Source organism: Pseudoduganella danionis, assembly GCF_009720775.1.
Taxonomy (GTDB): Bacteria; Pseudomonadota; Gammaproteobacteria; order Burkholderiales; family Burkholderiaceae_D; genus Rugamonas; species Rugamonas danionis.
This window is the reverse complement of sequence record NZ_WNKW01000001.1, coordinates 228,625-285,706: the sequence shown is the minus strand read 5'-3', so window position 1 is coordinate 285,706 and position 57,082 is coordinate 228,625. Positions and strand designations below refer to the sequence as shown.

The following is a 57,082-nucleotide window of genomic DNA, read 5'->3' as shown; positions in this document are numbered from 1 at the left end:
TGCGGTTGTCTTCACCGGCCTGATTGGCGCAGCCATAGTAAACATCGTCCACCTGGCCCCAGTCCACGCTGGGGTTGCGGCGCATGAGCGCAGCGATAGGCAGCGCGCCCAGATCGTCGGGGCGTACGCTGGCCAGTGCACCGCCATAGCGGCCAAACGGGGTGCGGATTGCGTCACAGATAAATGCGTCGTTCACAGTGTCTCCTGAAATTCTCTTTATGTTCTCGTGCGCCTCGTGCAGACAGGCAGGTTTTAGACTTTTCTAGACTGTTCTAGATCGTTCTAGACCGTTTTAGACCGTTCTAGACTAAATTTCCGGAAGAGGACAGGACCTCCCCGCCTACGCGATGCGATTTGCCACGGAACAGGGCGATGATGCGGTCTTCCTGATTACGGATCGTCACGTCATACACGCCGCTGCGGCCAGCCTGCACCTGCTCCACGGCTTCCGCCGTCAGCACATCGCCCAACCGGCCCGGTGCCAGATAGTCGATGGTGCAGGCGGCGCCCACGGTATTGAGGTTGTGGCTATTGCAAGCAAAGGCGAAGGCGCTATCGGCCAGCGTGAAAATGAAACCGCCGTGGCAGCTCTGGTGACCGTTCAGCATATCGGGCCGTATCGTCATCGTCATGCGCGCATAGCCGGGGCGCATTTCAGCGATATGCATACCCAGTGCTTTAGAAGCGGGATCGCGTGCGAACAGTGCCTCGCCCACGGCTTCGGCCAGCGCCTGTGCGGCCTGCGGATCTATCGCCACTTTATGCATGGAAGCGTGCTCCTGCGGCCAGTTTGCGGCATAGCAGTGCCGAGACGCGGTAGCGGTCTTCGCCATAGCCAGCGGCCAGATGGGCCAGTACGCGCACTACCAGGTCAAGGCCGATGGCATCGGCCCAGGCCAGCGGACCGCGCGGATAGTTGACACCTTTCTGCATGGCCGTATCCACTGCCTGCGCGTTGCAGACGCCCTGATTGACCGTGTCGGCCGCTTCGTTTGCCAGCATGGCGACGGTACGCATGACGGCCATGCCTGCCACATCATCGAGCCGCGTGACGATGAAGCCTGCCGCTTGCAGCAGCCCCACGACGGCCTGATAGGCCGCAGGCGAGCACTGGTCGGCGCAGCTCAGCGCAATGCGCGGGGCTTTGCCATAGTCCAGCGCCAGATCGTAGAGCACCGTATCGGGGTGATGATTATCGCTGGCGCGTTGAGTAGCGGTGCGGCCATCCGTCAGGTACAGAGCGGCGCCATTGCAGTGGAAGGCCGGGGCCTCGTCCTGCATGCCATGGGCACGTGCTTCCGGTGCCTTGCGATGGTTGACGTGTATGCCTGCCGCACGCAGGCGCGCTGCCAGTGCATCGCTGATGGCTGCACCCAGCAGGTGCGACGCTTCGGCACCTTGCGCCACCGTGTAGCTCACGTATTCCGGCTTGGGCTGCGGGGCTTCTGCCTGTGCGCTAGTAGCTGCCGCCGTGCCAGCGCTGTAGTCATAAAGGCCACGGCCGGATTTGCGACCTAGGAAACCGGCGTTGACCAGTTCCTGCTGCAAGATCGAAGGCGTGAAACGGGGATCGTTAAAGTAGGCCTGAAAGACCGACTGGGTGACGGAGAAATTCACGTCGTGGCCTATCAGATCCATCAGCTCGAAAGGCCCCATGCGGAAGCCACCCGCATCGCGCATGACGGCATCGATGGTAACGGCATCGGCCGCCTGTTCGCCCAGCAAACGCCAGCCCTCCGCATAGAACGGACGGGCCACGCGGTTGACGATGAAACCCGGCGTGGAGCGCGCATGCACGGGATTCTTGCCCCATGCAGCGGCCGTGTCGAATACCGTCTGCGCTACGGCCGCATCCGTCGCCAGGCCGCTAATTACTTCCACCAGCGCCATCAGCGGCACGGGATTAAAGAAGTGCATGCCTACCAGCCGTTGCGGCAGTTTCAGTCCCGCAGCAATGGCCGTGACGGAAATCGACGAAGTATTGGTAGCGAGAATGCAGGCGTCGCCAACCACGGATTCCAGTTCGGCGAACAGTGCGCGCTTGACGTCCAGATTTTCCATGATGGCTTCTACCACCAGCCCGGCATCCGCCACATCGTTCAGGCTCAGGGCCGCGCGAATGCGGGCGATGGCGGCGGCACATTCGACCGCACCCAGACGCTCTTTCTGCACCAGCTTATTCAGCGCGGCAGCAATGTCGGACATGGCTTTGGCAACGGCCTCGGGGCGGTTGTCGTACAGGCGCACGGTGTGGCCGGCAAGGGCCGCCACCTGCGCTATGCCTGCGCCCATGGCGCCTGTGCCGATGACGGCGACGGTGCGGCCCGTATCCAGTGCGGCCATGCTTATTCTCCCTTGAATTGCGGCGCGCGCTTTTCCATGAACGCTGCCACGCCTTCGCGATAATCGGCGCTGCGGCCCAGTTCACGGATCATGCCCGCTTCCAGCGCCAGCTGGTCGGCCAGCGTGTTGTGCGCACTGGCGTAGAGTGCCTGCTTGGTGTAAGCCAGTCCCTTGGTCGGCGCCGTCGTAAAGTGCTGAGCCATGGCCTGCACGGTGCTGGCCAGTTCGGCATCCGGCACGCATTTCCAGATCAGGCCCCATTCTTCGGCCAGCGCAGCGGGAATTTTCTCGCCCAGCAGCGCCATGCCCATAGCACGTGCATTGCCCACCAGCCGTGGCAGGAAATAGGTGCCGCCCGTATCCGGTACCAGCCCCAGTTTGCAGAACACTTCCACGAACGAGGCTGAAGCGGCTGCGATGACGATGTCGCAGGCCAGCGCCAGGTTGGCACCGGCACCGGCGGCCACGCCGTTGACGGCACAGATCACGGGCATGGGCAGCGCGCGCAGAGCCAGCACCAGCGGGGCGTAATTCTTTTCTACCGAGTCGCCCAGATCGACGGCCGGGGCACCGGGAGCCACCGAGCGGTCGGACAGGTCCTGACCGGCGCAGAAGCCGCGTCCCGAAGCTGCCAGTACGAATACGCGTACGCTGCGGTCTGCCCGGGCGCGGGCCAGCGCGTCACGCACTTCTTCATGCATGGCTTGCGTGAAGCTATTGAGTTTGTCGGGACGGTTCAGCGTCAGCGTGGCGATGCCGGCTTCGATACTGAACAGGATATTCTGGTATTGCATGCTGTCTCCCTGAATGTTTCAGCGTGATTTATTCGGCCTGATCGAAATCGATCACTACTTTGTCGCTCACGGGGAAGCTCTGGCAGCTCAGCACAAAGCCACGGGCGATTTCATAGTCTTCCAGCGCGTAGTTCACATCCATATCCACCTTGCCTTCGACTAGCTTGCAGCGGCAGGTAGAGCATACGCCACCTTTGCAGGAGTAGCGCATATCGAGCCCTGCGCGCAGGCCGGCATCGAGCAAGGACTCCTGATCCTGATTCATGGAGAAGGTGCTGGCATTGCCATCCATGATAACGGTGACCTGCGTGGCGTGGCGCTCGGCCGCGTGCTCGCTGCGATGGCTATGGCTATGGCGGGCGGTACTGGTGGCGAACAGTTCGAACTTGATCTGCGCCTTGCTCATGCCGGCGTCCTGCAATGCTGCCGAAACTCCCAGCATCATGTCTTCCGGCCCGCAGATGAAGGCGGCGTCCAGATCTTCTACTTTGACCCAGTGCTGCAGCAGCTGCTTGCACTTCTCGCCAGTGATCCGGCCATTGAACAGTTCTATGTCCTGCTGCTCGCGGCTCATGACGTAGGCCAGTGTCAGGCGCTCCAGATAGCTGTCTTTCAGTTCCGCCAGTTCTTCCTTGAAGATCACGGACGAGGAAGCGCGGTTGCCGTAAAACAGCGTGAAACTGCTATGCGGCTCCGTCTCCAGCGTGGTCTTGATGATGGAGAGGATGGGCGTAATGCCGCTACCTGCGGCCACGGCCAGATAGTGCTTGCGGCTGACCGGATCGAGCGGCAGGTTGAAGTGCCCCATGGGCGGCATGACGTCCAGTGCCACACCCGGCTGCAGGGCATCATGTGCCCAGCCGGAAAACAGCCCGCCTTGTATGCGCTTGATGGCCACGCGCAGCGTATCTTCCTGCACGCTGGCGCAGATGGAATAGGAACGGCGTACTTCCTCGCCGTTGATATGGGTGCGCAGCGTCAGGTGCTGACCCTGCTGGTACTGAAATTCCTGCTTCAAGGCCGGTGGCACGGCAAAGGTGACGGCGATGGTATCGCGCGTTTCGTGGCTAACCTTGGCAACGTTCAGGGTATGGAATTGGCTCATGATGTTGTTATCGTTAATGGCACTTGAAGTAGTCAAACGGCTCGTGGCAGTCCAGACATTTGTAGAGCGCTTTGCAGGGTGTGGAGCCGAACTGGCTGGTCAGCGTGGTGTGCAATGACCCGCAGTGCGGACACTCGACCTGCGGCGCCGGCACGCTGCGCGAGATGGCCGCGTGCGCAGAACCGTGCGCATTGCGCTGCAGGCCGCTGATATCGATCACCTGCTGGGCCGGCGGTGCGATGCCGTAGCCGCGCAGCGCCGCCTTGCCGCTGGCGCTCATCCAGTCCGTGGTCCATGCGGGAGAGAGCTGGTTGCGCAGTTCGATCTGCTGCACGCCATGCGCGCGCAGGGCTTCGGTGACGGCATCGGCGATCACCTGCATGGCCGGGCAGCCCGAATAGGTGGGCGTAATCACCACCGTGCAGACGGCATCGGCGCTGACCTGCACATCGCGCACGATGCCCAGATCGACAATGGAAATCACGGGGATTTCCGGATCGGCCACCTCGCCCAGCCATTGCCACACCTGCGCTGGCGTGAAGCTGGCCAAGCTGTCTATGCTGTCCATATTGCCTGGGCCGGCGTTCATGGTGCCACCCTTACCACGTTGCGCCCGGATAGGCGCGCTGCAAGAACTGCATCTCTGCCAGCACATAACCCAGATGCTCGCTATGGCGGCCTTGTTTGCCGCCGCTCTGCATCCATGCATCGGCCGGTGGCATGGTCAGCGTCGCCTCTTTGAAAATCGACTCGACATGTGCCAGCCAGTGGCTGCGCAATTCTGCACCATCAGGTGCGATGCCGGCGGCCACCATGGCCTGATCCAGCGCGTCGTAGGCAAACATCTCGCCGCTATACATCCACAGCGCTTCGACGGCAGCCTGGGTGCGCGCATGGCTGAACTGCGTGCCATCGCCAAGGCGCACGATCAGATCGCCGCTGCGGCGCAGGTGGTAGCTGACTTCCTTCAGCGACTTTTCTGCAATCGCCGCAATGCGCGCATCGCTGCTGCGGGTCAGGCCTTCGATCAGGAAGTAGTGCCAGGTATCGAAGTAGAACTGGCGCACCAGGGTGTCGGCGTAATTGCCGTTAGGCTGTTCCAGCAGCAGGCAGTTGCGGAATTCGTGAGCATCTCGGCGGAAGGCCAGCGCATCTTCATCGCGCCCTGCGCCTTCCAGTTCACCCGCATAGCTGTACCACAAACGGGTCTGGCCCAGCAGGTCCAGCGCCACGTTGGTGAGCGCCATATCCTCTTCCATGGCCGGGCCTTTGCCGCACAGTTGCGACAGGCGCTGGCTCAGGATCAACGCGTTGTCACCGAGGCGCAGCAGGTATTCGAAGGTGTTGTGCTTATCCACGCTGGGCTCCGCTTACAGGTTCTTCACTTCTTCCGGCATAGGGAAGAAGGTCGGGTGGCGATACACCTTGCTGTTGGCAGGGTCGAACAGGGCGCCTTTATCGGCCGGGCTGCTGGCCACGATATCGGCCGCACGCACTACCCAGATACTCACGCCTTCATTACGCCGCGTGTACACATCGCGTGCATTGTTGACGGCCATTTCCGCATCCGGTGCGTGCAGGCTGCCCACATGCTTGTGTGCCAGCCCATGCTGGCTGCGGATGAATACTTCCCACAGTGGCCATTGTTTGCTCATCTTGGTCTCCAATTATCTTCGTGTGTGCCGCGCTCGCGCTGCGGTCTGCGGCATGCCGCACTATGGCTGGCTTATTTTGCGTGCTTGTCGGCGTAGGCTTGCAGCGCATCGCGGAACCACTCGCCCTCTTCCCATGCCGTGACACGGGTGCGCAGGCGCTCGCGGTTGCATGGGCCGTTGCCCTTCAGGACGCTGTGGAATTCGGCCCAGTCGATCTCGCCGAATTCGTAGTGGCCCGTTTCGGCATTGAATTTCAGCTTGGGGTCAGGGATGGTCAGGCCCAGGTATTCGGCCTGCGGCACGGTCTGGTCGACCATGCGCTGGCGCAGTTCATCATTGGAGAACAACTTGATGCGCCATTTGCTCGACTGCGCGCTGTTGACGGAATCCGCGTCCGACGGGCCAAACATCATCAGCGACGGCCACCACCAGCGGTTCAGCGCATCCTGTGCCATGGCTTTCTGCTCGGGCGTGCCGCGTGCCAGCGCCAGCATGATGTCGTAGCCTTGACGGGCGTGGAAGGATTCTTCCTTGCAGACGCGGATCATGGCGCGCGAATACGGGCCATACGAGCAGCGGCACAGGGGAATCTGGTTGATGATGGCCGAGCCATCGACCAGCCAGCCGATGGCGCCCATGTCGGCCCACGACAGCGTGGGGTAGTTGAAGATGCTCGAATACTTGGCTTTGCCGCTGTGTAGCGCTTCGAGCAGCTCGTCGCGCGAGACGCCCAGCGTTTCGGCCGCGCTGTACAGGTACAGGCCGTGACCTGCTTCGTCCTGTATCTTGGCCAGCAGGATGGACTTGCGCTTGAGCGTAGGCGCACGCGTGACCCAGTTCCCTTCCGGTAGCTGGCCCACAATCTCCGAGTGGGCATGCTGCGAAATCTGCCGAATCAAGGTTTTCCGGTAAGCCTCGGGCATCCAGTCCTTGGCCTCGATCTTGATGCCGGCATCGATACGCGCCTGAAACGCACGTTCGTCGTCGGCCATGTCCTCGGCCGAGCGGACGGCGTTCAAGCCAGTCTCCACCATTTGTGCGTACATGGCTGTCTCCAGATAATTCTAATAATTTATGGCGCCATAATACGATACAAATATTTGCATGACTACGATTTTTTTGACTCAAATCATATTCGTGTATCCTATCGGCAAGCTTATGAAATAATTTCAGCCGCCCGCCGCAGGACCAGTAAACTGCTGCTTTTTTCCGCACCCACCCGCTAGAACCGAACTGCCATGGATTGCCAAGACTGGATAGACGACTTCCTCGCCACCGAACCGCCGCGCTCGAAATCGCTGGTGGTGACCATCTTCGGCGACAGCATCGTGCCCCATGGCGGCATGGTCTGGCTGGGCAGCCTGATCGAGTTGCTGGCGCCATTCGGCGTCAACGACCGTCTGCTGCGCACCTCCGTATTCCGGCTGGCGCAGGAAGGCTGGCTGGGCGCCCAGCGCGATGGCCGCCGCAGTTCCTATGCCATCACGGCGCCGGCCATGCAGCGCTTCGTCCACGCCTACCGCCGCATCTACGCCCCGCTGACGCATCGCTGGGACGGCAGCTGGACACTCGTAATCAATGGCGACGGCGCCCTCAATGCGGCCGAGCGCAGCGCGCTGCGCAAGGAACTGCTGTGGGAAGGTTATGGCGCGATTGCGCCCGGCATCATGGGCCATCCGGCGGCGGAAGCCGTGGTGCTGGACGAGCTGCTGCAGCGGCTGGGCATCGCCGGCAAGGTGTTTGTGGTGCAGGGCAAGGCGCTACGGCAGGTGTGTGCGCGCCCGCTGACGGATTTGCTGGCCAGCGGCTGGGATCTGAGCGAAGTGGCGGGCGCCTATCGCCATTTCATCAGCCGCTTTGCGCCGCTGGCCGCCATGCTGCAGCACCCGGCCATCAAGTTCACCCCGGAGCAGGCTTTCGTCATGCGCACGCTGGTGATCCACGCCTATCGGCGTGTGCAACTGCATGATCCGCAACTGCCGCTGGAACTGCTGCCGGCACCATGGCCGGGCAGCCAGGCTTACGAACTGGCGCGGGAAATCTATCTGGCCGTGCAGGACGCGGCCGAGCAGCATATCGATGCTGCCCTGCAGAAGGAAGATGCGGCAGCCCCCGCGGCCGGCGCAGCCTATTTCGAGCGCTTCGGTGGCCTGAACTAGCTAGCGCAACGACTGACAGCCTGCCGTGCCGCGCACGGCGGGCAGGTGGTCACGGACTGCGGGCAGAGGTAGCTACGCCGCCTACTTGCGGCCTGCGCTGATCAGGAAGTTCTGCATCGGCGCTTCCGCCACCGACGCCCACTGGTTCTGGTCACTGCGGAACCTCTTCCACGGCTCGTAGATCTTGCGGAAGGCCGCATTGCGGCCCGCTTCTTCTTCCATGATATCGGTGGCGTGCTTGAACGACGCATCCATGATCTCTTTGGAGAAGGTGTGCAGCTTGGCGCCGTTCTTGATCAGCCGCGCCAGCGCAGCCGGATTGCGCGCATCGTATTCGGCCTGCATCGCCACATGGCATTCGAAGCTGGCCGCTTCGATGGCCGCCTTGTACTCCTTGGGCAGCTTTTCCCACTCCTTGATGTTCACGTACAGCGACAACTGCGGCCCGGCCTCCCACCAGCCCGGCGCGTAGTAGTGCGGCGCCACTTTCACCAGCCCCAGTTTTTCATCGTCGTACGGTCCCACCCACTCGGCGGCATCGATGGTGCCTTTTTCCAGCGCCGCATACACATCGCCACCGGGGATCTGCTGCGGCACCACCCCCATGCGCTCCATGGTGCGGCCGGCAAAACCGGCGATGCGGAACTTCAGCCCTTTCAGATCGGCCACCGTTTTGATCTCCTTGCGGAACCAGCCGCCCATCTGGGTGCCCGTGTTACCGGCCATCAGATTGATCAGGCCATGGCCTTTGAAGAAATCACGCAGCAGTTCGCGCCCGCCGCCCTGATCGATCCACGCCGTCTGCTGGCGCGAGGTCAGGCCGAACGGTACGGCGCAATCGAAAGCAAACGTAGGGTCTTTGCCGAAATAGTAGTAGGAGGCCGTATGGCCGATTTCCACCGTTCCTGCCTGTACCGCATCCATCACCTGCAGCCCGGGCACGATCTCGCCGGCAGCGAACTGGCGAATCATAAACTTGCCGCCCGTCAATTCCGCCACGCGCTTGGTGAAGCGCTCGGCCGAGCCGTAGATGGTGTCCAGGGTTTTCGGGAAGCTGGAAGCGAGGCGCCAGCTAATGGCAGGGCCACCCTGCGCCAATGCCGGTGCGGCCACCGTTGCGGCGCCGGCCGCCAGCGTGCCATGCTTGAGGAAGGAACGACGTTGCATGCAGTTCTCCTGTGGGGGTAGTTTGGCTGCCCAGTGTAGAACCAGTTGTCTGGGCTGGCAATCGCAGAAACGGCACCAGTGCGGCACAACCCTGTATCATGTCGGCACTGCGCCACAAGTGCACACGACAAACACAGAATTTACGGGATTCCGCCATGCCTATCAAAATCAGCCACCAGTTCGACGCTGGTGCCATCGAAGTGATCCGCGCCGACGATCCGGCCCATATCGACCTGAACATCCGCAAGGACTCGCACGCCGACATCACCCAGTGGTTCTACTTCCGCGTGCAGGGTGGCAAAGCCACGCCGCTGACCATGAACTTCCTCAACGCCGGTAGCGCCGCCTATCCGGACGGCTGGAAGGACTATCAGGCCGTGGCCAGCTACGACCGCGAGAACTGGTTCCGTGTGCCGACCCGCTACGACGGCAAGGTGATGACGGTCGAGCATACGCCGGAATACGACAGCGTCTACTACGCCTACTTCGAGCCGTATTCGTGGGAACGCCATCTGGCCCTGCTGGACAATGCCCAGCTGTCGCCGCTGGTGCAACTGGTCGATCTGGGCAGCACCATCGATGGCCACGACCTGAACATGCTGGTGATCGGCGATCCGGAAGCGCAGCAGAAGGTATGGGTTATCGCCCGTCAGCACCCCGGTGAAACCATGGCCGAGTGGTTCGTGGAAGGCATGGTCGAAGCGCTGCTCGATCCGGCCAACCCGTTCGGCCGCCAGTGTCTGAAGGAAGCCGTGTTCTACGTGGTGCCGAATATGAATCCGGACGGCTCGGTGCGCGGCAATCTGCGGACCAATGCAGCCGGCGCCAATCTGAACCGCGAATGGCTGAACCCGACCATGGAGCGCAGCCCGGAAGTCTTCCTGGTCAAGAACAAGATGCTGGAAATCGGCTGCGACCTGTGCCTCGACGTGCACGGCGACGAAGGCCTGCCTTACGTGTTCGTGGCCGGTAGCGAATCGCTGCCTGACTTCACGCCGGATCAGGCCGAGGCGCAGCAGTACTTCATCGATAACTTCCTGATCGCCAGCCCGGACTTCCAGGACGAATACGGCTACGGTGAAACGCCTTACACGCCGGAGACGCTGACCATGGGTTCGCCGCACATCACCCACGCCTTCGGCTGCCTGTCGCTGACGCTGGAAATGCCGTTCAAGGACAACGCCAACGATCCGGATCCGGAAACGGGCTGGAATGGCGCGCGCAGCGCCGAACTGGGTAAAGCCGTGCTGCAGCCAGTGCTGCAATCGCTGCTGGCGCAGCAGTAATGCAGTGATGCGAAAGTAGCACCGGCCTTGCCCTCGCGGCGGGGCTGTGCGGCGGCGGCACAGCTATGGCTGTCCCGCCGCCGTTTTAATTTGGGGCCTTAGCTACCGGCCACCACCATGTTTTCGATCAGGATGGAGCCGGTCTGCTTGGTGCCGCGTACCAGTATGTCGTTACCGACGGCGACGATCTGCGCCAGCATGTCTTTCATATTGCCGGCAATAGTAATTTCTTCGACGGGATACTGGATCACGCCATTCTCGACCCAGAAGCCGGAGGCGCCGCGCGAATAGTCGCCCGTCACGTAGTTGGTGCCCTGCCCCATCAGTTCCGTCACCAGCAGGCCGGTGCCCATCTTGCGCAGCATGCCGGCGAAGTCGTCGCCATCCTGCGTCAGCGAGGAGGTCAGCGCCAGATTGTGCGAGCCGCCCGCATTGCCCGTGGTCTGCATGCCCAGCTTGCGGGCCGAGTAGGTGGACAGGAAGTAGCCCTGCACCACACCATCCTTGACCACATCACGCTTGTGGGTGCGCACGCCTTCTTCGTCGAACGGCGCCGAGCCGACGCCGCCGATGATGTGCGGGTCTTCCGTGATCTGAATATGCTTGGGCAGCACCTGCTTGCCCAGCGAATCGAGCAGGAAGCTGGATTTGCGGTACAGCGCACCACCCGACGTGGCTTGCACGAAGGCGCCCAGCAGACCAGCAGCCAGCGGTGCTTCGAACAGTACAGGGCAGGTACGGGTATCGATGCTGCGCGCATTCAGGCGTGCCAGCGCGCGCTCGGCAGCATAGCGGCCTATGGCTTCCGGCGACGACATCAGGCGCGCATCGCGCACCGACGAGTACCAGTCGTCACGCTGCATATTCGCGCCCTTGCCGGCAATCGGCGCCACCGACAGCGTGTGGCGCGAATACGGATAGCCGCCGATGAAACCACGCGAATTGGCCGAAACGAAGTGCGACTGCTGCACATGTACGCCGGCGCCTTCGCTATTGGTCACGCGCGCATCAACGGCAAACGCGGCCGCTTCGGCACGCTGGGCCAGCGCTACCGCGTCGGCCGTGCTGATGTCCCACGGGTAGTATAGCTGCAGGTCACGCGGGGACATTTCCAGCTGATCCGCGTCGGCCAGACCGGCGCAATCGTCATCGGCCGTGAAGCGGGCGATGTTGTAGGCCGCTTCCACCGTGGCCTTCAGCGAGGCGGCGGAAAAATCGGAAGTGCTGGCATTGCCGCGGCGCTTGCCCACGAAGACAGTGACGCCCATGCCCTTGTCCCGGTTCTGCTCGATGGTCTCGATTTTGCTCTTGCGCACCGACACCGACAGGCCGCTGCCTTCGCTGATTTCGACGGCACAATCGGTGCCGCCCTGCTCGCGGGCATAGGCCAGCACGTCCTGTGCAAGCTGTTTCAACTGGTCCTGAGTATGGCTAAAATGGGTATCGCTCATGGGCTGTAATCTTCGGGTGACTGCTAAAACAGGTATCATAGCAGTCGTTTACAGTTTACAGGTGCGGCCACGCACCGAAGAGAAAGTTAATAATATGGTAAATCCTAATCGCGGAGCCGTCGGCTTTAGCTCGAAAGAATTTGAGCAGGAGTACGAACGCCCTTCCAAGTCCGAGCTCAAACGTCAGGTCAACGCCCTGCAGGAACTGGGTGAAGCCCTTGTCAACGAACCGCGCGACCGCGTAAAACGGGTGCCTATGCCCGAGGACGTGCGCGACGCCATCCTCGAATGCCAGACCATCACCAACCACGAAGGCCGCCGCCGCCAGATGCAGTTCGTGGGCAAGAAGATGCGCACGCTGGACGAAGAGGAAGTGGCGGCCATCCAGCGCGCCATCGATAGCTGGAAAGGCGCCTCCAAGGCCGATACGGCCGCTATGCACGCGCTGGAACGCCGCCGCGACAAGCTGCTGGCTGACGACAACGCCCTGACCACTCTGCTGGCCGAAAATCCGGAACTCGATGTGCAGCACCTGCGCACCCTGATCCGTAACGCCCGCAAGGAACAGGCCGAGAACAAACCGCCCAAGGCCTACCGCGAAATCTTCCAGATTCTGAAGCAGATCGAAGCGGACAAGAAAAAAGCTGCCAGCAGCGATGCAGACGACACCGATACTGATACCGAAGAAGATGACGAGTAATCTGAACAACGACGCCACCCTGCTGATCGGACTGGTGTCGGTTTCCGACCGTGCCAGTGGTGGCGTGTATCAGGATCAGGGCATCCCTGCCCTGCAAGACTGGCTGGCACGCACGCTGACCACGCCGTTCCGCGTCGAGACCCGTTTGATCGCCGACGAAGGGCCGCAGATCGAAGCGACCCTGAAAGAGCTGGTGGACCAGCAGCGCTGCCATCTGGTGCTGACCACGGGCGGCACCGGCCCCGCGCGGCGCGATGTGACACCGGAAGCCACGCTGGCCGTGGGCACCAAGGAAATGCCGGGCTTCGGCGAACAGATGCGCCAGATCAGTTTGCACTTCGTACCGACCGCCATCCTGTCGCGCCAGACCGCCGTGATCCGCGAAACGGCCGACCACGCAGCCCTGATACTGAACCTGCCGGGCCAGCCCAAGGCCATCGCCGAAACGCTGGGCGGCCTGAAGGATGCCGAGGGCGCCACGCTGGTGGGCGGCATCTTTGCCGCCATCCCGTATTGCATCGATCTGATCGGCGGCCCGTATATGGAAACCGATCCGGCCCAGTGCAAAGCCTTCCGTCCCAAGTCGGCCCTGCGTGCGCCCGCAAAATAAGGAACTCCATGAGCCAACTGCTGCAAACCATCGAAAAAGAAACCGGCGCCAACCCGACTGTGTCCATCATCTGGATGCACGGCCTGGGTGCGGACGCCAACGACTTCGTGCCCATGCTGCACGAGCTCGATCTGAGCGGCCTGCCCGCCATCCGCTTCATTTTCCCCAATGCCGACACCATGCCGGTCACCATCAACGGTGGCTACGTCATGCGCGCATGGTATGACATCGTCAACACGGATCTGGGCCGGCAGGAAGACGAAGCCGGTCTGCGCGCTTCGCAAGCCAAGGTGGAAGCACTGATCGCGCGTGAAAAAGCGCGCGGCATTCCGGCTGACCGCATCATTCTGGCCGGCTTCTCGCAAGGCTGCGCCATGACGCTGCAGACGGGCATGCGCCAGCCGGAGAAACTGGCCGGCATGATGTGCCTGTCCGGCTATGTGCCGATAGCCGCCAAGGCAGCGGCCGAACATACGCCGCAAAGCCTGGCCACACCTATCTTCATGGTGCACGGCCAGATGGACCCGGTGATCCCGATCGCTCGCGCCACCCAGTCGCGCGATCTGCTCAAGCAGCTCGGCTACAACGTCGAATGGCACGACTACTATATGCAGCACTCGCTGTGTCAGGAAGAAGTAGTGCACATCAGCGCGTGGCTCAAGCGCGTGCTGCTCGGCTAAGCCAGTCAGCTCCGGCTACCCCTGCTCACGGCAGGGGTGTCGCCGACGATGGCGGTACGGTGGTCTGCGCCGCATTCATCACCATCGCCAGAAACGTGTAGTAACCGTTAATCCCCATCAGATCCACCACCCCGTGTTCGCCGAACGCCGCCAGCGCTGCCGCGTAGGTCGCGTCGTCGACGCGCTGCTGCTGGTGTAGCTGGATGCAAAACTCATACACCAGCGCTTCATCCGGCGCCATGGCGGGCGGCCGCTCACGCGCTGCTATCGCCGTTATCATGGCGTCGCTGATGCCGTACTCGCGCGCGATCGGTTCATGGATGGCCCATTCCACCGGCTGGCTCCAGTGGCGCGCCGTCACCAGTATGGCCAGTTCCGTCAGGCGGGTGCCGATGGCGCTGCGGTAGCGCAGGTATTCGCCCATGCGCTGGGCTGCCGTCATCAGTTCGGGACTACGGATCAGCGGCACGAAGGGCCCATACAGCGCACCGCGCGGCCCATCGATTACCGCCTGCGCAGCCACCTGCTGCGCCGCGCTCATCGCCGCAAACGGCAGCACTCCCAAGCGATCTTCCATCCCACCTCCTATTTAAGAATGGGGTCAGGTCGGGCAAAGTGCAAGTGTCAGGTCGGGCAAAGGGGCAAACGATGCAGGAGTTCAACTGTGCCCCGATGCCCGACCTGACCCCGACACTTTGCCCGACCTGACCCCGCTTTTTGAGCATGGTGCGGCATAGATCAACAGAACACAAGTGCAGCTGGTTTATTGTCGGACTTCCGTCATCACGAGAGCACGCCATGAGCCATCTGCTACACCGGAATCTGCGCCGTACGCCGCCTGTGGCGGTCAGTGCCAGCGGCATTACGCTGCGCGACCAGCAGGGCCGCAGCTATCTCGATGCCAGCGGTGGTGCGGCCGTCTCCTCGCTGGGGCACGGCCACCCTGAAGTGCTGGCCGCCATGCACGCGCAGATGGACCAGCTGGCTTACGCCCATACCTCCTTCTTCACCTGCAAGGCGGCGGAAGAACTGGCGCAGCGGCTGACCGGCGATGCGCCGGGCGACCTCGATCATGTCTATCTGGTTTCGGGCGGTTCGGAAGCGATGGAAGCGGCGCTCAAGCTGGGGCGCCAGTATTATGTGGAAGCGGGCCAGCCGGCACGCAGCCTGCTGATTGCGCGGCGCCAGAGCTACCACGGCAATACGCTCGGTGCACTGGCGATAGGCGGCAATGCATGGCGCCGTCGTCCGTTCGAGCCGCTGCTGATGGACGTGCCCAGAGTGGCGCCCTGCTTCGAATACCGCGAGCGGCGTGAAGGCCAGACCAGTTCCGATTACACGGCCGCGCTGCTGGCCGAACTGGAACAGTGCATACTCGCCCATGGCCCGCACAGCATCATCGGCTTTGTGGCCGAAACCATGGTAGGCGCGACGGCAGGCGCCGTGCCGCCTACCTTCGGCTACTTCCGTGGCGTGCGCAAGCTGTGCGACCAGTACGGCATTTTGCTGATACTTGATGAAGTGATGTGCGGCATGGGCCGTACGGGCACGCTGTACGCGTTCGAGCAGGAAGGCGTGCTGCCCGATCTGGTGGTGCTGGGCAAAGGACTGGGCGCCGGCTACCAGCCCATAGGCGCTGTGCTGGCACGGGCTCACATCGCCCAGCGCCTGCGCGATGGCAGCGGCGCCTTCCAGCATGGCCATACCTATATGGGCCACCCTGTCGCGGCGGCCGCTGCGCTGGCCGTGCAGAAGGTGATACAGCGCGACAATCTGCTGGGCGCCGTGGCCACCCGTGGCGCCACCTTGCGCCGATTGCTGCGCCAGGCGTTTGGCGACCATCCTCATGTGGGCGATATCCGTGGCCGTGGTTTGCTGATGGCGCTGGAGCTGGTGCAGGAACGCAGCAGCAAAACGCCATTCGATCCGGCGCTGGCGCTGCATGCGCTGGTGAAGGACGCCGCCATGGCTTGCGGCCTGCTGGTCTACCCTATGGGTGGCACCATCGATGGCCAGCGCGGCGACCACATCCTGCTGGCGCCGCCCTTCATTGTCACTGATAGCGAACTGGCCGATATCACCGAAAGGCTGGGCGACGCCCTCAAAGCCGCGCTAACGCGGGCGGAAAAGCTGCGCGCCTAGCGTGGCTGCCAGGCGATGACTTCCTGCTGCTGTTCGCCCAGACCGGCGATACCGAGGCGCAGCTTATCGCCCTTCTTGAGGAAGCGCTGCGGCTTGCGGCCCTGGCCCACGCCGGGCGGGGTGTCGGTAGCGATGATGTCGCCCGGTTCCAGCGTCATGAACTTGGACAGGTAGCTGACGATCTGCGCCACCGTGAAGATCATGGTTTCCGTGCTGCCCGTCTGCATGCGCTTGCCGTTCAGTTCCAGATACAGGTCCAACTGCTGCGGGTCGTAAATATCTTCCGGCGTCACCAGCCATGGGCCGACCGGGCCGAAGGTATCGCAACCCTTGCCCTTGTCCCACTGCGGGCCGCGTTCGAGCTGGAACGAGCGCTCCGACAGATCGTTGACCACGGTGTAGCCGGCCACGTATTTGAGTGCATCCTGTTCGCTCACATACTGGGCACGGCTGCCGATTACCACGCCAAGTTCCACTTCCCAGTCGGTTTTCTTCGAGCCTTGCGGCAGCATGACAGGATCATCGGGACCATTCAGGCAGCTGATGGCCTTCATGAACACGATGGGTTCTTTTGGTATCGGCATGCCCGCTTCTGCTGCATGGTCGGAGTAGTTCAGGCCTATGCCGATAAACTTGCCCACGCGCGCCAGCGGCACGCCGAAACGGGGATTGCCGCGTACCAGCGGCAGCGAGGCTTGCGGGATTTTTTCCAGTTTGCGCAGGGCTTTCGGTGCCAGCTGTGCCGCGTCGATATCGCTGATCACGCCGGACAGGTCACGCAGCTTGCCTTCATCATCAATCAGGCCGGGTTTTTCTTTGCCGGGACGGCCATAGCGCACGAGTCTCATATCTATCCTAGGTTAGCAGGGTGGTGTAGACCGCCATTCTAACCGTAGCGCCCCTGCCTCAGCCATTTGTTGGCGATGATCTTGGTGCCGCGCACCACGGGCGCGCCCGCATGCAGGGTCTGGCGGTCCGGCTGGTGGTTGGCATCGGTGTTGAGGAACCACACGGCATTACCCTTGCGCGGATAGATTTCCAGCCCCAGCCCGGGGAAAGCCGTGCCGCCGCCCTGCTCCACATCGCTCAGATACAGCACGAAAGTGGCCAGCCGCTGGCCGCCCATGGCCAGATGGCTGCGATGGCCACCGCTGTCCGGATCCAGCCAGTCGTAATGGGGGCGGTACTCCTGCGTCACGCCATATTTCTGCAACTGGAAAGGCTCGCCGTTTTCCACCGGCCAGTGGGCCAGCGCGGCCAGCCGCCGCTCGATGCGCTCGGCCACTTCCGCTTCGCCGCGCCGGATGAACGCCATTTCACTGGTGCGGCCTTCATGCACCACGCTGGCGCCATCATTTTCTGCGGTGACGGTGGAACGGGTATAGCGATTGCCGCAATGGGCCACGATGGCGTCGCACTCTTCGCTGCTGAGCACATTCCCCAGCAAGATCACCTGCGGCTGCTGCAGCACGAACAGCACATCGACCTCGCGGTCCGGCGTGCTGATACGGTTGCTGCTCAAATCGATATACGGCATCTGCTGCGGTGCCGTGAAGGCGCTCTGCACTGGCGCATCCTCGTGGCCGCCCGCGCGCAAGGCGATGGCGGCGTCAATGGCGGCCATGGCGACGGCCATGCTGTGCTGTCCCGACCCCGCCATGCTGTTGGCCATTTCCAGCGGCCGGCAGCCGCGTGCCAGATTTTCCATGATCCAGTTGCGCCATTCGGCGGGTAAGGCATTGAACACGCTGGTAGATGTCGTCATCGTGGTGTGCTGAGGCTAGTGGCCGGACGTGGCCCCATTCTACCGGATAGCTGAGGCCACAGGTAACGCAATAGGCCCGGCAGTTGCAGCATGATCAGCAGCCCGTAGGCGGCCTGATAGGCTTGCACTGGCGACTGCTGGCCAGCGGACGGCCACAGCGCCACCACCAGCCCGAAGCCCGCCTGCACGGCAAACGCCCCCATGAAAATCAGCAGATTCAGTAACGTCACAGCGCGGGCGCTCAGGCTGGCCGGCATATTCTGCGCGAGGATGGTGTAGTCCATGCCGGTGGCTGTTCCTGTCAGCGTGAACAGCACTGCCAGCACGGGAAAGGCGGGCGGCCAGCGGCACAGCATGGCTAGCTGCACCAGCAGGAACAACGCCACTCCGCAGGCGGCGATGTGCAGCATGGCTATGCCGCGCCGCGCTGCCCACTGCGTCAGCCGGCCCATGACGATTGCACCGAAGATGATGGCCGCCATACTCAGGTACAGCAGATAGCCGACCTGCACTTCCGGATAATGTCCGGCATCGCTGAGCCAGCGCCCCAGCCACAGCCCCTGCACACCGAAATACACCATGTGCGGCACCAGCAGCAAACGCAGCACCTGCCGGAAGCTGGCATCTTGCAGCACCAGCCGCAGCGCCGCACTGCTGGCCGGTGCGCCTTCATCGATAGCCGCGCGCGGCGCGCGCCAGCGCAACAGCAGCGCCCCCGCCAGTACCAGCAGGGCCAGCCCGATGAACACGCCGCGCCAGCCTGCGTAGTGCAGCAGCCAGCGCACGGGCAGCGTGGCCGAGGCAGCACCGAGGCCACCCACCGCCACCAGATAGCCCTGCAGGCTAGGCAGCCGCGCCGGCTCCCCCCACAGCGAAAAGGCTTTCAGCGCCGCCATGAAACAGCCACCCAGCCCGAAGCCCAGCAGCGCGCGCGCTGCCAGTAGCTGGCTGAATTGCTGGCCACCGGCAAAGCCCAGTGCCGCCAGCACTGCCAGCAGCAGCATGGGCCATTGCACCCGCGCCGGTCCCCAGCGGTCGAGCGCCATGCCGACCGGTAGCTGCACCAGTGCGAAGCTGAAAAAGTAGACGCTGGTGAGCAGGCCGAGCTGGCCCGGTGTCAGTGCCAGTGCCGCCATCAGCTGCGGCGCCAGCGTGGCATTCACATTGCGCAGCAGGCATTGCAGGAAGTGGCCGAAAGCAAAAGGCAGAAACACCATGCCGTACAGGTGGCGGTCGGACATGATGACACCTAGGCCGAATGCGGCAGGTCAGCGCCGGAGCCGGAGGCACAGCCAGAGCCGGAGCCGGCGCCGCTGCAACTGGCGCCAGCAGCGCGGCGCAGCGGTATCACTTTGCGCGGCGTGTAGTCGGGCGCGGGCTCGCTGCGGCTGCCGCCCTGCTCTTCGAAGAAAAACTTCTCTTTGCCGAAGGCCGGTTGCAGCTCATCCATCCAGGTCGCTTTGGCATCGTAGCGGGCATAAAACGGCTTGCGCACCCAGTCGGGATTACGCGCCTGCAGGAACTGCAGGGCGAACACTTTTTCACCGCCGATATGGGCCACGCCGTCTATCACCACCTTGCCGGGGAAGGCACTCATGGATGGCCCCCGCACCGTGCGCGACAGGCCGGACACCATCTGGTAGGCCGCCTGAAAAATCTCGTGCGCTCTGGCCAGCGGCAGCTGGAAGTATTCGCGCGGCCCCGTGTCGCGTTCGACGAACATATATTAGGGAATCGCGCCCAGCCGCACGCCGGTCTGCCACAATTCGGCCCAGCTACGCGGGTCTTCGTTGATGTGGCGGATCAGCGGCCCCTGCATGCGCAAGGTGGCGCCCGTGCCGACAATGCGCTTGACAGCCTGCTGGGCGATCTCGGGGCGCAGCTCGACTGCATGGCTGTAGTGGCCCATCACGGCCAGATTGCGTCCGCTGGCCACCACTTTTTCGAACAGGCGCAGCAGATCATCGGCATCGCGGTCGGTGACGAAGCGCTGCGGCCAGTAGGCCACCGACTTGGTACCGATGCGGATGTTCTGGATGTGCGCCAGCTCCGGCACCAGCAGCGGCTCGATCACGGCAGCCAGTGCGCGGGTATTCATGATCAGCGGATCGCCGCCGGTGATCAGCACATCCGTCACTTCCGGATGCAGGCGCAGATAGTGCACCAGTTGCTGCGATTCGGCTGCATCGAATTTCATGTCGTCCATGCCGACGAACTGGGGCCAGCGGAAGCAGAAGGTGCAATACGCATGGCAGGTCTGGCCAGCGCTGGGGAAGAACAGCACGGTTTCCTTGTACTTGTGCTGCATGCCCTTGAGCGGCGCATCGTTCACGCGCGGCACATTGTGCGTCATCTGCCCGGCCGGATGGGGATTCATGCGCAGGCGGATGCGCTGCACCAGCGCGGCCAGCGCCGCCGACGGGGCCTGTCCTTGACCTTGCCCCAGCACCAGTTCGCGCAACTGCGCATAATCGTCCGGCGCCAGCATGTCGCGATGGGGGAAGGTCATGCGGAAGATGGGATCGTTGGGCACGTTGTTCCAGTCGATCAGCTGGTCCATCACATAGGCATTGGTGCGGAACGGCAGCACATGCGATACCACGCGCACGGCTTCCTGCAGATCGGGCGCCAGCCATTCCCACTGGCGCGCACGGCTGATGGTCTGGCGGATATACGGCTGGAACTTGGGCGCGGCAGCGTCGCGCATGGGCACGATATTCATGGCACTTCCTCTCACAGATGGGGCTGGGTGGGACCGGAACAGTGGTCGGGCTGAAGCTGCATGCTAGGCCGCGCGGCCAGCTTGCAATTGCCGTGCGTCAATCATTTAAAAAATGATGCCCGGAAATTTTCTTTGCCTTGATGCAGATAGCGCACAAACTTGCCAGCAAGCTAGAACTTGCGGCAACGCAATTCCTCGCGTCAGCAGCGGCGTACAGTTCAGCAGCTAGCTGTTCCGTCACCGCCCAACCACTCTCCCACCGCGAGGACCTGCCATGAAACTGCTCTCCCTGTTGGCCGCCAGTACGGCCCTGCTGCTGCCCCTGTCTGGCCATGCGGCCGAACCGACCCAGAAAGACGCCATCGCCATGGTGGAAAAAGGTGCGGCCTACCTCAAGGCCCATGGCAAGGAAGACCTGCTGCGCAAGGTCAGTGCCAAAGATCCCGACTACCTGCAAGGCACGCTCTACATCGATGTGCGCGATCTGGCCAGCGGCATCGTGCTGGCCCATCCCGTCAACCCCAGCATCGTCGGCAAGGACCTGACCGATATGCCTGACGCCAGCGGCAAGAAATACCGCCGCGAGATCATCGAGCTGGCCGCCAAAAAAGGCCATGGCTGGGTCGACTACCAGTACAAGAATCCTGCCACCGGCAAGATAGAACCCAAGACCACCTACATCCTGCGCGTCGGCGACGTCGTGCTGGAAGCGGGCATCTATAAAAAATAAAGCAGGAGCTGGCCATGCTGAAGAAACTGCGGATAGGACCGAAACTGCTGCTGGCCCCGGGGCTGGTACTGTGCCTGCTGATGCTGACGGCCGGCGCGGCCTACTACGGCATGCTGCGCCAGAACGCCACGCTGGAAAATATGCTGCAGGTCCGTACGGCGCGGCTCAAGAGCGCGGCCGATGTCAGCGCCGAGCTGCGCTATGCCCATGCCCGCATCTACCAGTTGCTGGCATGGGTGAATGGCAGCTTTGCCCAGAACCGGCTGGATGAGCTGAACCGCCAGATCCATCAGGGTCATGACAGCATAGAGCAGCAGCTGCGCCAGCTCGGCAGCGACATGACGGCCAGCGACGATGCGCCCGAGCGCCAGATAGTCGAGCAGTCGCGCCGCGCCTTGCAGGCTTACCGCAAGGCGGTGCAGGACACCATGGACATGGCGGCCATGGACCAGAGCATCGCCACCAATGCCATGGCCAAGGCCGAGCAGCAGTTCCAGCAACTCAATACCCTGCTGGCCCGCATGTCCACGCTGGAGCAGCAGCTCAGCGCACAGGCGCACCAGCAGGCACGCGCCGAATTCCAGCAGCTTAGCAGCGGCATGGCCGTGCTGGTGCTGCTGTCCGTGCTGCTGTCGCTGGCCGTGACCATGGCCGTGCGCAGCGCCATGCTGCGCGATATCCGCGCGATCGCCGATGTGGTGCTGGCACTGGCGGCCGGCCGCCTGATCACGGGCGCCAGCAACGACGGGCGCGATGAAATCGCCGATACGGCGCGCATGCTGGACCGCACCATGGACAATCTGACCCAGACGCTGGGCACCATCCGCACGGCCGTGCAGACCATCGACGTGGCCGCGCACGAAATCGCCAGCGGCAATCTGGACCTGTCCAGCCGCACCGAGCTGCAAGCCAGTTCGCTCGAGCAGACTGCCAGCGCCATGGCCAGCCTTACCGAAGCCGTGCAGCACAACGCAGCCAGCGCCCGCCAGGCCTGCCAGCTAGCCGCCAGCGCAGCCCAGTTGGCGCAGACGGGTGGCAGCGCCGTGCAGCAGGCGGTACAGACCATGGGCGATATCCGCAGCAGCTCGCGCCAGATTGTCGACATCATCAGCGTGATCGACGGCATCGCCTTCCAGACCAATATTCTGGCCCTGAATGCGGCGGTGGAAGCAGCACGGGCCGGCGAGCAGGGGCGCGGCTTTGCCGTGGTAGCCAGCGAAGTGCGCACGCTGGCGCAGCGCTCGGCCGCTGCTGCGCGCGAGATCAAGACGCTGATTGCGGCCTCGGTGGCCACCATCGATAGCGGTAGCGCATCGGTACAACAGGCCGGCGCCCACATGAACGACGTGGTGGCCTCGGTACAGCAGGTCAACGACATCATCACCCACATCTCGCAGGCCAGTGCCGATCAGGCGCGCGGCATCGCCGAAGTCAATCAGGCCGTGGGCCAGATGGATGACGTCACCCAGCAGAATGCGGCACTGGTGGAACAGGCCGCCGCCGCCGCGGCCAGCCTGCAGGAACAGGCCGTCCAGCTATCGGCCGCCGTGGCCGTGTTCCAGATGCCTGACAGTGCGCCCGCGCCGTCCAGCGCGCTGGCGCTGGCATCGGCGGCACCGCCAGCGTGGTCGAAATCGCAATCTGGATCAGGTGTACACAGAGCCAGAGCAAAATGATATAAAAATGTTCTTTTTCCCTAGAGGGCCGCACCCAAAAGTTGGCATTCGGCACATAAATCGGGGAAATTTAGATATCCATCGCCGCAGCTTGCGGCGATAATCAGGGAGCACAACAGAGCGCACTGGTTTATAGTGTCGCTTTGGCATCATTAGTACCCGACCCTGAAGAATACGATGACACCAGTAGCACCTCACGCCCAGCCCGACGACCACGCCGTAGAAGATGCGCTGATCCGCTCGATCCGGATTCCGCCTCGCCCCAGCCTACTGGTCGACCTGCAGCACGAGCTGGCCCAGCCCGACCCGTCGCCGCGCCGCATTGCGCGCATCATCGGCAATGATGTTGGCATGTCGGGCGCGCTGCTCAAGCTGGCCAATTCGCCGTTCTTCGGTGCCAGCCGCAAAGCCAAATCCGTCGAGCAGGCCATCAACTTCCTCGGCATCAGCCAGTGCGCCGCCCTGCTCACGGGCCTGCTGGCGCGCCAGGCCATCGATGGCAAGCAATCGGATCTGGACGCATTCTGGGAAATCTCCGCGCGCCGTGCGCAGGCGGTGGTGTTCTGCTCGCGCAAACTGCGCATCGCCCCGCCCGACATCGCCCACACCTTCGGGCTGTTCTGCGATATCGGCGTGCCACTGCTGATGAACCGCTTTGCCGACTATGCGCAAACCTATAGCGAAGCCTGCGACGACCACATCAACCCGTTTACCCAACTCGAAGACCAGCGCTACCAGACCAACCATGCGGCCATAGGCTGCCTGCTGGCGCGTAACTGGGGCTTGTCGCCCGACGTCAGCTGGGCGATTCTGCACCACCACGACTACCGCGTGCTGGAAGATCCGGCCACCGATGACGCGATCCGCTCGCTGGTTTCGCTGGCACTGCTGGCCGAACAGGGCATACAGCGCTTCCACGGCCGCCGCATGTCGTATGAATGGGAAAAAGGCCGCGACTACGCCTGCCGCCATCTGGGCCTGACGGAAGACGAAACCGCCGACCTGCTGGAAGAACTGAACGAAGCCCTGCATACCGAACGATAGACTATGGCAAACAACAAGCGCCCCGTCGCGCGCAAATCGGCCGCCGCGCCCGAACTCAAAGACGAACAGCAAACCACCGAACTGTGCGCGCTCGCGCTCGACCTGTCGGATGGCGAATTCAATAACGACATCGTGGCCGAGGCCACCCGCGCCGATCTGGCGCAGAAAGGGCTGGAGTTCCAGCGCCTGCTGCGCAAGCTGCTCAACCAGAGCAAGGATGAAGTGCTGTACGGCGCGATCGAACTGGCGCGCGACGAATCCGTGGACGGCTACCGCTACCTGCGCAATGCCATCGAAGAAGGTGCGGCCAGCGTGCGCCTGCGCCATGCCGATGCGCCGGAAATGGAAATCGACGCCTTTGCCATCCCCGTGTTTGTGCACAGCCAGGGCGGGCTCGATGCCGCCGCTGATTTCCAGGACAGCGACGCCTACGACGCCGTGCTCGATAGCTTCACCGATGCCGGGCTGGAAAGCCCGCGTGCGCGCGTGGTACTGGTCAGCCATGCCTATGATCTGGCCGAAATCGAAAAGATCACTTACGGCCAGCTGCACAGCATGGTGCGCGAAGCCGAGCAATCGCTGAACAACAAAAAAATCATGGCAGCGCCGGCGCTCGAGCGCAGCATGGCGGCCGGCTGGGCGCCGAGCAGCTTCGGCCCCGACGATAGCGCGGTGGAACTGCGCTTCCTGCTGGGCTTTGCCCTCAAGCGTGCCGACGATCCGTTCTACGCCGTACCGGCCAAGGAAAAAGCCGCCGACGCCTATTTCGCCCAGCGCGCCGAACGCTACCAGAAGTGGACCGAACAATATGCACCCATGGTGGCGCGCTGCCTGGGCCGCGGCCGCGGCAGCGATCCCGCGCTGCGCCTGAACTTCCTGTATCAGGATCTGTTCTTCGGCGCGCGCGCGACTGCGCAGGCCGAGTACGCCATGCTGCAAATGCTGGCCACACTCAATCAGGCCATGGACGGCCACGCGCCCGAGCAGCTACAGGCCATCATTGCGCCCACCGACATCGACGACGACATGGTTTTACGCGTGCAGCTACGCATCGGCGACAGCGTACTGGCCGAATGCGACCGGCCGCTCGACCTCACGGCCGATCTGGAAATCGAAGTCGACGATGTGAGCGACGCGCTGGCCAGTCTGGGCCTGGGTCTGGGCCAGTTGTCGGTAGCCCGGCGTTTCGACGCCGACGGCCAGCCGCAGGAGCTGCGCCCGCTCGCCTGAAGCAGCGTTTGACAGTACCCGCACAGGCGAGGATACTTTCCTTCAGCGGAACCCGGTAGCCTCTTCTTAGTCTTAGTCTTACTGCGCTAACCCATGGCGTCCCGCCGATACGGGAGACTGTCATGAAAGCCTGCGCCATCCTACTTTGCGCCGCATTGCTGGGCGGCTGCGCCAGCACGACACCGCTGGACCAGTTACCAGCGGCGCCGCAACTATTCCACGACCAGCTATTTGACGCGCCAGCCCGGCCGGTCGAGATCGACCACATCTTTGCCGTCAATGCCGACATGCGCGCCTATCTGCAGCGCGAAGTCAGCCACAACCTGCTGCACAAGGATGTACGCCGCGTACTGTTTGAAGCACTGTACCGCAAGGACAAGCTGCAGCTCGAGTACGACGCTGCCATGACGCGCGACGCGGCCGAAACCTTTGCCGCCCGCTCCGGCAACTGCCTGTCGCTGGCCATCATGACGGCGGCACTCGCGCGCGAACTCAATCTCAACGTACAGTTCCAGCAGGTGCAGGTGGATGAAAGCTGGAGCCGTGCTGGCGACCTGTACTTCGCCAGCAACCACGTCAACCTCGTACTCGGCCAGCAGCGTACGGATATCCGCAACGGCTTCGGGGTGGACCTGTCCAGCCCGCTGACGGTGGACTTCATCCCCATCACGGCCAAGGCGCGCGAGAATGCCAGGCCACTCGATGAAACCACCATCATCGCCATGTACCTCAACAACCGCGGCGCCGAACTGCTGGCGCAAGGCCAGTACGATCAGGCCTACTGGCTGGTGCGCAAAGCCATCGAGCAAGCCCCCGCCTTCCTGCACGCCTACAATACGCTGGCCGTGATCTACCAGCACCACGGCAATTTGCCCGAAGCCGAGCGCACCCTGCGCTATGCGCTGCAGCAGCGGCCGGACAACGTGATCGTGCTATCGAATCTGGCGCAGACGCTGGAAAGCCAGGCGCTGCCGGACAAGCGCGCCGAAGCTGCACAATTGCGCTTGAAGCTGGCGCAACTAGAACCGGAACCGCCGTTCTACTACTTCAATCTGGGCCAGGCCGCGATGCGCATCGGCGACTTCGAGCGCGCACGTGAACTGTTCCGGCGCGAGCTTGCGCGCGTGCCCGACTACCACGAATTCCACTTCTGGCTAGCGCTGGCCGATTACCGTCTAGGCTACCTGCGCGAGGCGGATATGCACATGGTCAAGGCACTGGCCAACAGCACCACACGCAGCGATCACGCTCTGTACGCGGCCAAGCTGGACAAGCTGCGCGCCTACGAAGCGGCCGCCCTGCAGAAATAGGCCGGGCCTGAAGTTAAGCGCGAAAATACGGCACAACTTGCCCTCTATGCCAGCTTGACACCCTGTTGTGGGTGAACAACAATTGTAGGCTCAGGCACGACCCGTGCTGCCTACCAGGAATACTCATGCTGCATCGCCGGTCCATCGCGTCGACTTTCGTCTACTCCTGCTGTGCCCTGCTGCTGGCCACGCTCGCCGGCTGTGGCGGCGGAGGCAGCAGCACTGGCAGTGGCAGCACGCCCGTAGTCAGCCCCGCCCTCAGCTTCACTCCCGACACCGTGCGGGCCAGCGTGAACGCGGGCAGTGCGCTGACGCTGAACGTGATCGCCGCCGTGACCCGTCCGGCCGAAGTCACGGGCCAGGTGTTCGCCTCTGTGGTCGATAGCAATGGCGTGCTGCAGCCCAATCCCCAGCTAGTGCGCGACAGCGACAGTCAGTACCACGCGGTGCTGCAGACGGCGCCCGGTCTGGCCGTAGGCACGTATACCGGCAACTTCAGCGTGCGCCTGTGCCGCGATAGCGCGTGCGTCAGCCAGTTCCCCGGCTCGCCCGTCAGTCTGCCCTACAGCCTGCAAATCGTTGCAGCCGGCCAGCCTACCTTTACGGCGACGCCAGCCACCGCGCTGGCCGGCACTTTCCACGTTGGTGGCACGGCCGCCAGTCCTATCAATGTTGCCATCAATGCGGCCGGTCGTAGCTGGAGCGTCAGCAGCAGTGCAAGCTGGCTCAAACCGGCCCTCACTAGCGGCAGCGGCAACGCCACGCTAGCTGTGAGCTTCGATGCTACTGGACTGACCGTGGGCGAGTACAACGCCAACCTGACCCTCAGCGCCAGCGATGGCCAGAGTGTGACGCTGGCGGCCACCCTGTCGGTCCAGCCTAGCGGTCTGGTCAGCAACTCCAGCAGCCTGACTTTCAACGCCATCAATGGCGCACCGATACCGGCCCAGAACATCACTATCGATACCGATGACCAAGCCAGCGCCAAATGGACGGCCAGCGCCAGCGTGGGCTGGCTCAGCGTCACGCCCAGCAGTGGCAGCACGCCGGCCAGCATGGCGCTGTCGGTCGATCCGCGCGTGGGTACGCTGGCCAGCGGCAGCTATAGCAATACGCTCAGTTTGGCAGCGCCCGGCCTGAGCACGCGTACCTTGCCCGTCACGCTCAATCTGAGCCCCGCCACACTGAGCACCTCCGTAAATGCCGTCACGCTGGGCGGCACTTACGGCCGTGATTTCAGCAGCACAGCTTCCGTCACGCTCAGCCTGAACACGCTGAGCAATAGCTGGCCATGGATACTTGATACGCTGCCCGCATGGGCCAGCGCCAGCAGCACCAGCGGCAGCGTGAGCCAAACCGGCAGCAAGCTCAGCTTCACTGCCGTGCCCAATAGCGCCACGGTGGGCAGCAGCTCGCGCCTGATTAATGCAAGCGCCAGCGTAAATGGCGATCAGGTCAAGGCCGCCATTCTGCTGACCATCAACAAGGACCGGCACACGCTGATCCCGTCCGAGACCGCAGCCGCACTGAGCAGTGCGCCCGGCTGGTCGCGTCTGACCCGCACCATCACCGTCACGGACAACTTCGGCAACTTTGGCGGCATGCGCGCCAGCTCGAGCGCCAGCTGGCTGGCCGCCAACGTCAGCAGCAACCAGATCGCGCTGGTGGCGGACCCCAGTACGCTGACGGCCGACTCGCTGAATCTGGCCACGGTGACCATCACCCCCACCGATACCGATGCAGTGGCGCCGGAAGTGATACGCATCGCCTTGTGGAAGGGCACGCGCACGCCGAGCAGCAATACCACCACCGTGCTGCCGTATAGCAATGTCATCACCGATCCGATCCGGCCTTATGCCTATGTGCACAATGGCGGCACCTATATCGACGTCTACCACCTCTACACGGGCCAGAAAGTGGCCAGCATCACGGGACTCGCCAGCAGTCTGGGCGATATGACCACCAGCGCCAATGGCGACCTGCTGTATCTGCTCGACCTGAGCAACCGCGCCCTCGTCAGCATCAACCTGAACACCCAGAAGGTGACGGGCAACCTCGCGCTCAGCGCGGCCGACCGCACTACCCGGCTGAAAATACTGCGTCCGAACGGTGTGGAAATCCTCGCCCTGAGTACGGGCGCGGCCTACCTGACCAGCGATAACACCAAGCTCAGCCTGCCATTGAGCAGCGGCACGCTGGCCGCCAGCGGCGATGGCAAACGCCTGCTGCAACAGAGCGAAGACAGCGGCGCCGTGCAGATCGCCACCTACAGCGTCGACTATGCCGCGCTCAACGGCGGCACGCTGTATCCGGCCAAGATCAGTGCCGCCAGCCATGCCGGTGCCGGTACGCAGGGGCAGGATATCGCCGTCAGTCTGGATGGCACGCGCCTTTACAGCGCGAGCAGCGCGACCAAATCGTGCAGCATCCTGAACCCGGCCGATCTCGGTGTGCTGGCCTATCTGGCCGCCGGCGATGGCGCACCCAACAACGTGGAAGTGGGCAGCGATGGCCGGCTGTATTGCGGCACGGCGGCCAACGGCGCGGTTAGCGATATCTGGCTGTACAGCAGCAGCGGCACCCTGCTCAACCAGTTCAAGCTGACCAGCACGGGCAAGCAGCTCGCGCCGCGCCAGATGGCCGTGTCGGGCGATGGCCTGACCCTGATCGCCATCACCACCGACGGCACCACCACCATCGTGCCGGTCGGGCCATAAGAGCATGGCTTACGATCCGGCTGTCCTCGACCATATCTTCTGGCAAGCGCTGACAGGGCCGCATGCGTGCTACGCCAGCGGCAGTGGCGCCGCGCGCCGCTATGTGGAAGGCTTTTCGCCCATCATCGCGTTTGCCGATCCGGCCCAGCCCGACTTCGACGGCCTGCGCGAGGTCTGCAAGGCGGGCGAGCATTTCTACTGTGATAGCTGGCAGGGGCCAGCACCGGACGGCTGGCAGATCGAAGTGGAGTCGTCCATGTTCCGCATGGTGTGGGAAGGTGTGTGTCCGGCCACCGATACGGCTCCGCAAGCAATACGGCTGACGGCCGAGCACGCGGCGCAGGCGGTGGCGCTGGCACAACTGTGCAAGCCGGGCCCGTTCGGCCTGCGCACCATCGAACTGGGCGAATACTGGGGTATTTTTGAGGACGGCCAGCTCATCGCCATGGCCGGCGAGCGCCTGCGCGCACCGGGCCTGTGCGAAATCAGCGGCGTGTGTACCCATCCTTCGGCACAGGGACGCGGGCTGGCGCCGGCCCTGATCCGCAAAGTGCTGCGCCAGCAGATCCTGCGCGGCGACACGCCGTTCCTGCACGTGATGCACGACAATCCAGCCCACCAACTGTATCTGCGCATGGGCTTTCGCGACTACCGCCAGACCGTGGTACGCGTGCTGGCGCGCACCGCCGCAGCTTGAAGCGGCTGCGCGCGGCCAGGCCAGCCCGGGCTGGCGCGCAGCGCGAGGCGCCCCGCTATCGGGCTCAGGTGCACTCCATGCAGCCCGTTTTGCAGTTCATCGGATTTCGCCTGATGCCGCGCCATGCGGGCGCTATAGTGCCGTCTCTGATCTTCGAGACGACATCGTGAAACGACTGATACTTGCCTGCCTATGCCTGCTGCCACTCACACGCGCGAGCGCCGAAGCGCCAGCGCTCAGCATACGCTTCCTGACGATTCAAGAAGGAAAAGCAGCCCTGACCGAGGGGCCTGAAAAAAGTTATTTTGACGCACTACAGCTAGGCGAACTGCGCGCCAAGTCCAAACTGGCGTTGCACGGTAGCGCACCGGAACAGGCGCGCGCCCTGGCACGTGCAAAATTTGCCGATGATGTGCAAGCCTATAGTGCGGAGGAACAGGCCATGCTGCGCGACGTGCTGGCGCGGCTCGCGCCGCGTATCCGACGCGAAGCGCCGCTGCTGGCGCGCACGCCGTTCTGCTTCATCAAGACAGGCGCCAATGTCGAAGCGGGCATTCCCCACACACGCGGCGCCTGCATCGTGCTGGCACCGACCGAGCTCGATGGCATGCTGCGCATGTATCGCTGGGGCTGGACCACCATCCTTGACCAGATGGCCGCCCCGCTGCTGATCCACGAACAGGTGCACGTACTGCAGCGTGCCTATCCGGAACGCTTTGTCAGCCTGTACACGGAGATACTGGGCTTCCGCCACCTCGATAGCCTGCCCGACCACCCGTGGCTGATCGAACACCGCATGACCAACCCCGATGCGCTGGACCTGCGCTGGATATACCAGCTCAAGACCGCTGGCCAGCAGCAATGGATACGTACCGACCTGATGCTGCGCGAACTCGTACGGCCGAATATGGCCGACGACACCCGCCCGGTAGCCATAGAACTGATCGAACGTAACGGCACGTTTATGGTTGCGCAGGATGGCAAGGGACAGCCGCGCATGCGCGATCTGAATAGCGTGAGCGAATACAAGGATCTGTTTCCCAATCGGACAGAGAACTACCATCCGAATGAAATCAGTGCCGACCTTATCGCCGGCTGGATCAGCACGCATCCGGAAGGTAATGCCAACCATGTACTGCGTCGCAAGATCGCCGAATGGGGCGCCAGGAATCTGCAATGACCAGCGCTGTCCCAGCGTTAGAATGGCGTGCCGCGCATGCCCCGATTACCGATTTATCCTATAGCCTATGCCAATTTTTCTTCCAACGCTGATGCGTGCCAGCCTCGTGCTGGCAATCGGTCTGACGGGCTGCGCCAGCTTGCCGCATAGCGCCACGGTCAAACTCCCCGCCGGACAACCGCTCAGCTACTATGCACAGTCCGGCGCGGGGCCAACCGTGATTTTCCAGTCCGGCCTCGGCGATGGCAAAAACGTCTGGGCTCAGGTGATTCAGCAGCTACCGGCCAGCACCGCGCTACTCGCCTACGACCGGCCCGGCTATGGCGACAGCCCTTCCAGCACGGATGCGCGCGATCCCTGCACGATCGCGCAGGAACTGCACCAGCTCACGCGCGCGCTCGCACTCAAACCACCATTCATACTGGTCGGCCATTCGCTGGGCGGCCTATACCAGCACTGCTACGCCCAGCGCTATCCTGAAGAAGTCGCGGGTCTAGTGCTGATCGATCCGACCCATAGCGACCATCTGGCCGAACTGAAAAAACAGGCGCCGGCGCAGGCGGCGCTGCTGGGTGCACTCCGATACAGTGTGTTCTCCGGTACGATGCGCGACGAGTTCGACGCACAGGCCGCATCCAACGATTACCTGTACGGGCACAAGACCATATCCCAGCCCGTACTGTTCCTATTCAGCGGAAAATTCCGCCCCGAGGAACGCGGCGATTTCGAGAAAATGACACGCCAGCTACGCCGCCTATGGCAAGCTGCCGCACCGGCTTCCAGCGCAAGCGAAGTCAGTCATTCCGGCCACTACATCCAAAAAGAAGCGCCCGAACAGGTGGTGCGCGCCATCCTGCAACTGCGCGGCAACGCCCCGGCTAGGTAGGCCGCGCCGCGCTACCACAACACTTCGCGCCTGACCTGCTCCAGCGCCGCACGCAAGGATGCGAGCGGCACCGAGCCGAGCGCCAGCCGTAGCGCCTGCGGCCGTTGCGGCCCGACTGCAAATGCTGCCGCCGTGGTGACCGTTACGCCCTGCCGCGCCAGCCTCGCCGCCGTCTCCTCTGCGCGCAGGCTATCAGCCAGTTCGAGCCAGATGAAATAGGCTGCTGGGTGCGCGCGTATGGCACAGCCTTCCAGCACTGCACGTGCCAGCGTCTGGCGCTGGCGTGCATCGTGCCGCTTGGCCTGTTCCAGCGCCAGAATTTCGCCGCTTTCCATCCACTGGCAGGCCAGCGCCATGGCCACGGACGACGGATTCCAGATCGAGACGCGAATCTGGCGCGCCAGCGCATCGCTCATGCCGGCTGGTGCCACCACAAAGCCTATGCGCATGCCCGCTGCCACGCTCTTGGACAGGCTGGAAACATAGATGGTGCAATCCGGTGCCAGCGCATACAGCGGCGGCGGCGCGGGATCTGCCAGAAACGCATATGCAGCGTCCTCGATCAGCGTCAGGCCGCAGCGCCGCGCAATCTGTACCAGTGCCTGACGCTGCGCCAGCGGCATGACCCAGCCGAGCGGATTATGGATGGTCGGCATGCAGTAATAGGCCCGCACACGCGCCCGTGCACACAGCCGTTCTAACGCCGCCAGATCGGGGCCACCGGCAGCATCGAGCGGCACAGTCAGCAGATCGATGCGCTGTGCCTGTGCCGCCGCACGCAGACCCGGATAGGTCAGTGCGTCGACCGCAATCGCATCGCCGGGCTGGCAGCAGGCCGCCAATGCCACCGTAATGCCATGCTGGGCTCCATTGACCAGCAGCACCTGCGCGGCATCCAGCGTCAGACCGCGCTGCTGCAAAAAACGGGCGGCCAGCGCGCGCTGGTGCAGCGTACCGCCCTGCGGCACCGATCCCAGCAAGGAAGCGATATCGCCCGCGCTGGCAAGATTGCGCAGTCCCTGCCGCAGCATTTCTTCCTGTCCGGCCACGGTGGGCGAATTGAAGCTCAGGTCGATAGCGGGCGTCGCGCCGGCCGTCTGTACCAGCGCATCGTTACGGCAGGCGCCCTGATCGCGCACGAAAGTACCGCGGCCACGCTCGGCCACGACCAGTCCCTGCTGTTCCAGCCAGGCATAGGCGCGCACAGCCGTTGCCAGCGCGACACCGGCAGCCTGCGCCTGCGCGCGTACCGGCAGCAATTGCGCGCCCGGACGCAATTCGCCGCTGTGTATGCGCGCCAGAATTGCATTGGCAATGTCCTGATAACCGTTCATGCAAAGTACCTATAACAATTCTTTGATTGTATTAGATCAGAAATTATATGCTGCCCGCTTTACTTTCCATACACCACGCAGCTTATGTTGATATCCATCATGACCGGCCACCAGCCACATCCGGTGCACCATGCCTAGTTCCGCCACACTGGCCCTCTTCAGCACGGCCGTATTGTTGCTGCTGCTCGCACCGGGCCCCAATATGGCCTTCGTACTGATCCACGGTGCCCGCTACGGCTGGCGCGGTGCCATTCATATCGCATTGGGCATCGGTGCGGCCGACATCGTACTGACGCTGCTGATTGCCGCCGGACTCGGCCTGTTCTTCCTGCACAGTCCGCTAGCCCAGAGCTGCGTGCGCCTGATGGGTGCCGCTTATCTGTTCTATCTGGCATGGCGGGCATGGACGCCCACCCGGCTGGCCACAGCGGAAACCGTGCCACTGCTGGCGGCGCGCGCACTGTGGGGCCGCGCATTTCTGAATAGCCTGCTCAATCCCAAGGCCGTGCTGTTCTTCGCACTGTTTCTGCCGCAGTTCGTTGAAGCGGGGCGCGCACCGGCCCCCGCGCAGTTGGTGGTGCTCGGCATATGGCTGACCATGCTCAGCGTGCTATTTCATGCCTTGCTGGGTATGGCCGGCAGTCTGATGTGCAGATGGATCGCTCCGGGCGGCCACGGCCGGCCCGCAATCGCGCGCCTGACAGCCGCCATACTGGCCATGCTGGGCTGCATCTGCCTGCTCCGATAACGCTGCTAGCAGGCGCACAGACTAGGCCGGCGGCAAGGCGTCGGCGAGCGCGAGCCAGGCCTGCAATTTCTGCGCATAGGCCAGCGTATGGGCAGGGCTCGAGGACGGCAGTTGCACAATCCGGTATTTTGCGGCGGTATCGCCGAGCTGTTTCAGGCCATGGCGGGCCGCCGTGGCGCCATTGAACGCTATCGTCGACAACTGTGGCAAAGATGCGAGCAAGCCGGCAATATCATTGCTGGTATGGTCACGGATCTGGCTGTCGAGACTACCGCTGCGGCTGGCACTGGCGACTACATCCCACAAGCCTATCCGGTGCGCGCGCAAGGTGGCGAGGCGGTTGGTGTAATCCTGCGCCACCAGATCCACTCCGATCACTTCGCCCACCAGGCGCCAGAACGCGTTCTGCGGATGAGCGTAATACTGGGCTTGTGCCAGCGACTGTTCGCCTGGAAGGCTGCCCAGTATGAGCAAGCGGGCATCGGCGGCGGCGACCGCAGGAAAACTGTACTTGGTCTGCATGTTCGGTAAGTTGCCGCGCTCGGTGCGCTAGGCATGTGCGAAAGTGTGGTATCCGGTGGCGGCATTGTACGCAATGCCGCGCCATGGCCGCCGAGTGCGTGTAGAATTCATCGCACGATCGTACTAAAAAGTATGACACTTACAACGGAGACTGACATGCCCAATATTCGCACCATCGACGTGCTGCTGGAGCAATACAGCGCCAGCCATTTGCATCCCACCAATGAATGGATACACATCGTGTGTGTCCCCACCATCGTGTTCACGCTGCTGGGGCTGTTGTGGTCGCTGCACCCGGTAGTGGCGATTGCCGTCGTGGTGGCCTCGCTGGCGTATTACTTCAAACTGTCGCGCCCGTTTGCACTGGGTATGCTGCTGATGTCGGGCAGCATGCTGGTCATCCTTGCGATCTTGCCGCAAAGCCAGATTCTGACCGTCAGCCTGACTGTGTTCGTGCTGGCCTGGATAGGTCAGTTCATCGGCCATAAGATCGAAGGCAAAAAACCGTCCTTCTTCGATGACCTGCGTTTTTTGCTGATCGGCCCGCTATTCGTGCTGGGTTTCCTGTACCGTCGCTTGCGGCTCGCGTATTAACGCAGACTGGCCAGCGCAAACAGGGTTTGCGCGGCATTGTGCACATCGTCGTCAGGCAGCATCAGCACCAGTGCGGTGCTGACTGCAACATAGCCGAGTAGGCCGACAACTTTGATCTGTAGCGCGGTATTCATGGCGCCCTCCGTCGATGATGTGTCATTCCATCATACTTGCATTTTCTGCAAAATGCTCAATTTTTACGCAATGATACAAATTTAGGCGGCGTGCCGATATTTTCTGTTGCGTCGCAACAAAATTTATCCGCTAGGCAAGCAATGGCGCTGCCCGCTATACTCGTCCGATGTCCTCTCCTATCCTGTTTTTGATTGCCTGCCTGATCTGGGGCTCCACCTTCTTTGCCATCACTCTGCAACTGGGCGACGTACCGCCTGCCGTTTCCGTGGTGTACCGTTTCGCGCTGTCGGCCGCCGTACTGTTCGCCTGGTGTCTGGCACGCGGCGACCGCTTGCGCATGCCGTGGCGCGTGCAGCGCTGGATGCTGCTGCAAGGCTGCGCGACATTTGGCATCAGCTATATCTGCACTTACACCTCGGAACAGTATCTGGTGTCCGGTCTGGTGGCCGTGCTGTTCGCCCTGATGGTGTTCTGGAATCCCATCCTCAATCGCATGTTTTTCGGCACGCCGCTAGGCTGGCGTACGTGGAGTGCCGGCGCCGTGGCGATCGCCGGCGTCAGCCTGCTGTTCTACCAGTCCATCGGCGACGCATGGGCGGAAATCCGCTCGGGCGGCAATGGCCATTTCCTGCTGGGGCTGGTATTGGCGCTGACGGCCACCATCGCAAGCTCGGTCGGCAATGTGGTGGTGATCAAGGTACGCGAACAGTCGCCCAATGTGCTGCTGACCATGGCGTGGTCGATGTTGTGGGGCAGCTTGCTGGTGGCGCTGTGGGTGCTGGCCAGCGGCCAGTCGTTCCGCCTGCCCCATGGCCTGCCTTACTGGGGCGGCCTGCTGTATTTGTCGCTGTTCGGTTCGGTGATCGCGTTTGCCGCTTATTTCACGCTGATCCACCGCATAGGCTCGCACAAGGCCGTGTACATCGGCGTGGTGACGCCCGTGATTTCGGTGCTGCTGTCTATCCAGCTCGAACACTACCGCCCCGGCCTGCTCGAATGGCTGGGCATGATATTGTGCATTTCCAGCGTCGCCTGGGCCCTCAAATCCGATAGCCCCTCTCCTTCCACCAGTACGGACTGAACTATGACCTCTAGCAATCTGACCATCCGCCCGGCCACGCCGGCCGACGTTGAAGCCATCTTCGGCATGATTTACGAACTGGCCGTATTCGAGAAGCTCGAACACATGGTAGTGGCCACGCCCGCCATGCTGCACGACAGCCTGTTCTGCGCCAAGCCCGTGTGCGAAGCCATCGTCGGCGAAACGGAAGGTGAAGTAGTGACCTTTGCCCTGTTCTTCCATAACTTCTCCACCTTCCTGTGCAAGAAAGGTCTGTATCTGGAAGACCTGTACGTCAAGCAAGCACGCCGTGGCCACGGCTACGGCAAGCAGATGCTGGTGGCGCTGGCCAAACTGGCGGTGGAGCGCGACTGTGGCCGCTTCGAATGGTCAGTGCTGGACTGGAATGCCAATGCCATCAAATTCTATGAAGGCATGGGCGCCGACCTGCTGCCGGACTGGCGCATCTGCCGCGTGACCGGCAATGCGCTGACCCATATGTCATCCGGTACGTGATACGCGGCAAAGCGCAGCGGCAGCGCTGCTAGTGCACTCTGGCCGTTAGCGGCTGCGCTCAGGTGCCTACGCGCAGCAACGGCGCTTTCAGCGTCTGGCTCAGGGTTTCATAAGCTTCGGCCAGATGGGCCTGTACTTCGCGGCTGGTCTTGCTGCGGTGATTGCGGTTCTGCGCTGCGCGCAGATCGCGCTGTAGCTGCAGCGCATACTGGCGCTGCAGGCTGCGCGCATCGGCCAGCGTCGGCGTGGGGCTACGCAGCAAGCCCGCGCACAAGCGCTTCAGATGCTCGCGCTGCAGATTGCGCCGTGCCGCCGTGATCTCCTTGCCGCTTTTCAGCTCGCTCCAGATGGCGTTCTGCAGGCTGCCATACAGCTCGTCCAGACTCAGTACCTGCCGCTTGTCGTCGAGTTTTTCCAGCGAATCCGTTAACCGGGTCGCTACCGCATCCGCCATCAACTGGTCCAGCGCAGCCGTCTGCAAAGCCAGCACCCGCGCCGCCACCGACACATCCGGCCGCGCCGTCATTTCAAATGGCTCCGGCGTCAAGCGGCTCACCAGCGCTGGCGAGAAATGCAGGCTATCGGCCTTGAACAGGCTGCCCGTAATCATCTGCAGCGCGGCGCGCTGGCGTGCCAGCGGCACCGGCGTAAAGGCCGCACGGCCAGTCCCGGCATGGTCATGCACATAGCTGACACCACCGATGTATTTCACTGCCAGCGGCAAGGTGCGCGCGTATTGCTGATAACCGTTCTCGAAACTGCGGCGCAGGCTGTCGAAGCTCTCGCCCGGTTTCAGCGTGCGGCGTTCCAGCCGGTCCCACAGCTCGCGCGACATGGCCAGCCGGCGCTGCACATAGGCCAGCGGGTCGCTACCCAGATCATAGGAATTCACTTCGGGATCGGCATTGAAGCCGCCCGCTTCCAGATCGGAGCCGAAGCTCAATTCCGGCTCGCCAGAACGGGCAGCAATGCGCGCTAGCTCCTCCTTTTCCTGTGCCGCCTCGATAGGCTTGTAAGCATATTCGATGGCCCAGTAATCATACGGGCCCAGTGCGGAGGGCACATACTCGCCCTGGGTTTCGCCCTTGAGTGCCAGATTGAACGGCGTGTAATCCATCACGGAGCCGGCCATGCCATGCTGGCGCGTGAACTCGGGGTCCTGCAACTGCTTCAGGCTGTACACGGTGGAAGCACGGAAGTTGTGGCGCAAGCCCAACGTGTGGCCAATTTCGTGCATCACCACGGCCCGCACATAAGCCTGCGCCAGCGCTTCCGCTTCGGGGCCGGCCATATCCGTTTCGCTGCGCGCGGACAGCAGGCCCATGGCGAATTCCAGTTCCGTCGTCACGCCATCCTGATACTGGCAGCGGTCCTCCGGTGCGGCCAGCGCAGCGCTGGCGATCTGGCGACGCGCACCACGGGCAAATACATCGGACACGGCGATATCGGCATCGAGAATCTCGCCGCTTCTCGGGTCCACCTGACGGGGCCCCAGCGAGAAGCCCACATCGTTGCCGAAGAACCAGCGCACCGACGCGTGGCGTGCATCCATGGTATCGAAACGGTCGGTCTCGCTCTGCTGCCTGACCACGATGGCATCCTTGAAGCCTATCTTTTCGAACGCAGCATTCCATGCCAGCACACCCTGTCTGACGGACTCGCGGTACTTATGCGGCACATTCGCATCGATCCAGTAGACGATGGGCTGCTTGGGCGCCGACAGCGGCAGCGCGGGATCGAGCTTCTCCAGCCGCCAGCGTTCCACCAGATGCAACGCCGTCGTTGGCTTGATGTCGTCGGAAAAATCATGCGAGGTGCGCACGAAATGGCCTATGCGTTCATCGGCCGGCCGGCCCGCCATAGGCTGCGCCGGCAGCGGCATGAAGTTGTAATAGAAGCCGAGGAACAGGCTGCGTGCATCGGGCAGCGTGGTCGGCGGCGCATAGCCGGAAGCCTGTGCTGCCGCCGCCGCTGCAGCCGTTGCCGGTGCGGCCGGCAGACGCGGCACCAGATAATGAGCCTGCACCTGCAAGCCGGTCATGCTGTCGTCCGAACGTACACTCTGGAAGCTGCTGTTGCGCGCATCGACAGAGTAAGGCAGACGGAAAGCCGATTCCAGCTTGGTGCCATAAGCCGCCATGTCGCCGAACAGCAGCGTGCTGGCTTCGATCAGGATGGCGCCATTCTGCGGATGCGGGCCGCTGATCACGGGCGCTATCGCCAGCAGGCTATCGGAATACGCTTGTGCCACGGCCAGCGCCTGCGGCGTACCGGCTTTGGCGCCATACGCCGTGTTCTTGGCGATCAGCTGCACCAGCGGCCCAACCCGATGGAACACCACCACCTGGCTCATGCCCATCTGGCCGCCGTAGATGCCGCGTTCGCCGATGCCGTTGGGGGTATTCACCGACATGAACAGGGGGCGGTCGAACTGGTCGGGGCGCAGCTCTATCCAGACCTTTTCCTCTTTCTGATACAGGCCCAGAAAACCCGGCACATGGGCAGCACCGCGCACGATGTCGGCAAACGGACGTGCGCCGGGCGGAGTTTGCAGGGCGACCGGCATAGCAGCCGGCGTGGCAGATGCCGCCGGTGCGACAGCGGGGGCCACCTGCGCTTCCGGCGCATGCGGCACCGGTGCAGGTTGTGGATGGACTGGCTCCTGCGCCAGCGCACTGGCGCCCAGCGTCAGCAAAACAGCCGCGCGGAGGGAATTCACGACAAACATGGGCTTCCTGTTACGTTAAAACGAGCATCGCATACTGTAACCGATCGCCCGTTCCACACCGTAAAATTTGCCGAGGCTATCCTCTAATTCTGCCCGCCGCACAACACTACACGCAACACCCCGCGCTGCACCACGCCGCAGCAGGGGTTATGGCCGATGGCATACGACAGGTCGGCCGGACGGGCGATGCGCCACAGGGCGAAGTCGGCCTGCTTGCCCACTTCCAGCGTACCGATGCGGTCGGAGCGTCCCAGCGCACGGGCCGCATGGCGCGTGCAACCGGCCAGCGCTTCCAGCGGCGTCAGACGCCACAGGGTGCAGACCATATTCATGGCCAGCAGCAGCGAAGTCATGGGCGAAGTGCCGGGATTGCAGTCGGTTGCCACCGCCATGGCCACGCCGGCCGCGCGCAGTTCGGCCACCGGCGGCGGAGTGGTATCGCGCAGGAAGTAATAGGCGCCGGGCAGCAGCACGGCTACCGTGCCGGCAGCAGCCATAGCGGCGATGCCGCTGGCGCTCAGGTGTTCCAGATGATCGGCCGACAGACCCTGATAACGCGCCACCAGTGCGGCGCCCGCCAGATCGGAAAGCTGTTCGGCATGCAGCTTGACGGGCAGGCCCAGAGCCTTGGCGGCCGCGAACACGCGCTCCGTCTGGGCTGGCGTAAAGCCTATGCGCTCGCAGAAGGCATCTACCGCATCGATCAGCCCTTCCTCGGCCAGCGGCGCCATCATGGCGCACACGGCATCCACATAATCGTCGGCACGGCCAGCAAACTCCGGGGGCACGGCGTGGGCACCGAGGAAAGTGGTGGCCACATCGACCGGCAGTTCGCGCCCGATGCGGCGCGCCACGCGCAGCATGGCCGCCTCGGAGGCCTGCGTCAGGCCGTAGCCGGATTTGATTTCCAGCGTCGTCACGCCTTCGGCCAGCAGGCTGCGTAGACGCGGCAGGCTGGCCTGCAACAGTTCGTCCTCGCTGGCGGCACGGGTGGCGCGCACGGTAGACATGATGCCGCCGCCAGCACGGGCAATATCCTCGTAGGTAGCGCCGTTCAGGCGCGCTTCGAATTCGTCGCTACGATTACCGGCATGGACGATGTGGGTATGGCAGTCGATCAGGCCCGGCGTGAGCCAGCAGCCCGCGCCATCGTGCGCACTGGCCGCCTGTGGTGCGGCGGGTAACTGATCCATCCGGCCCAACCACGCAATGCGGCCATCCTTGACGGCGATCGCGCCATCCCGTAGCTCGCCATAGCCATCGACCATGGTGGCCAGATGCACATTGGTAAACAGCAGATCCCACATCGTTACAGCTTCCTAGTAATTGATGATATCGACCACGAACACCGTGGCCTGTGCCGCATCCATGGTCCACTCCTGTCCGTCTTCGAGCACCAGCAGGTCGTAGCGCACCATGGCGATGCGCTCGCACTCGCTGCTCAGCGTCAGCCCTTCGCCATCGGCGAGGAACAGCAAGGTGGTGGCAGCGCGGCGCTTGAGCGGCTGGCTGCCACGCACCACCTGCAGTTCCAGCCGGTGGCGGCAGACGCCGCGCCGCGTCATCACATTGAAGTCCGTGGTCACGCCGCCGGCCACCGTGGCATGCACGGCCGCTTCACCTTCGAATTCGATCACCGGCTCGCTGGGGCTCAGCACAAAACGTTCGTCGCCGAAGTCCAGCAGTACGCCATCGCCATCCACCAGCGCCAGTGTGCGGTCTATGCCCGCAAACACGGAAAACGGGCCGCTCTCGGAGATGGTCGCGAGGCTGATGCGCCAGTCGAAGCTATCGAAACCGGCACCGGCTGGCGATACCAGCATTTCGGTGGTGCTGCCGCCGCCGTTCTTCCATGGCGTGGGACGCAGGCTGGCGTACTGGATAAGCTGGCTCATCGAAACTCCCGCAGTTCAGTCAAAGTCTGTTTGAAGCGCGCCGCGATCTCCTGCTGCGCCACGTGCTGGCCACGCTGCACCAGCCAGCGGCCACCGACCATCACATCGCGCACCAGATTGTCGTTGCCGCTGAAGATAAAGCTGCCCAGCACTTCATCGAGCGCCAGCGCGTGCAGGTTCGGATGATCCTCGTCCGGCACCAGCAGATCGGCACGGCGCCCCACTTCCAGCGCGCCCACGGGACGACCACTGGCCTGTGCGCCGCCCTGCAGGGCGCGCTGCCAGAGGAAGTCGCCTACATTGCGCTCGCTGTCCGATACCGCAATATTACGCCGCTGCTGCTGCAAACGCTGGCCATATTCCAGCCAGCGCAGTTCTTCTACGGCGCTTTGCGAAATATGCGAATCGCTGCCCACGCCGAAGCGCCCGCCCAGCGACAGGAATTCTTCCAGCGGGAACAGGCCATCGCCCAGATTGGCTTCCGTGGTGGGGCACAGGCCGGCCACGGCGCCACTGCGCGCCATGCTCTGCACTTCATCCTGCAGCAGATGGGTGGCGTGAATCAGGCACCAGCGCTGGTCAACCTCCACCTGATCATACAGATGCTGCACGGGACGACGGCCACACCAGTCCAGCGCCTGCTGTACTTCGGCCATCTGCTCGGCGATGTGGATGTGGACGGGACGGCTGGCAGGCAGGGCGGCCAGCACAGTATTGATCTGCTGCGCCGTGGCAGCGCGCAAGGAATGGGGCGCCACGCCCACTTCCATCTGGGCGTCGCGCAGCGGTTCCAGCGCTTCGATAATGCGCAGCACATCGGCGGCATCGGTGCGGAAGCGCTGCTGCTCGGGTTTCAACGGGTTCTCGCCAAAGCCGGAATAACTGTACAGCACGGGCAGCATGGTCATGCCTATGCCGGCCAGCCGTGCACCGGCGATCACGCGCTGCGCCGTTTCTGCTGGCTGCGCATACATGCTGCCATCCGGTGCGCGCTGCACATAATGGAACTCGCACAGCGAGGTGTAACCATGGCGCAGACATTCGACAAACAGCTGGGCCGCAATGGCTTCCATCTGCTCGGGCGTGATATTGCGGGCAAAGCGGTACATCAGTTCGCGCCAGGTCCAGAAGCTGTCGCGTCCCGGTCCGGCCTTTTCCGTGCGGCCGCCCAGCGCGCGCTGGAAGCTGTGCGAATGCAGGTTGATCATGCCGGGCAGGACATAGCTCACCACGGGGACGGAACCATCCGCCACCGCTGCGGCAGCATCGGGCGTAATCGCCGTGATGGTGCCCGCCGCATCCCATGCGATCAGCACGTCGTTGCACCAGCCTTGCGGCAGCAGTGCGTGACGGGCAAACAGCTGACTTCCTTGCTGATTCCCTTGCGTATTCAACCCGCTCATGCGCGGCTCCAGTCAGCGGCTGCCTGCAGCATGGAGCGCAGCACGCCCTGCACCTGCACCGCCAGATCGGCGCGGTAGCCATACGGCGCCTGTTCGTCCATATAGGTGGACTGGCACATCTCCAACTGGATAGCATGCACATTCGAAGCGGGACGGCCATAGTGGCGCGTGATATGGCCGCCTTTGAAGCGCCCGTTCACGGCGATGCTGTAGTGTTCCTGCGCCAGCGCCTGTGCCACCACGGCCTCGGACAGGCCCTGCGCGCAACTCTTGCCATCGGCCGTGCCGAAATTCAGATCCGGCAGTTTGCCTTCGAAGAAGCGCGGCACGATGGAAGCGATGGAATGCGCATCCCACAGCACCACGCGGCCATGCAGCGCCAGCAGACGTTCGAGTTCGCTGCGCAACTGGCTGTGATACGGTTGCCAGTAGGCGGCCAGACGACGCTGCACTTCCGCCGGGTCAGGCAGACAGCCTTCGCGGTACAGCGGCTCGCGGTGGAAGGTATCGACGGGGCACAGCCCCGTGGTGTCCTGCCCCGGATACAGATTGCTGTCTTCCGGTGGCCGGTTCAGATCGATCACATAGCGCGACCAGCGTGCCGACAGTGTCGACGCCCCCATCTCGCCGAGGAATTCGTAGAGCTTGACCAGATGCCAGTCGGTGTCCTGACGGTCAGCACCGGCGGCGGTCATCTGCGCCGCGATCTCGTCGGGAATATCGGTGCCCACATGCGGCATGGACACCAGCAAGGGTATGCTGCCTGCATTGAAACGGAAGTCCATGCCGCCTCCCCTGTTAGTGACCCAGCGCTGCGAACAGCGATTTGCACGATGCACTCAGATCACCGCGCAGCACCATGCCTTTGGCCGCTTCGATATCGGGCGCAAAGAAGCGGTCGGCGTCGAAGAACGGTACGCGGCTACGCAGTTGCGCATGCACGTGCTCCAGTTGCGGCGAGGTCTTGAGCGGACGGTGGAAATCGATGCCCTGTGCGCCGGCCAGCAGTTCGATACCGAGGATCACAGCGGTATTGTGCGCCATGTCGTCCAGACGGCGCGCCGCGTAGGTCGCCATGCTGACGTGGTCTTCCTGATTGGCCGAAGTCGGGATGGTATCCACGCTGCCCGGATGCGCCATCGATTTGTTTTCCGACGCCAGCGCCGCCGCCGTCACGTGGGCAATCATGAAGCCCGAATTCACGCCCGGTTCGCGCACGAGGAATGGCGGCAGGCCAGACAACGTCGCATCGATCAGCAGCGCGATGCGGCGCTCCGAAATACTGCCGATTTCGGCGATGGCCAGCGCCAGCGTATCGGCCGCAAAAGCCACCGGCTCGGCATGGAAGTTACCGCCCGAGACCACTACCGACAGCTCGCCATCCTTGAACAGCAGCGGATTGTCGGTCACGGCATTGGCTTCGATCAGCAGCGTGCGTGAGGCATTGGCGATGATGTCGTGACAGGCGCCCATCACCTGTGGCTGGCAGCGCAGGCAGTAGGGGTCCTGCACGCGCTCGTCGCCTACCAGATGGGAGGCGCGGATGGCGCTGTTGCTGACCAGTTCGCGGTAGATGGCCGCAGCAGCGATCTGGCCAGGCTGGCCGCGTACTTCGTGCACGCGCGCGTCGAACGGCGAATCCGAACCTTTGGCAGCGTCCAGCGACAGCGCGCCCGTCACCATGCCAGCTTCCAGCAGACGCTCGGCCATGAACAGGCCATGCAGCGCCAGCGCGGTGGAAACCTGCGTGCCATTGATCAGGGCCAGACCTTCCTTGGCGGCCAGCACCACTGGTGCGATATTGGCTGCTTTGAGCGCATCGACCGCCTGCATGAGCTGGCCGTTGACGCGCACTTCGCCCACGCCCAGCATGGCCAGCGTCATGTGCGACAGCGGCGCCAGATCGCCCGAAGCGCCAACCGAACCCTTGGCCGGAATGGCCGGCATGATGCCGGCGTTGTACAGCGCGATCAGGGTATCGATGATCAGCGGGCGCACGCCGGAGAAGCCGCGCGCCAGACTGCCGATCTTCATCAGCATGATCAGGCGGCAGACGGCATCCGACATCAGCTCGCCCGTGCCCACCGAATGCGACAGGATCAGGTTGCGCTGCAGTTGTTCCAGCTTATCGTCCGGAATGCGGGTTTTGGCCAGCAGACCGAAGCCGGTATTGATACCGTAGGCCGCATCACCTTTGGCGACGATGGCCTGCACGGCCGCCGCCGATGCTTCGATCACAGGATAGGCTTCCGCCGCCAGCGACAGCGGGCCGGCAGCACGCCAGACGGCGCGCAGTTCGTCGAGCGTCAATGCGCCAGGTTTCAGGGTCAGAGCAGTTGCAGAGTGGGTCATATTCAGTATCCGGTTCGGTTCTTAAGGAATCATCGGCAGGTTCAGGCCATTGCGCTTGGCGCAGGCGATCGCCGTTTCGTAGCCAGCATCGGCATGGCGCATCACGCCCGTGCCGCTATCGTTGACCAGCACACGGGCGAGGCGCTTGGCGGCAGCATCCGTGCCGTCGGCCACGATCACCACGCCGGAGTGCTGCGAATAGCCCATGCCCACGCCGCCGCCATGGTGCAGCGACACCCAGGTAGCGCCACCGGCAGTATTCAGCAGTGCGTTCAGCAGCGGCCAGTCGGACACGGCATCCGTACCGTCCTTCATGCTTTCCGTTTCGCGGTTAGGGCTGGCCACGGAACCCGTGTCGAGGTGGTCGCGGCCGATCACCACCGGTGCTTTCAGCTCACCGTTGCGCACCATTTCATTGAAGGCCAGACCGGCGATGTGACGTTCGCCCAGACCCAGCCAGCAGATCCGTGCCGGCAGGCCCTGGAAGGCGATACGTTCGCGCGCCATATCCAGCCAGCGATGTACCTGTGCATGGTGCGGGAACAGTTCCTTGATTTTGGCATCGGTCTTGTAGATATCTTCCGGATCGCCGGACAGCGCCACCCAGCGGAACGGACCACGGCCTTCGCAGAACTGCGGGCGGATATAGGCCGGAACAAAGCCGGGGAAATCGAAGGCGTTTTTCACGCCCTGATCGAAGGCCACCTGACGGATGTTGTTACCGTAGTCGACCACCTTGGCGCCCAGCGTCTGGAAGTCCAGCATGGCCTGCACATGCACGGCACACGCTGCCGCAGCCGCCGCTTTCAGTTCGGCGTGGCGGCCGGCATCCTGCTGCGCGGCCTTCCACTGTTCCACCGTCCAGCCTTGCGGCAGATAGCCGTTGATCAGATCGTGGGCGGAAGTCTGGTCGGTCACCACGTCCGGCACCAGCCCTTGAGCACGCGCACGGCGCACCAGTTCCGGCAGCACGTCGGCGGCATTGCCCAGCAGACCGATGGAAATCGCATCGCCATTGGCCTTGTGCTGGCGTACCAGTTCCAGCGCCTCGTCGATATTCGCAGCCTGTTTGTCCAGATAACGCGTACGCAGACGGAAATCGATGCTGCTCTGCTGGCATTCGATATTCAGCGATACGGCACCGGCCATGGTGGCAGCCAGCGGCTGCGCGCCGCCCATGCCGCCCAGACCGGCCGTGAGTACCCAGCGTCCTTTCAGATCGCCACCGAAATGCTGGCGCCCTGCTTCGGCAAAAGTTTCGAACGTGCCCTGCACGATGCCCTGCGTGCCGATGTAGATCCAGCTACCGGCCGTCATCTGGCCGTACATGAACAGGCCCTTGCGATCGAGTTCGTTGAAGTGTTCCCAGTTGGCCCACTTTGGCACCAGATTGGAATTGGCGATCAGCACGCGCGGCGCATCTTCGTGAGTCTGGAACACGCCCACCGGCTTGCCGGACTGGATCAGCAAGGTCTGGTTGTCTTCCAGTTCGCGCAGCGAGGCCAGAATCTGGTCATAGCAAGCCCAGTTGCGGGCCGCGCGGCCGATACCGCCATACACCACCAGATGTTTAGGATTTTCCGCCACTTCCGCATCCAGATTATTCTGGATCATGCGATAGGCCGCCTCGGCGCCCCAGTTCTTGCAGGTGCGCTCGGCACCGCGCGGGGCGCGGATTTCACGGCTGGCGTCAAAACGGGGATCGCTGTCTAAATGGCTGGTCATGCTGGCTCCTGTTCGGTTGAGTGGGGGCTGGCAACTGCCGCATCCGCACCACCTGCACAAAAATCAGGCAGGTACGGACGCGCAAAACCAGCGCTTCGTCACAGCATAAGTTGTATATACAACCGAGTCAACCGATTTTTCAGGGGCAGGCGGGCCGCCTGCGCTGCGCCCTACTGGCGCTTGTACACGCGCTTACCACCCATCCACGTCTGCAGCACCTGCGTCTTGCCGATCTGCTCAGACGGCACCTTGAACAGGTCGCGGTCGATCAGGATGAAATCGGCCCATTTACCAGGTTCCAGCGAACCGATCACGTTTTCCTGATGGGCCGCATAAGCCGCATCGAGCGTAAAGCAGCGCAGCGCTTCGGTCAGCGTCATGGCCTGATTTTTATACCAGCCACCGGCCGGCTGACCGGCATTGTTCTGCCGCGTTACGGCCGCATGCAGGCCTTCGAACGGATTCGGCGACTCGACGGGGAAATCGGAACCGCAAGCGATGCGCGAACCCTGATCGAGGAAGGTGCGCCACGCGTAGGCGCCCTTGATGCGTTCGGAGCCCACGCGCTGTTCGGCCATATTCTGGTCGGAAGTGGCATGGGTAGGCTGCATGGACGGAATCACGCCCAGCGTCTTGAAGCGGGGGATATCCTCCGGCGTGACCACCTGCGCGTGTTCGATGCGGTGGCGTAGCCCTACCGCGTTATATTTGGGGATCAACTGGGCATAGGCATCGAGTATCTGGCGGTTGCCGGCGTCGCCGATGGCATGCACATTCACCTGATAGCCGGCCTTCATGGCCTTGTTCATCTTGGCCAGCATTTCGGCCGGCGGGTAGAACAGCAGCCCCTTGGTCGACGGCATATCCGAGTACGGCGCCAGCAAGGCCGCGCCGCGGCTGCCCAGCGCGCCATCGGAATACAGTTTGACGGAAGCCAGCGCATACACGTCGTTGCCATAGGAATGCAGCGGACCATCCTTGGCCAGCTCGTCGAAATCGGCGCCCGTGTCGCCTATCATGGCGTAGACGCGCGTGGTCAGCTTGCCGTGATCGGCATAGTCGCGGTACAGATCATCCTGCGCTACCTTGATGCCGGCATCGTGCACACTGGTCAGCCCCATCTTCGCCAATATCGCCAGCGCATTATCGAGCATGCTGCGCGCTTCGGCCGGCGTTGCCAGCGGCACCACCTTCTCCACCAGCTCCATGGCGGCATCGACCAGCACACCGGTCGGGCGGCCGGCAGCGTCACGTTCTATCTTGCCGCCTTTCGGGTCCGGTGTATCGCGGCTCACGCCGGCCATTTCCAGCGCTTTGGTGTTGACCCAGATGGCGTGGCCATCCACGCGGTGCAGCAGCACGGGCCGGTCGTTGACCTGCGCGTCGAGTTCCGCCGCCGTGGGGAAGCGCCCCAGTTTCCAGTTTTCCTGATTCCAGCCGCGCCCTATCACCCAGGCTTTGCGCGGATGGGCGCGGGCAAATTCGGCCACCGTGCGCACGGCACCACCAACGGACGTGGCATTGAACAGCTCCACGCCGGAGGCGATTTCGCCCAGCCCGAACACGTGGCCGTGTGCGTCGATCAAGCCCGGCAGCAGGGTTTTGCCCTGCGCATCGATGTGCTCCGCCTTGGGCAGACGCGCCGCTGTATCCTTTTCGCTACCCACCGCCACGATCTTGCCCAGATCATCGAAGGCCAGCGACGTGAAGCGCTGCAGCGTACCGTCGGCCGTCAGCGTATAGCCGTTGGCGCGGTCGATGATGGTGTCGGCCTGCGCCAGTGGCGCCACGGCGGCCAGTCCAGCCGCCAGACCTGCGGCCAGCAGGGTAGTGGTACTAGCCTGACGAACGACGCCAGCCAGGGGGGCGGGCGAGAAAACGGTAGTGCGCATCGATACTCTCCATTCCGGAACCTAGTACCAGAGTGTAGCGAAGTTTAGGCCGGGGTCAATCAAACTCTGGTTACAATGTCGGATTCGCCGCTCTCTCACCACAACCCGTGTCCAGCCGATTACTCTATTTACGTCTGCTCCAGCAGTTCCGCCCCTATCTGTGGATCGCTGGCGTGACCCTGATCGCCGTCGCTCTGGCTGCCGCCGCCGACGTACTGCTGATCCGCCAGTTACAGAACGTGGTCGATGCGCTCGCCCCTAGCCATAGCCTGCTGCCGGCCCGCCCCGCTACCGGCCTGCTGGCCGACATGCAGGCATGGCTGGGCCGTCTGCTGCCGCACAACCCCGCCCACGCCACGCTGTGGGCCATTCCCGCCGTGATACTGGCACTGGCCATCATGCGCATGGTGTCCAGCTTTGCCGCCGAATACGGCGCCGCATGGCTGAGCAGCCGGGTGCAGGCCAATCTGCGCGAAGTCATGTTCGCCCGCATCATGCGTCTGCCGAACGGCTATTTCGACCAGTCCTCCACCGGCACCACGCTGTCGCGCGTCGCCTTCGATGCGGCGCAGGTGGCGCAGGCCGTCATCACCGTGGTCAACGTGGCCATGCGCGACAGCGTCGCCACCATCGGTTATCTGACCACACTGTTCATCATCGACTGGCAACTGGCGCTGTTCTGTCTGGGCCTGCTGCCACTGGTGGCCGCCATCGTGACGTTTGCGGGCCGGCGCATGCGCCACCTGAGCAAGAGCGCGCAAGCGGCCATGGGCGAGCTGACCAATGTGCTGGACGAGAGCATCAGCGGCCAGCGCGTGGTCAAGATTTTCGGCGGCCAGCACTATGAACAGCAGCGATTCGACAGCGTGGTCAAGCTGAACCGCCAATTGGCCGTCAAGCACGCGGCCACGTCGGCGCTCAACTCCGGCATTATCATGCTGCTGATCGGGATTACCCTGTCCTCGGTGATCTATTTTGCCCTGCTGCGCGCGCAGGCCGGTGCGCTCTCGCCCGGCGCCTTCGTGGCCTTCATGTCCTCGCTGATGGCGATGCAGTCGCCCATCAAGAACCTCACCAAGATCAACGAACCTATGCAACGCGGCATGGCTGCCGCCGAATCCGTGTTCGGCCTGATCGATACCGAAGCGGAAGCCGATCAGGGCACACGCCAGATCGAACGGGCGGCCGGCCATTTGCAACTGGATCAGGTCAGCTTCTGCTACAGCAGCGATGCCGATGCCAGGCCTGCGCTCGATCGCGTTTCGCTCGATATCGCCGCCGGTGAAACAGTGGCACTGGTGGGCAGCTCCGGCAGCGGCAAGACCACGCTGGCCGGCCTGCTGCCGCGCTTCTACGATGTCAGCGGTGGCAGCATCCGCCTCGACGGCGTCGACCTGCGCGACTACACCATGGCCTCGCTGCGCAGCCAGATCGCGCTGGTCAGTCAGGATGTGGTGCTGTTCAACGATACGCTGGCAGCCAACATCGCCTATGGCGATCCGGCCCCTTCGCAGCAGCGCATCGAAGCGGCGGCACGCGCGGCCCATGCACACGAATTCATCGCCCGCCAGCCCGAGGGCTATCAGACGTCGGTGGGTGAAAACGGTTTACGCCTGTCCGGCGGCCAGCGCCAGCGGCTGGCAATTGCCCGTGCGCTGTACAAGAATGCGCCTATCCTGATTCTGGACGAAGCCACCAGCGCGCTCGATACGGAATCGGAACGGCTGGTGCAGGCCGCGCTGGAAGTGCTGATGCAGGGCCGCACCACGGTGGTGATTGCCCACCGCCTGTCCACGATTGAAAATGCCGACCGCATCGTGGTGCTCGATGGTGGCCGCATCGCCGAAGTGGGCAGCCATGCGGAACTGCTGGGCCACAACGGCATCTACGCCCGTCTGTACCAGACCCAGAAAAGCGTTTAGGTCGCGTCGTGAAAAATAATCCCTAGCGTGTACCGGCGGCCGCTACGCAGCCGGCTCACGCCATGGCGCATGTGCACGCGGTACACCCCGCGTCCTGTCGAACTCTGTGCGGGACGCTGATCGACCGGGAAGATCACCAGATCACCACACTGCCACGGCACCACTTCCACCCGCGACTGCATGCGCGGACGCTGCTCTGTGAGTACCAGCTCGCCCCCTGCGAAATCCCGTCCCGGCTCGCTTAGGAGGATGGCTGCCTGTAATGGGAACACCTGCTCGCCATACAAATCCTGATGCAGGCAGTTGTAATCGCCGGCCTGATACTGCAGCAGCAAAGGTGTAGGGCGCTGCTGGCCCGCCGCGTGGCAGCGCGCCAGAAACTCCGTATGCTCGACAGGGAAACGGCTGTCCACACCCAGCAGTTCATGCCAGCGGTTGGCGATCTGCGCCAGCGGGCCATATAGCGACTGGCGCAAGGCCACCACCATGGACGGCAGCGGATAGCGGAAATACTGGTATTCGCCGCTGCCAAAGCCGTGCTGCGCCATCACCACGCGGCTGCGGAACAGTTCCGGCTGGGCGTACTGCGCTGCCATCGCGCGGCACTCTTCTGCCGTCAGCATGCCGGGCACGCAGGCATAGCCGTGGCTCAGCAATTCATCTTCGATGGCCTGCCAATCCAGCCCCGCCACATGCACGGCAATGCCGGCCGCCGCGCCCACGCCACGGCGCGCCTGATTTTGCGCCTGCGCCTGAGCATGTGCCTGATTCTGCGCCTGCCCCTGCGCTTGAGCTTGAGCGGGCTCTGATTGCACCACATCCGCGGCCACGCTCAGGGGCACCACCTTGCGCGGCGCGCGTGGCGCGGCTCCGGCGGCAAAATCCAGTTCGCCATTTTTCACTGCTGGGCCTCCCGTTCCAGTAACTGGGCTTTACGTTCCACACCCCAGCGATAGCCGGAGATGCTGCCATCATTGCGCACTACGCGGTGGCAGGGTATCGCCACGGCCAGTGCATTGGCGGCGCAAGCGCTGGCCACGGCACGCGCACCGCGCGGCAAGCCTACGCGCTGCGCCAGTTCGGCGTAGCTGACCGTTTGCCCGGCCGGTATTTCGCGCAGCACCTGCCAGACGCGCTGCTGGAACGCCGTGCCGCGCACATCGAGCGGCAAGTCCAGACCCAGCGAAGGCTGCTCCACCATGCCAACCACGCGCGCCACCACCTGTTCATAATCGGCGTCGGCACCCAGCAGCTCGGCCGCGGGGAAGCGGTCCTGCAAATCGCGCAGCAGAAAATCCGGATCATCATCGATCAGAATCGCGCAGATGCCCTGCTCCGTGCTGGCCACCAGTATCGCCCCCAGCGAGCACTGGGCAATGGCGAAGCGGATCTGGCTACCACGTCCGCCAGCGCGGTAAGCACCGGGCGTCATGCCCAGCACGGCCGGCGACTGCGCATAGAAACGGCCGCTCGAGTTGTAGCCGGCCGCGTACATGGCATCCGTCACGCTGGTGGCGGCGCCCAGTTCCTGCTGCACCCGCCGTGCGCGCTCGGCGCTGGCATAGGCTTTCGGTGTAATCCCCGTCACAGCTTTAAAGATGCGGTGGAAGTGGAAGCGCGACAGGCCCACGGCCGCCGCAAGTACATCAAGTTCCGGTGGCGTATCGGCCTGTTCGATCAGGCGGCAGGCCTGTGCCACCAAGGCCGCCTGCCGTTCGGCCAGCGGCGGCTGATCCGGCTTGCAGCGCAGACAGGGGCGAAACCCGGCCGCTTCCGCATCTTCGCGGCTGGCATGGAAGGCCACGTTCTGGCGCAAGGCGGGACGCGCGCCGCACGAGGGCCGGCAGTACACGCCCGTGCTGCGCACGGAATACCAGAATATGCCGTCGGCCGCGCCATCGCGCTGCTGCACGGCGGCCCAGCGCTGCGCCTCGCTCTGGTAGGCGGCGGCGCTGCTGTGCTTTGCTGTCTTGCCCATGTGGGACTCCCGCTTCGGATAAGGTAGGTCACCAGCTTATCCGGCGCCGCGCAGCGTCGCACTCCGGCGCTTGCTTTTGAATTGTACGCTGCTGCCACAAAAATTCACAAAGATGCTCAACTAGCAATCAGCCAATGCTAGAATGAAATGCAGCGCGCCAGTCCGGCGCCCCTCGGAGAAGCCGTTTGGAAGCCGTAGCACAGTCAGAAAATACCCCGATATTCCAGCGTATCAAGGACTATCTGCTTTCCCAGATCGCCAACGGCACCTGGAAGGAAGGCGATGTGATCCCTTCCGAGCAAGCGCTGGTCAAGCAGTTCGGGGTATCGCGCATGACCGTCAACCGCGCCGTGCGCGAACTCACTACCGAGCAAGTGCTCACGCGCCGTCAAGGCTCCGGCACCTACGTGGCGCAGCAGAAGGTGCAAGCCACGCTGGTGGAAATCCGCTCCATCGCCGATGAAATCCGCGCCCGTGGCCACGCCCACCGCAGCAGCCTGCAGCAACTCGAACGCAGCAAGGCCAGCGAACTGCTGGCGCGCCAGTTCGATCTGCCGGTTGGCCATCCGCTGTTCCATTCAGTGATCGTGCATTTCGAGAACGGTGTGCCGATACAGGTGGAAGACCGCTGGGCCAACCCCAAGCTGGCGCCCGACTACATGGAGCAGGATTACGCCAGCATCACGCCGAACGAATACCTGATGCGTGCCGCCCCGTTGCAGGACGCTACCTACAGCATCGAAGCGCTGCCCGCCCCGCGCGATGTGGCCGACATGCTGGCCATCGATACGCGCCAGCCCTGTCTGGTGCTGCGTCGCCAGACCCGCTCGAATGGTCAGGTGGCTTCGCTGGCGACCATGTGGCATCCCGGTCATCGCTACCAGTTTGCCGGCAGCGTAGGCTACTAGCCGATGATGACTATGCGCCGCTATCTGCTCCTGCCGCTGCGACGCATACCCGTTTTCATGGCGCACTGGCGTCTGAGCTTGACATTCAGTCTGAGTCTGTTACTAGGTCTGTTTGCAGCGGCCAGCAGTCGCGCGGCCCCGGCGCTCGAAACCGTCACCATCCAGCTCAAGTGGCTGCACCAGTTCCAGTTTGCCGGCTATTACGCGGCGCAGGATCAGGGCTATTACCGCGCGGCGGGGCTGGACGTCAAACTGCTGGAAGCGCGTCCCGGCCACGACAGCTTGCAAGCGGTGATGCAGGGCGAAGCCCAGTACGGCATTGGCAACACCGCCCTGCTGGCCGCCCGTGCACGCGGCCTGCCCGTGGTGGTACTGGCCTCGCTGTACCAGCACTCCGCCGCCGCCTTGCTGGTGCGACGCGACGCGGGCGGCAAGCCCCATCTGGGCCCGAACAGCCGCATCATGCTGGCACCGAACAATGAAGAACTGGCGCTGTTCCTGCGCAAGCACGGCGTGCCGACCGAATCGCTGCTGCCGGTGGCGCACAACTTCAGCTACGACGATCTGCTTGATGGCCGCGTCGATGCGATGTCCATCTACACCACGGAAGCGCCCTACATCCTCGAGCACAGCAGCCTGGGCTACCAGATCCTGTCGCCGCGCTCACAGGGCGACGATTTCTATGGCGATGTGCTGTACACCACCGAAAGCGAACTGCGCGACCACCCGCAGCGTGCCGCCGCCCTGCGTGCCGCCACGTTGCGCGGCTGGGCCTACGCCATGCAGCATCCGGATGAACTGGTTGATCTGATCCGCGCGCGCTATCCGCAGCGCCACAGCCGCGAACACCTGCTGTACGAAGCCCAGCACATCGTGCCGCTGCTGGCACAGGACAGCATAGAACTGGGCTATAGCGATCCCCTGCGCTGGCAGGCGATCGCCAGCAGCTATATGGCGCAGGGCATGCTGCCGGAAGATTTCAAGCTCGATGGTTTCCTGTATCAGCCGGAGCAGCAGCAAGGCTGGCGCCGCCATTTGCCCGTGCTGCTGCCGGTGCTGGTACTGCTGCTGATCGCCGCACTGTTATGGCGTTTGCGCCATCGCCTGCTGCCTGCACATCAGCCATCCCACGACGAGCTGCCGCTGAACGACACCGCCACGCCGCCGGACAGCAGCAGTGCCGCCCCCCCGGCCACCGCAGCCACCACAACCAGTAACGGCGTGCATGCCGACGCCGTCAGCCAGCGCACGCTGCAAGACGCCGGCGCCGATGCCTTGCTGCTACTCGATCCGGACGGCAAAATCCGCGCTGCCAATCCGCGCGCCCAGCAGCTACTGGCGCAGGCCATGCCGCCGGCCGGACAGCTATGCTGGCCCGCCCTGCGCGCCGACGGCAGCCCCTATGACGCCAGCAACCACCCGCTGCAACTGGCGCTGGTCACTGCCGCTCCCGTCACCGACGCCATCATCGGCCTGCCGACACCTAGCGGCAGCGTGCTGTGGCTGCTGGCCAATATCGAGCCGGTGGCCGATGACCGCCGCGCTGTCAGCGCACTGGCCGTCAGCCTGCGAGCGGCACCGGCCGCAGCGCGCGCGGCCAGCCCCGCCAACACTGCAGCGACGCCGTCCGGCCCGCCGCACGCTGGCGCGAGTACGCCATCGCCAAACAGCGCACCGCAAGCCCCTGCCGACCACTAGCCGGGCAAAAATTTCCGCCCCTGCGACAATTTGCCGCACATTTTTAAAAAATGGGTTATTATTTCTGCCATCCCCGCCTGCCGATCTTGTTGCCATCCCCTCTAGCACATTGAATTCGCGCATTTGGTCCCCATGTGCTGCCCACTAGGCAACCCTGATGACCTTGCAGACAACGTGGCATAATCCCCAGGCGTTATTCATCCCACAGAACCTCGAATGAGGAATATATGAGCGAAAATATCAAACACATTACCGATGCATCCTTTGAAGCCGACGTACTGAAGTCCGACCGCCCTGTGCTGGTAGACTTCTGGGCTGAATGGTGCGGTCCTTGCAAGAGCATCGCCCCGATCCTGGAAGAAGTGGCCAAGGAATACGACGGCAAGCTGACCATCGCCAAGCTGGACGTAGATTCCAACCAGGCTGTGCCAGCCAAGTTCGGCATCCGTGGCATTCCTACCCTGATTCTGTTCAAAAACGGTGTAGCCGCTGCCCAGAAAGTTGGCGCAATGGCAAAAGGTCAACTGACCTCTTTCATCGACAGCAATATCTAAGTAAAATATCTGCAGAGCCGCTGCGGCGGCCGCACGGACGACGTTGCGCTCGCAACGTCGCCTTCTAAACAACACCACGTCGTTCCCTCCCCTACCTTTACTTTCCCGTCACGGGACACTCAACAACTATGCATTTATCTGAATTAAAGGCCTTACACGTCTCGGCATTGCTCGAGATGGCCATCGGTCTTGATATCGACAACGCCGCCCGGCTGCGCAAACAGGAGCTGATGTTCGCGATCCTGAAGAAGCGCGCCAAGGCTGGCGAACAGATCTTCGGCGACGGCGCTCTGGAAGTGCTGCCCGACGGTTTCGGTTTCCTGCGCTCGCCCGACGCCAGCTACATGGCTTCGACCGACGACATCTATATCTCGCCTTCGCAAATCCGTCGCTTCAACCTGCACACGGGTGATTCGATCGAAGGTGAAGTACGTACCCCGAAAGACGGCGAACGCTATTTCGCGCTGGTCAAGGTGGACAAGGTCAATGGCGAATCGCCGGAAGCATCGAAACACCGCATATTGTTCGAGAACCTGACGCCGCTGCACCCGAACGAGCCGCTGCGTCTGGAACGTGACATCAACGGTACGGAAAATATCACCGGCCGTATCGTCGATCTGATTTCGCCTATCGGCAAAGGCCAGCGCGGCCTGCTGGTGGCCTCGCCAAAATCCGGCAAGTCCGTAATGCTGCAGCACATCGCCCACGCGATCACGGCCAACCATCCGGATGTGACGCTGATCGTGCTGCTGATCGACGAACGTCCGGAAGAAGTGACGGAAATGCAACGCTCGGTGCGCGGCGAAGTGGTCGCCTCCACCTTCGACGAACCGGCCACCCGCCACGTGCAGGTTGCCGAGATGGTGCTGGAAAAAGCCAAGCGTCTGGTCGAAATGAAAAAAGACGTGGTGATTCTGCTCGACTCGATCACCCGTCTGGCGCGTGCCTACAACACCGTGATCCCGGCTTCCGGCAAGGTACTGACCGGTGGTGTGGATGCCAACGCGCTGCAGCGTCCTAAGCGCTTCTTCGGCGCCGCCCGTAACATCGAAGAAGGCGGTTCGCTGAC

52 protein-coding genes and 1 pseudogene (2 of these 53 running past the window's edge) are annotated in these 57,082 nt (G+C 63.1%); 24 read left to right on the top strand and 29 right to left on the bottom strand.

The window, feature by feature from the left end:
- The 9 genes from pcaF to paaA all read right to left on the bottom strand — a co-directional run.
- Positions 1–196, bottom strand: partial view of a 3-oxoadipyl-CoA thiolase gene (pcaF, locus tag GM655_RS01325; protein ID WP_371866676.1) — the 5' portion only. It extends 1,019 nt beyond the left edge of the window; 196 of the gene's 1,215 nt are visible here — the first part of the coding sequence; it begins with the start codon at positions 194–196; its stop codon lies off the left edge, out of view.
- A 106-nt stretch (positions 197–302) separates the two neighbouring features.
- Entirely contained in the window at positions 303–767 is a 465-nt protein-coding gene (paaI, locus tag GM655_RS01320; RefSeq protein WP_155432840.1) for a hydroxyphenylacetyl-CoA thioesterase PaaI, read from the bottom strand.
- The gene (paaH, locus tag GM655_RS01315; RefSeq protein WP_155432839.1) at positions 760–2,343 is read right to left on the bottom strand and encodes a 3-hydroxyacyl-CoA dehydrogenase PaaH; all 1,584 of its coding nucleotides are present in this window, start codon (positions 2,341–2,343) and stop codon (positions 760–762) included. The genes paaI and paaH overlap by 8 nt, the downstream gene beginning before the upstream one ends.
- A gap of 2 nt (positions 2,344–2,345) precedes the next feature.
- Entirely contained in the window at positions 2,346–3,137 is a 792-nt protein-coding gene (gene paaG, locus GM655_RS01310) for a 2-(1,2-epoxy-1,2-dihydrophenyl)acetyl-CoA isomerase PaaG (RefSeq protein WP_155432838.1), read from the bottom strand.
- Positions 3,138–3,165: 28 nt separating this feature from the next.
- Positions 3,166–4,242, bottom strand: coding sequence for a 1,2-phenylacetyl-CoA epoxidase subunit PaaE (gene paaE / locus GM655_RS01305; RefSeq protein ID WP_155432837.1), 1,077 nt, complete (start codon positions 4,240–4,242; stop codon positions 3,166–3,168).
- A gap of 13 nt (positions 4,243–4,255) precedes the next feature.
- Complete coding sequence (gene paaD / locus GM655_RS01300; protein WP_308807390.1) at positions 4,256–4,831, bottom strand: 1,2-phenylacetyl-CoA epoxidase subunit PaaD; 576 nt, start codon at positions 4,829–4,831, stop codon at positions 4,256–4,258.
- Between the two features lie 10 nt (positions 4,832–4,841).
- Positions 4,842–5,600: a 1,2-phenylacetyl-CoA epoxidase subunit PaaC gene (paaC, locus tag GM655_RS01295; RefSeq protein ID WP_371866675.1), complete on the bottom strand. Its 759-nt coding sequence runs from the start codon at positions 5,598–5,600 to the stop codon at positions 4,842–4,844.
- A 12-nt stretch (positions 5,601–5,612) separates the two neighbouring features.
- Complete coding sequence (paaB, locus tag GM655_RS01290; RefSeq protein ID WP_155432836.1) at positions 5,613–5,897, bottom strand: 1,2-phenylacetyl-CoA epoxidase subunit PaaB; 285 nt, start codon at positions 5,895–5,897, stop codon at positions 5,613–5,615.
- A gap of 71 nt (positions 5,898–5,968) precedes the next feature.
- A complete protein-coding gene (gene paaA, locus GM655_RS01285) occupies positions 5,969–6,943 on the bottom strand; it encodes a 1,2-phenylacetyl-CoA epoxidase subunit PaaA (protein WP_155432835.1) in 975 nt (324 codons plus the stop codon).
- 192 nt (positions 6,944–7,135) lie between these two features.
- Here paaA and paaX point away from each other — a divergent pair, with 192 nt between their 5' ends.
- The gene (gene paaX, locus GM655_RS01280; RefSeq protein ID WP_155432834.1) at positions 7,136–8,056 is read left to right on the top strand and encodes a phenylacetic acid degradation operon negative regulatory protein PaaX; all 921 of its coding nucleotides are present in this window, start codon (positions 7,136–7,138) and stop codon (positions 8,054–8,056) included.
- An 81-nt stretch (positions 8,057–8,137) separates the two neighbouring features.
- On the opposite strand, the gene GM655_RS01275 is transcribed toward paaX, so the two are convergent.
- A complete protein-coding gene (locus GM655_RS01275) occupies positions 8,138–9,223 on the bottom strand; it encodes a TRAP transporter substrate-binding protein (protein WP_155432833.1) in 1,086 nt (361 codons plus the stop codon).
- A gap of 155 nt (positions 9,224–9,378) precedes the next feature.
- Here GM655_RS01275 and GM655_RS01270 point away from each other — a divergent pair, with 155 nt between their 5' ends.
- A complete protein-coding gene (locus GM655_RS01270; protein WP_155432832.1) occupies positions 9,379–10,509 on the top strand; it encodes a M14 family metallopeptidase in 1,131 nt (376 codons plus the stop codon).
- 98 nt (positions 10,510–10,607) lie between these two features.
- Here the strand turns inward: GM655_RS01270 and pmbA are convergent, their stop codons facing one another.
- Complete coding sequence (gene pmbA, locus GM655_RS01265) at positions 10,608–11,960, bottom strand: metalloprotease PmbA (protein WP_155432831.1); 1,353 nt, start codon at positions 11,958–11,960, stop codon at positions 10,608–10,610.
- 94 nt (positions 11,961–12,054) lie between these two features.
- Here pmbA and yjgA point away from each other — a divergent pair, with 94 nt between their 5' ends.
- Genes yjgA through GM655_RS01250 form a run of 3 tightly spaced genes read left to right on the top strand, consistent with a single transcriptional unit; the run spans position 12,055 to position 13,950 of the window.
- Complete coding sequence (gene yjgA / locus GM655_RS01260) at positions 12,055–12,660, top strand: ribosome biogenesis factor YjgA (RefSeq protein ID WP_155432830.1); 606 nt, start codon at positions 12,055–12,057, stop codon at positions 12,658–12,660.
- The gene (mog, locus tag GM655_RS01255; RefSeq protein WP_155432829.1) at positions 12,650–13,270 is read left to right on the top strand and encodes a molybdopterin adenylyltransferase; all 621 of its coding nucleotides are present in this window, start codon (positions 12,650–12,652) and stop codon (positions 13,268–13,270) included. Before yjgA ends, mog begins: the two co-directional genes overlap by 11 nt.
- Before the next feature lie 8 nt (positions 13,271–13,278).
- Positions 13,279–13,950: an alpha/beta hydrolase gene (locus GM655_RS01250; RefSeq protein WP_155432828.1), complete on the top strand. Its 672-nt coding sequence runs from the start codon at positions 13,279–13,281 to the stop codon at positions 13,948–13,950.
- 25 nt (positions 13,951–13,975) lie between these two features.
- Here GM655_RS01250 and GM655_RS01245 read toward each other — a convergent pair whose 3' ends face one another.
- The gene (locus GM655_RS01245; protein WP_155432827.1) at positions 13,976–14,527 is read right to left on the bottom strand and encodes a carboxymuconolactone decarboxylase family protein; all 552 of its coding nucleotides are present in this window, start codon (positions 14,525–14,527) and stop codon (positions 13,976–13,978) included.
- A gap of 221 nt (positions 14,528–14,748) precedes the next feature.
- Between GM655_RS01245 and GM655_RS01240 the strand changes: the two genes are divergently transcribed.
- Positions 14,749–16,092, top strand: coding sequence for an aspartate aminotransferase family protein (locus GM655_RS01240; RefSeq protein WP_155432826.1), 1,344 nt, complete (start codon positions 14,749–14,751; stop codon positions 16,090–16,092).
- Here GM655_RS01240 and GM655_RS01235 read toward each other — a convergent pair.
- The 4 genes and pseudogenes from GM655_RS01235 to GM655_RS01220 form a co-directional block, all read right to left on the bottom strand.
- The gene (locus GM655_RS01235; RefSeq protein ID WP_155432825.1) at positions 16,089–16,940 is read right to left on the bottom strand and encodes a fumarylacetoacetate hydrolase family protein; all 852 of its coding nucleotides are present in this window, start codon (positions 16,938–16,940) and stop codon (positions 16,089–16,091) included. The genes GM655_RS01240 and GM655_RS01235 overlap by 4 nt on opposite strands.
- 38 nt (positions 16,941–16,978) lie before the next feature.
- Positions 16,979–17,857: a 2OG-Fe(II) oxygenase gene (locus tag GM655_RS01230; RefSeq protein ID WP_229632327.1), complete on the bottom strand. Its 879-nt coding sequence runs from the start codon at positions 17,855–17,857 to the stop codon at positions 16,979–16,981.
- Entirely contained in the window at positions 17,854–19,098 is a 1,245-nt protein-coding gene (locus tag GM655_RS01225; RefSeq protein ID WP_155432824.1) for an MFS transporter, read from the bottom strand. Before GM655_RS01225 ends, GM655_RS01230 begins: the two co-directional genes overlap by 4 nt.
- Before the next feature lie 8 nt (positions 19,099–19,106).
- Positions 19,107–20,564, bottom strand: a pseudogene (locus GM655_RS01220) (KamA family radical SAM protein).
- A 289-nt stretch (positions 20,565–20,853) separates the two neighbouring features.
- On the opposite strand from GM655_RS01220, the gene GM655_RS01215 reads away from it, so the two are divergent.
- The 9 genes from GM655_RS01215 to GM655_RS01175 all read left to right on the top strand — a co-directional run bounded on the left by GM655_RS01215 (position 20,854) and on the right by GM655_RS01175 (position 32,049).
- Positions 20,854–21,309 (top strand): cache domain-containing protein, encoded by a 456-nt coding sequence (locus GM655_RS01215; protein ID WP_155432823.1) that lies wholly within the window; start codon positions 20,854–20,856, stop codon positions 21,307–21,309.
- Between the two features lie 14 nt (positions 21,310–21,323).
- Positions 21,324–22,985: a methyl-accepting chemotaxis protein gene (locus GM655_RS01210; protein ID WP_155432822.1), complete on the top strand. Its 1,662-nt coding sequence runs from the start codon at positions 21,324–21,326 to the stop codon at positions 22,983–22,985.
- A 177-nt stretch (positions 22,986–23,162) separates the two neighbouring features.
- Positions 23,163–24,029: an HDOD domain-containing protein gene (locus GM655_RS01205; protein WP_155432821.1), complete on the top strand. Its 867-nt coding sequence runs from the start codon at positions 23,163–23,165 to the stop codon at positions 24,027–24,029.
- A gap of 3 nt (positions 24,030–24,032) precedes the next feature.
- Positions 24,033–25,259 (top strand): DUF2863 family protein, encoded by a 1,227-nt coding sequence (locus GM655_RS01200; protein ID WP_155432820.1) that lies wholly within the window; start codon positions 24,033–24,035, stop codon positions 25,257–25,259.
- 122 nt (positions 25,260–25,381) lie between these two features.
- The gene (locus GM655_RS01195; protein WP_155432819.1) at positions 25,382–26,569 is read left to right on the top strand and encodes a tetratricopeptide repeat protein; all 1,188 of its coding nucleotides are present in this window, start codon (positions 25,382–25,384) and stop codon (positions 26,567–26,569) included.
- Between the two features lie 125 nt (positions 26,570–26,694).
- Positions 26,695–29,286 (top strand): SMP-30/gluconolactonase/LRE family protein, encoded by a 2,592-nt coding sequence (locus GM655_RS01190; RefSeq protein WP_229632326.1) that lies wholly within the window; start codon positions 26,695–26,697, stop codon positions 29,284–29,286.
- 4 nt (positions 29,287–29,290) lie between these two features.
- On the top strand, positions 29,291–29,983 hold the full coding sequence (locus GM655_RS01185) for a GNAT family N-acetyltransferase (protein WP_155432818.1): 693 nt from the start codon (positions 29,291–29,293) through the stop codon (positions 29,981–29,983).
- Positions 29,984–30,149: 166 nt separating this feature from the next.
- Positions 30,150–31,163, top strand: coding sequence for a hypothetical protein (locus tag GM655_RS01180; RefSeq protein WP_155432817.1), 1,014 nt, complete (start codon positions 30,150–30,152; stop codon positions 31,161–31,163).
- A 91-nt stretch (positions 31,164–31,254) separates the two neighbouring features.
- Positions 31,255–32,049 carry an alpha/beta fold hydrolase gene (locus GM655_RS01175; protein ID WP_196308677.1) on the top strand — a complete coding sequence of 265 codons (795 nt, stop codon included), beginning with the start codon at positions 31,255–31,257 and terminating at the stop codon, positions 32,047–32,049.
- A gap of 11 nt (positions 32,050–32,060) precedes the next feature.
- On the opposite strand, the gene GM655_RS01170 is transcribed toward GM655_RS01175, so the two are convergent.
- A complete protein-coding gene (locus tag GM655_RS01170; protein ID WP_155432815.1) occupies positions 32,061–33,383 on the bottom strand; it encodes an aminotransferase-like domain-containing protein in 1,323 nt (440 codons plus the stop codon).
- A 130-nt stretch (positions 33,384–33,513) separates the two neighbouring features.
- Between GM655_RS01170 and GM655_RS01165 the strand changes: the two genes are divergently transcribed.
- Positions 33,514–34,131, top strand: a complete 618-nt coding sequence (locus GM655_RS01165) for a LysE family translocator (protein WP_155432814.1) — start codon at positions 33,514–33,516, stop codon at positions 34,129–34,131.
- A 21-nt stretch (positions 34,132–34,152) separates the two neighbouring features.
- Here the strand turns inward: GM655_RS01165 and GM655_RS01160 are convergent, their stop codons facing one another.
- Positions 34,153–34,653, bottom strand: coding sequence for a DNA-deoxyinosine glycosylase (locus tag GM655_RS01160; protein ID WP_155432813.1), 501 nt, complete (start codon positions 34,651–34,653; stop codon positions 34,153–34,155).
- Positions 34,654–34,809: 156 nt separating this feature from the next.
- Between GM655_RS01160 and GM655_RS01155 the strand changes: the two genes are divergently transcribed.
- Positions 34,810–35,247, top strand: coding sequence for an Mpo1 family 2-hydroxy fatty acid dioxygenase (locus GM655_RS01155; protein WP_155432812.1), 438 nt, complete (start codon positions 34,810–34,812; stop codon positions 35,245–35,247).
- On the opposite strand, the gene GM655_RS22690 is transcribed toward GM655_RS01155, so the two are convergent.
- Entirely contained in the window at positions 35,244–35,381 is a 138-nt protein-coding gene (locus tag GM655_RS22690; protein WP_196308676.1) for a hypothetical protein, read from the bottom strand. The two genes, GM655_RS01155 and GM655_RS22690, sit on opposite strands and share 4 nt — an antisense overlap.
- Positions 35,382–35,548: 167 nt before the next feature.
- Here GM655_RS22690 and GM655_RS01150 point away from each other — a divergent pair, with 167 nt between their 5' ends.
- Together GM655_RS01150 and GM655_RS01145 are read left to right on the top strand one after the other, a co-directional pair.
- Entirely contained in the window at positions 35,549–36,463 is a 915-nt protein-coding gene (locus tag GM655_RS01150; protein ID WP_155432811.1) for a DMT family transporter, read from the top strand.
- A 3-nt stretch (positions 36,464–36,466) separates the two neighbouring features.
- On the top strand, positions 36,467–36,958 hold the full coding sequence (locus GM655_RS01145; protein ID WP_155432810.1) for a GNAT family N-acetyltransferase: 492 nt from the start codon (positions 36,467–36,469) through the stop codon (positions 36,956–36,958).
- Between the two features lie 58 nt (positions 36,959–37,016).
- On the opposite strand, the gene GM655_RS01140 is transcribed toward GM655_RS01145, so the two are convergent.
- From GM655_RS01140 to GM655_RS01105, 8 genes are all read right to left on the bottom strand, one after another.
- Positions 37,017–39,686, bottom strand: a complete 2,670-nt coding sequence (locus tag GM655_RS01140) for a zinc-dependent metalloprotease (RefSeq protein ID WP_155432809.1) — start codon at positions 39,684–39,686, stop codon at positions 37,017–37,019.
- An 83-nt stretch (positions 39,687–39,769) separates the two neighbouring features.
- Entirely contained in the window at positions 39,770–40,993 is a 1,224-nt protein-coding gene (gene hutI / locus GM655_RS01135; protein WP_155432808.1) for an imidazolonepropionase, read from the bottom strand.
- A gap of 12 nt (positions 40,994–41,005) precedes the next feature.
- Entirely contained in the window at positions 41,006–41,581 is a 576-nt protein-coding gene (locus tag GM655_RS01130) for a HutD/Ves family protein (RefSeq protein WP_155432807.1), read from the bottom strand.
- The gene (locus GM655_RS01125) at positions 41,578–42,984 is read right to left on the bottom strand and encodes a formimidoylglutamate deiminase (RefSeq protein WP_155432806.1); all 1,407 of its coding nucleotides are present in this window, start codon (positions 42,982–42,984) and stop codon (positions 41,578–41,580) included. Before GM655_RS01125 ends, GM655_RS01130 begins: the two co-directional genes overlap by 4 nt.
- A complete protein-coding gene (hutG, locus tag GM655_RS01120; protein ID WP_155432805.1) occupies positions 42,981–43,769 on the bottom strand; it encodes an N-formylglutamate deformylase in 789 nt (262 codons plus the stop codon). The genes GM655_RS01125 and hutG overlap by 4 nt, the downstream gene beginning before the upstream one ends.
- A 13-nt stretch (positions 43,770–43,782) precedes the next feature.
- The gene (gene hutH / locus GM655_RS01115) at positions 43,783–45,336 is read right to left on the bottom strand and encodes a histidine ammonia-lyase (protein ID WP_155432804.1); all 1,554 of its coding nucleotides are present in this window, start codon (positions 45,334–45,336) and stop codon (positions 43,783–43,785) included.
- A 21-nt stretch (positions 45,337–45,357) separates the two neighbouring features.
- The gene (hutU, locus tag GM655_RS01110; protein WP_155432803.1) at positions 45,358–47,061 is read right to left on the bottom strand and encodes a urocanate hydratase; all 1,704 of its coding nucleotides are present in this window, start codon (positions 47,059–47,061) and stop codon (positions 45,358–45,360) included.
- Positions 47,062–47,231: 170 nt separating this feature from the next.
- Positions 47,232–48,953 (bottom strand): amidohydrolase, encoded by a 1,722-nt coding sequence (locus GM655_RS01105; protein ID WP_155432802.1) that lies wholly within the window; start codon positions 48,951–48,953, stop codon positions 47,232–47,234.
- Positions 48,954–49,060: 107 nt separating this feature from the next.
- On the opposite strand from GM655_RS01105, the gene msbA reads away from it, so the two are divergent.
- The gene (msbA, locus tag GM655_RS01100; protein WP_371866674.1) at positions 49,061–50,875 is read left to right on the top strand and encodes a lipid A export permease/ATP-binding protein MsbA; all 1,815 of its coding nucleotides are present in this window, start codon (positions 49,061–49,063) and stop codon (positions 50,873–50,875) included.
- Here msbA and GM655_RS01095 read toward each other — a convergent pair.
- Both GM655_RS01095 and ada read right to left on the bottom strand, forming a co-directional pair.
- Positions 50,872–51,777, bottom strand: coding sequence for a 2OG-Fe(II) oxygenase (locus GM655_RS01095; protein WP_371866673.1), 906 nt, complete (start codon positions 51,775–51,777; stop codon positions 50,872–50,874). The two genes, msbA and GM655_RS01095, sit on opposite strands and share 4 nt — an antisense overlap.
- Positions 51,774–52,853, bottom strand: a complete 1,080-nt coding sequence (ada, locus tag GM655_RS01090) for a bifunctional DNA-binding transcriptional regulator/O6-methylguanine-DNA methyltransferase Ada (RefSeq protein WP_155432801.1) — start codon at positions 52,851–52,853, stop codon at positions 51,774–51,776. The genes GM655_RS01095 and ada overlap by 4 nt, the downstream gene beginning before the upstream one ends.
- Before the next feature lie 185 nt (positions 52,854–53,038).
- Between ada and hutC the strand changes: the two genes are divergently transcribed.
- From hutC to rho, 4 genes are all read left to right on the top strand, one after another.
- A complete protein-coding gene (gene hutC / locus GM655_RS01085; RefSeq protein ID WP_155432800.1) occupies positions 53,039–53,761 on the top strand; it encodes a histidine utilization transcriptional repressor HutC in 723 nt (240 codons plus the stop codon).
- Positions 53,762–53,764: 3 nt separating this feature from the next.
- On the top strand, positions 53,765–55,459 hold the full coding sequence (locus tag GM655_RS01080) for an ABC transporter substrate-binding protein (protein WP_229632325.1): 1,695 nt from the start codon (positions 53,765–53,767) through the stop codon (positions 55,457–55,459).
- Between the two features lie 227 nt (positions 55,460–55,686).
- Positions 55,687–56,013, top strand: a complete 327-nt coding sequence (gene trxA / locus GM655_RS01075; protein WP_154375897.1) for a thioredoxin TrxA — start codon at positions 55,687–55,689, stop codon at positions 56,011–56,013.
- A 128-nt stretch (positions 56,014–56,141) separates the two neighbouring features.
- Positions 56,142–57,082, top strand: partial view of a transcription termination factor Rho gene (rho, locus tag GM655_RS01070; RefSeq protein WP_155432799.1) — the 5' portion only. Its footprint extends 322 nt past the window's final position; only the first 941 of its 1,263 coding nucleotides appear in the window; the start codon lies at positions 56,142–56,144; its stop codon lies beyond the right edge, outside the window.

Excerpts from the sequence above, each read along its gene's own strand:
- paaE (WP_155432837.1), bottom strand. The coding sequence starts at position 4,242 with ATGAGCCAATTCCATACCCTGAACGTTGCCAAGGTTAGCCACGAAACG.
- paaA (WP_155432835.1), bottom strand. The coding sequence starts at position 6,943 with ATGTACGCACAAATGGTGGAGACTGGCTTGAACGCCGTCCGCTCGGCC.
- GM655_RS01240 (WP_155432826.1), top strand. The coding sequence starts at position 14,749 with ATGAGCCATCTGCTACACCGGAATCTGCGCCGTACGCCGCCTGTGGCG.
- hutI (WP_155432808.1), bottom strand. The coding sequence starts at position 40,993 with ATGTGGGATCTGCTGTTTACCAATGTGCATCTGGCCACCATGGTCGAT.
- GM655_RS01235 (WP_155432825.1), bottom strand. The coding sequence starts at position 16,940 with ATGAGACTCGTGCGCTATGGCCGTCCCGGCAAAGAAAAACCCGGCCTG.
- GM655_RS01200 (WP_155432820.1), top strand. The coding sequence starts at position 24,033 with ATGGCAAACAACAAGCGCCCCGTCGCGCGCAAATCGGCCGCCGCGCCC.
- ada (WP_155432801.1), bottom strand. The coding sequence starts at position 52,853 with ATGGGCAAGACAGCAAAGCACAGCAGCGCCGCCGCCTACCAGAGCGAG.
- GM655_RS01160 (WP_155432813.1), bottom strand. The coding sequence starts at position 34,653 with ATGCAGACCAAGTACAGTTTTCCTGCGGTCGCCGCCGCCGATGCCCGC.
- GM655_RS01145 (WP_155432810.1), top strand. The coding sequence starts at position 36,467 with ATGACCTCTAGCAATCTGACCATCCGCCCGGCCACGCCGGCCGACGTT.
- GM655_RS01080 (WP_229632325.1), top strand. The coding sequence starts at position 53,765 with ATGATGACTATGCGCCGCTATCTGCTCCTGCCGCTGCGACGCATACCC.
- trxA (WP_154375897.1), top strand. The coding sequence starts at position 55,687 with ATGAGCGAAAATATCAAACACATTACCGATGCATCCTTTGAAGCCGAC.
- GM655_RS01125 (WP_155432806.1), bottom strand. The coding sequence starts at position 42,984 with ATGAGCGGGTTGAATACGCAAGGGAATCAGCAAGGAAGTCAGCTGTTT.
- pmbA (WP_155432831.1), bottom strand. The coding sequence starts at position 11,960 with ATGAGCGATACCCATTTTAGCCATACTCAGGACCAGTTGAAACAGCTT.
- GM655_RS01155 (WP_155432812.1), top strand. The coding sequence starts at position 34,810 with ATGCCCAATATTCGCACCATCGACGTGCTGCTGGAGCAATACAGCGCC.
- paaI (WP_155432840.1), bottom strand. The coding sequence starts at position 767 with ATGCATAAAGTGGCGATAGATCCGCAGGCCGCACAGGCGCTGGCCGAA.
- paaB (WP_155432836.1), bottom strand. The coding sequence starts at position 5,897 with ATGAGCAAACAATGGCCACTGTGGGAAGTATTCATCCGCAGCCAGCAT.
- GM655_RS01270 (WP_155432832.1), top strand. The coding sequence starts at position 9,379 with ATGCCTATCAAAATCAGCCACCAGTTCGACGCTGGTGCCATCGAAGTG.
- mog (WP_155432829.1), top strand. The coding sequence starts at position 12,650 with ATGACGAGTAATCTGAACAACGACGCCACCCTGCTGATCGGACTGGTG.
- GM655_RS01215 (WP_155432823.1), top strand. The coding sequence starts at position 20,854 with ATGAAACTGCTCTCCCTGTTGGCCGCCAGTACGGCCCTGCTGCTGCCC.
- paaH (WP_155432839.1), bottom strand. The coding sequence starts at position 2,343 with ATGGCCGCACTGGATACGGGCCGCACCGTCGCCGTCATCGGCACAGGC.
- GM655_RS01150 (WP_155432811.1), top strand. The coding sequence starts at position 35,549 with ATGTCCTCTCCTATCCTGTTTTTGATTGCCTGCCTGATCTGGGGCTCC.
- yjgA (WP_155432830.1), top strand. The coding sequence starts at position 12,055 with ATGGTAAATCCTAATCGCGGAGCCGTCGGCTTTAGCTCGAAAGAATTT.
- hutG (WP_155432805.1), bottom strand. The coding sequence starts at position 43,769 with ATGGACTTCCGTTTCAATGCAGGCAGCATACCCTTGCTGGTGTCCATG.
- paaD (WP_308807390.1), bottom strand. The coding sequence starts at position 4,831 with ATGAACGCCGGCCCAGGCAATATGGACAGCATAGACAGCTTGGCCAGC.
- hutH (WP_155432804.1), bottom strand. The coding sequence starts at position 45,336 with ATGACCCACTCTGCAACTGCTCTGACCCTGAAACCTGGCGCATTGACG.
- paaG (WP_155432838.1), bottom strand. The coding sequence starts at position 3,137 with ATGCAATACCAGAATATCCTGTTCAGTATCGAAGCCGGCATCGCCACG.
- GM655_RS01225 (WP_155432824.1), bottom strand. The coding sequence starts at position 19,098 with ATGTCCGACCGCCACCTGTACGGCATGGTGTTTCTGCCTTTTGCTTTC.
- GM655_RS01130 (WP_155432807.1), bottom strand. The coding sequence starts at position 41,581 with ATGAGCCAGCTTATCCAGTACGCCAGCCTGCGTCCCACGCCATGGAAG.
- GM655_RS22690 (WP_196308676.1), bottom strand. The coding sequence starts at position 35,381 with ATGAATACCGCGCTACAGATCAAAGTTGTCGGCCTACTCGGCTATGTT.
- GM655_RS01205 (WP_155432821.1), top strand. The coding sequence starts at position 23,163 with ATGACACCAGTAGCACCTCACGCCCAGCCCGACGACCACGCCGTAGAA.
- GM655_RS01175 (WP_196308677.1), top strand. The coding sequence starts at position 31,255 with ATGCGTGCCAGCCTCGTGCTGGCAATCGGTCTGACGGGCTGCGCCAGC.
- GM655_RS01185 (WP_155432818.1), top strand. The coding sequence starts at position 29,291 with ATGGCTTACGATCCGGCTGTCCTCGACCATATCTTCTGGCAAGCGCTG.
- GM655_RS01245 (WP_155432827.1), bottom strand. The coding sequence starts at position 14,527 with ATGGAAGATCGCTTGGGAGTGCTGCCGTTTGCGGCGATGAGCGCGGCG.
- hutU (WP_155432803.1), bottom strand. The coding sequence starts at position 47,061 with ATGACCAGCCATTTAGACAGCGATCCCCGTTTTGACGCCAGCCGTGAA.
- GM655_RS01275 (WP_155432833.1), bottom strand. The coding sequence starts at position 9,223 with ATGCAACGTCGTTCCTTCCTCAAGCATGGCACGCTGGCGGCCGGCGCC.
- GM655_RS01190 (WP_229632326.1), top strand. The coding sequence starts at position 26,695 with ATGCTGCATCGCCGGTCCATCGCGTCGACTTTCGTCTACTCCTGCTGT.
- GM655_RS01105 (WP_155432802.1), bottom strand. The coding sequence starts at position 48,953 with ATGCGCACTACCGTTTTCTCGCCCGCCCCCCTGGCTGGCGTCGTTCGT.
- paaX (WP_155432834.1), top strand. The coding sequence starts at position 7,136 with ATGGATTGCCAAGACTGGATAGACGACTTCCTCGCCACCGAACCGCCG.
- GM655_RS01195 (WP_155432819.1), top strand. The coding sequence starts at position 25,382 with ATGAAAGCCTGCGCCATCCTACTTTGCGCCGCATTGCTGGGCGGCTGC.
- GM655_RS01140 (WP_155432809.1), bottom strand. The coding sequence starts at position 39,686 with ATGTTTGTCGTGAATTCCCTCCGCGCGGCTGTTTTGCTGACGCTGGGC.
- GM655_RS01230 (WP_229632327.1), bottom strand. The coding sequence starts at position 17,857 with ATGACGACATCTACCAGCGTGTTCAATGCCTTACCCGCCGAATGGCGC.
- GM655_RS01250 (WP_155432828.1), top strand. The coding sequence starts at position 13,279 with ATGAGCCAACTGCTGCAAACCATCGAAAAAGAAACCGGCGCCAACCCG.
- GM655_RS01210 (WP_155432822.1), top strand. The coding sequence starts at position 21,324 with ATGCTGAAGAAACTGCGGATAGGACCGAAACTGCTGCTGGCCCCGGGG.
- GM655_RS01170 (WP_155432815.1), bottom strand. The coding sequence starts at position 33,383 with ATGAACGGTTATCAGGACATTGCCAATGCAATTCTGGCGCGCATACAC.
- GM655_RS01165 (WP_155432814.1), top strand. The coding sequence starts at position 33,514 with ATGCCTAGTTCCGCCACACTGGCCCTCTTCAGCACGGCCGTATTGTTG.